This window comes from Aeromicrobium panaciterrae (assembly GCF_039537165.1).
Taxonomy (GTDB): Bacteria; Actinomycetota; Actinomycetes; order Propionibacteriales; family Nocardioidaceae; genus Aeromicrobium; species Aeromicrobium panaciterrae.
In genome coordinates, this window is record NZ_BAAAZZ010000002.1 from 1,187,221 (window position 1) to 1,242,818 (window position 55,598).

The window sequence follows — 55,598 nt, forward strand, 5'->3', positions numbered from 1 at the left end:
CGATGCTCGAGGACGCCGGCTTCACCAACTTCCGCGAGCTCGAGTACCAAAAGGGCGACCTTCCTCAGGTCACCGAGGTCGAGGTGCGCCCCGAGAGCATGTTCTTCGAGGCCGTCCGCCCTATCGACTGATCGCCAGGAGCGCGGCTCTGGTCTGCTCGACCGTCCTCGTCCAGGTGAACTCCGCGGCGTGAGCCCGGGCGGCTTCGCGCTGCTCCGGAGTCTGGCGTCCGGCTGCCACGACCGCATCGGCCAGCGACTCCGGCTTCCAGTCGGCCATCACGTACGCGTGGCCGCCGGCGATCTCGTTGGTGGCTCGCTCGGGACCGATGACCACCGGCCGCCCGAGCAGCATCCCCTCGACGACCGGGAGGCCGAAGCCCTCGAAGTCTGACGGGAACACGATCATCCGCGCCGCCACGAGGACACGCTGGAACTCGTCCTCGGGAAGGAACGGTGCAAGACGCACGCTGCCGCCGAGGCCGCGCTGCTCGATCGCGGCGGTGAGCTCCTCGCGGCCGCTGCCCACTCCGAGGACCAGCAGGTCGGGCGCCGAGCCCAGGCGGTCGGCCAGCACCTTCCAGCCGTCGAGCACGAGGTCGGGGTTCTTGTTGGTGTGGTGCGCGAACGTGATCGCCGGCCCGTCACCGTCGGCGGCAGGCCAGTCAGCGACATGGTCGGCGCCGAGGTGCGTCACGGTCGCCGGTACGCCGCGCAGCTGCGGATGCAGCTCGTGGAGGTCGTCGAGGCTGCGCTGGGAGATCGACAGGAACTGGTCGGCGAGGCGGTAGGTGCGCCCGTACGAGATCCGACGGAGGAGCTTGGTCTTGCGGCTGAACTGCTCGGGCCTCAGCTCGTGGCGCAGGTCGAGGATGACGACCGCCATCGGCGCCCCAGGACGCCGCACGGTCGTCGTCGGCGCCGTCGCGATGACCGCGTCGGCACCGACTTCGCCGGCGAGGCGCTTGAGGTGGACCGTCTGGGCGAGGGGGCGCCCGATCATGCGTGGGCGTCGCACGCGCAGCTCGTGGCGTACGTGGCCCACCGTCGGCAGGTCCAGGCCGCGCGGGACGATCACGTGCAGCTCGTCCTCCGGGTGGACGTCGTGCCAGCGGGCCAGGAGGTGCTCGACGTACGTGCGGATGCCGCCGTACTCGGCGCACATCGCATCGACCACGATCTTCACCGGCACCACCTCATGGTCGGACAGAATCGCACAACAGATGCCAATCGAGCGAAACCTCGGGCTTCCGCCCTCGTTAGGTCATCGTGCAGGTAGCGTTGCACGCACACACTCCCCCTCAGCCTGCCCCACTCGGAGGACAACGGAACATGACGGTACTGGTCACCGGAGCCGGAGGATTCATCGGCGGACACCTCGTTGCCGACCTCCTCGCGGCCGGCAAGGACGTACGCGCGGTCGACATCAAGCCGCAGCAGGAGTGGTACCAAGTTCACTCCGGCGCGGAGAACGTCGTCGCCGACTGCGCCGACATGGGCGATGCCCGCAAGATGACGAGCGGCGCGCAGGAGGTCTACAACCTCGCGGCCGACATGGGCGGCATGGGCTTCATCGAGAACAACAAGGCCGAGTGCATGCTCTCGGTCCTCACCAGCACCAACGTGCTGGTCGCAGCCCGCGACGCAGGCACCGAGCGCTACTTCTACAGCAGCTCGGCGTGTGTGTACGCCGGTGACAAGCAGACCGACCCCAACGTGACGGCGCTCAAGGAGTCCGACGCCTACCCGGCCGATCCCGAGGACGGCTACGGCTGGGAGAAGCTCTTCAGCGAGCGCATGGCCCGCCACTTCCGTGAGGACTTCGGCATCCAGACCCGGGTCGCCCGCTACCACAACGTCTACGGTCCCGAGGGCACGTTCGAGGGCGGCCGCGAGAAGGCTCCTGCCGCACTGTCGCGCAAGATCGCCCAGGCCAAGCTCAGCGGCGACCACACGATCGAGGTGTGGGGAGACGGCGAGCAGAGCCGCAGCTTCATGTACATCGACGACTGCGTCCGCGGCACCCAGGAGATCCTCGCCGGTGACAACGTCGAGCCGGTCAACCTCGGCTCGGCCGAGCTGGTCACGATCAACCAGATGATCGGCATCCTCGAGGACATCGCCGGCATCACGGTCACCAAGAACCACGACCTGTCGGCGCCGCAGGGCGTACGCGGCCGCAACTCCGACAACACGATGTTCCACGAGATCTACGGCTGGGAGCCGTCGATCTCGCTGCGGGACGGCCTGGAGAAGACCTACAGCTGGATCTATGACCAGCTGAGCGCGCGCGCCTGAACCATGCGCGTCATCCTGCACGACTTCTCAGGTCACCCCTTCCAGGCGGAGCTGTCCCGCAAGCTGGCCACCTTCGGCAACGAGGTCGAGCACGTGTCGTGCGTCCAGTACGTCAGCGGCAAGGGCCACCTCGAGCGCCAGCTCGACGACCCCGAGACGCTGACGTTCGACGGGATCTCGCTGCCCGTCGAGTTCAAGAAGTACGCGCCGCTCGCCCGGTTGCGCTACGAGCGCCGCTACGCGCGTACGTGGATCAAGCGGCTCAAGGCCGAGCCCGCCGACATCGTGATCGCCTGCAACCTGCCGCTCGTCTCGATGTACCGGTTCGCCCGCCACGCCAGGCGAGCCAGGCTGCCGTACGTCATGTGGCACCAAGACATCTACAGCTCAGGGCTGTCCGACGAGCTGCGCCGCAAGCTGCCCAGGCCGCTGGCCAACCTCGGCGCCAAGGTGTTCGTCCGCATGGAGGCCTACTGCGCCCGCAACGCCAGCCACGTCGTGGCGATCGGCGAGGCGTTCAAGCAGGTCTATCCGGCGTGGAAGGTCGACCCTGCGAAGGTCTCGGTGATCCCCAACTGGGCACCCCTCGACAAGGTGTTCCCCGTCGATCGCGTCAACCGACGGTCGGCGCACCTGTTCGACGAGGAGACCTCGCTCCGGCTCGTCTACGCCGGCACGATCGGCCGCAAGCACAACCCGCACCTGCTGATCGAGCTGCTCCGCGGTGCGCTCGACCAGGGCATCCCGGCGTCTCTCGTGGTGGTGTCGGAGGGTGAGGCGGCGGACGAGCTGGCCGCTGTCGCGGTCGCCGAGCCCGGGCTCCCGCTGCGCGTCCTGCCGTTCCAGCCCGCCGACGTGCTGCCCGACGTCCTTGGCTCCGCGGACGTCCTGGTGGCACTGCTCGAGCCCGAGGCGACGATGTTCTCGATCCCCAGCAAGGTCCTCTCCTACATGGCAGCGGGTCGGCCGATCCTCGGCCTGATGCCGCAGGACAACCCGGCCGCCGCCGACATCCTCGAGACCGGCGGGCACGTGGCCGCACCGGACGGCGACGGCGCCAAGGGGTCAGTGACGTGGCTCGGCGAGCTCCATGCCGATCGCGACCTGGTCACGACGATCGGTCGGCGGTCGCGCGAGATCGCCGAGAAGAAGTTCGACATCAACACGGTCGGCCAGCAGTTCGAGACCATCCTCGAGAGCGCGACATGAGCGCCGGCCGGCGTTGCTACCCTGAGCCTCGCCACGTCCCCGGAAACCTGGTCGAGGACCTCCCATGCTGCTGAAGACGATCATCGCCGACGTGCGCTCCAACGTGGACCACACCCGTCGCTCCGGGCTGGGCTACTGGGCGCGCGTGTTCGGCAAGCTGCTGTTCACGCCGACCGTGCAGGTCGTCGTGATGTTCCGCATCAGCACGGCGCTCTACAAGTTCCCGCCGACGCGGCCGTTCGCCTTCATCCTGCGCAGCATGGCGGTCGTATGGGGTGGCACCGAGCTGCACCCGGCCGCCAAGATCGGGCCAGGACTCTGCCTGATCCACAGCCAGAAGGTGCTGATCGCCGACGGCGTCACGATCGGCAAGGACGCCCGCATCAGCCACGGCGTGAGCATCGGCGGCGACACCGGCCGCGGTGCCGCCGGCATCGTCGGCTTCCCCGTGCTGGGTGACGGCGTCACGATCGCGCTCGACTCGATCGTCCTGGGACCGGTGACGATCGGCGACGGTGCCGTGATCTCGGCGCAGTCGCTCGTCGTACGAGACGTCCCTGCCGGGGCCGTGGTCGCGGGATCCCCCGCACGCGTCGTACGGATGGCCGAGCCCGCCGAGGCGCTCGAGCCCTCGAAGGAGACAGAGTGACGCAAGAGAACTACGACCCCGCCGCGCACTACGACCGGGTCACCGAGGCATGGGGCCTGCTGCTCGGCGAGGAGCTCCATTGGGGTGTCTTCTCCTCACCCGACGAGCCGCTGGCCCAGGCCACCAACGAGCTCACGACCCGGATGATCAGCGCCTCCCGGCTCTCGCCCGGTCTTCGCGTCCTTGACGTCGGCTGCGGCTCGGGCACACCGGCCCGGCGCATCGCCACCGAGCACGGCGTCGAGGTCCTCGGCATCACGACGAGCCAAGTGGGCATCGACGCCGCCACCGCCAAGACCGCGGCCGCAGGCATCTCCGGCGTCACGTTCGAGCAGCGCGACGGCACCGACAACCAGCTTCCCGACGAGAGCTTCGACCGTGCCTGGGTCCTCGAGTCGTCCCACCTGATGCCCGATCGCCAGGCACTCGTGTCCGAGTGCGCCCGTGTGCTCCGGCCCGGCGGCCGCATGGCGCTGTGCGACATCATCCGTCGCCGCGACATCCCGTTCGCCGAGCTCCGCGAGCGCCGCGAGGACTTCGCCGTGCTGCGGGCGGGCTATGGCGCGGCGCGCATGGACACCCTCGAGCAGTACGCCGGCTACGCCGAGAGCGTGGGGCTCGTCGTCGACGAGGTCACCGACCTCACCACCGAGACGCTGCCGACCCTCGACAAGTGGCGCGAGACCTCGGCGCAGCACCGCGACGAGGTGATCAGCCTGATCGGCAAGGAGGGCTACGACACCTTCGTCATCTCGCTCGACATCCTCGAGGGATTCTGGCGGGACGGCACCCTCGGGTACGGCCTCATCTCTGCCGCCAAACCCGCCTGATCGCGGCTTCGACTCCGGTAACCTTCACGTTGCATCGACCCTGACCACACACACAGATCTCGGGAGCTCCCACCGATGGAAAACACCACCAGCAAGGCCGGCGAAGTGCTGGACCGCTTCCTCGCCAGGGCCGACAAGGTCGCGCCGTACGACCGCGACACCTCGCTGTACGCCGAGGGCCTCGGGCTCGACTCGCTCGAGACCGCCGAGCTCTCATCGATGCTCGAGGACGACCTCGGCACCGACCCGTTCAGCGTTGGCATCATGGCCCAGACCGTCGGCGAGCTGCTCGACTTCTACGAGGCGTGACCTCCACGAGCATGACTGATCCTTCAGGACGCGTCGTCGTCGTCACCGGCGGCAGTCGCGGTCTGGGTGCCGGCATCGTCCAGTCCTACCTCGACTCCGGCGACCGGGTTGCGACGTGTGCACGCACGCGTACGGACCAGGTCGACAAGTGGGCCAACGACCCCGCGCTCGAGGGCCGGTTCCTCTTCCGGGAGGTCGACCTCGCCAACCGAGAGCAGTCGACCGACTTCGTCAAGGACGTCATCGGGGCCTGGGACGTCATCGACATCCTGGTCAACAACGCCGGGGTCGCCCGCGACGGCATCCTGAGCCTGGCCAGCGACGACGACATCGACATCGTGATCGACCTCAACCTCAAGGGCACGCTGCACATGTGCCGCGTGGTCGGTCGCCGGATGCTGTCGCGCGGCTCGGGCAGCATCGTCAACATCTCGTCGATCGTCGGCCTGTCGGGCTACCGCGGCCTCGCGGTCTACAGCTCCACCAAGGCGGCGATGGACGGCATGACGCGTGCACTCGCCCGCGAGCTCGGCTCGCGCGGCATCACGGTCAACTCCGTCGCGCCGGGCTACCTCCGCACCGAGATGTCCCACGGCCTCGATGAGGGACAGCTGCAGCAGATCATCCGTCGTACGCCCGCCGGTCGCCTTGGCGAGCCGAGCGACATCGCTCGGATCGTGCAGTTCCTCACCGCGCCCGAGAACGACTACATCACCGGCCAGGTCATCGTCGCTGACGGTGGCCTCACGGCCTGACACCCAGGAGCTCCACGTGTCGTTCTCCCGCCGGACTCGCGACTTCGGCAAGCGCATGCTGTTTCGGCTCTTCCGGGTCGGCCAGCGACTCGGCGTCGACGTGCTGCCCCGGCACTTCTACTCGTCGGTGCCCGACATCCGCGAGCTCACCCGCTCGCAGGAGTGGCGCGCACCGAGCGACATGCCGGGTGTCTCCGGCACGGACGTCGACGCACAGCTCGCCGAGGCGCGTGCGTGGTTCACCGCCGACGTGACCGCCGCCCTCAACGAGACCAACGTCCACGCCGATGCGTGCAAGGAGAACGGCGCCGACGGCTACGGCCCGATGGAGGCGCAGTTCCTCCATGCGTTCATCGCGACGCGTCGCCCGCGTCGCGTCGTCCAGGTCGGCGCGGGGGTCACCACCGCGGTGATCCTCGCCGCCGCCAAGCGCCACGGCGTCGATGTCGCGGTCACAGCCGTCGATCCCTACCCGACGCCGCTGCTCGAGAAGCTTGCCGCCGAAGGCTCGATCACGCTGCTCCGCAGCCCGGCGCAGACCGTGGCGATGGAGACGTTCACCGACCTCGAGGCCGGCGACCTGTTGCTGGTCGACAGCACCCACACGGTCAAGGTCGGCAGCGAGGTCAACCGGATGATCCTCGACGTGTTCCCGCGCCTCCAGCCCGGCGTCGTGGTGCACGTGCACGACATCATGTTCCCGTACGACTATCAGCCCGACACCCTTGACGGACGGCTGTTCTTCTGGGACGAGAGCACACTGCTGCACGCGTTCCTGATCGGCAACGCGCACGCCGGCATCCTGCTGTCGCAGTCGATGCTGGTGCACGCCAAGCAGGCCGAGCTCGAGGAGCTGCTGGTCGGCTACCGTCCCGCCACGATGCGCGACGGCCTGTTCGACGGCGATCGTGGCGGCGCCGACTTCCCGTCGGCGACCTACCTGCTCACGAGCTGAGCGGCGACGCCTCCGCGGCACGGCTGAACGCCATCGACGCATACATCAGCCACTGGTGCACGCCGGTCGGCTTCTTGCTGGCGTACGCCGCGAGTGCCGACCGGTAGCCATCGGGCACGGCGGCATGCCCGAGCTCCGGCACCGTGACGGAGGCCGGGTCGACGCCCTTGGCCACCATGACGAGCCGCTCGGCGGCACGGCCCACCACGCCGTTGTGGGTGCCGAATGCTCCGGCGGCGATGATCTCGGCGTGCACGAGGGCGGCCACGACGAGGCCCGGGGCCTCGGTCGGCTGCCCGATCATCCAGGCGAGCTCGGTGAGCCGGGAGACGCCGTCGGGGTTGACCGGTCGCCCCAGGTCGGCGTCGTCGACGGATCCGCCGGCGGCAAGGGCGTGCATGCGGGCCATGGCCTGCACGGGTGAACGCTTCCAGACCGGGAGCAGCCCCAGCAGCTCGGTCGAGAGGCGTACGGCGCCACGTGCGGTCGCGTCACCACCACCGGCGGCCAGCACCTCGGGCTCGTACGCGCTGCCCTCGAGCGATGCCGTCGCCGCTGCGCCCAGCAGGAGCGACTGCGCGGTGTGGTCGGGGGTGCTGCGCCGCAGACCACGGTCACGCAGCAGCGAGTCGATGCCGTCGCGGGCGGCCGCGTACGCGGAGGGGACGCCCTCGAGCTGGGCGGCCGTGATGAACGGGTCGGACACGCCCCGAAGCGTACCGGCCGCTCGCGTGCCCGCCCGGTAGCCTCATAAGGTGACCGACTCCCCGCAAGATCGCACCGCCAAGTGGCTGGTCGGGGATCGTCTTGCCTGCGTCCTCCACCTCGGTGACGGATCGCTCGCCTACGAGCTGGCCGAGCAGGGACACGAGGTCGTGGTCGCCGGCGACGACGTCCAGGCCAGCCGGCACGACGACATCATGTATATCCGCAGCCGCGGCGAGCGCCTGCCGTTCCTGTCCAACGCGTTCGATGTCGTCATCACCCCCGAGCTGCGCGAGGCACCGACGGCGCTGTCGGAGTACGCCCGCGTGCTGCGACCTGACGGACTCCTCTCAGCCGTGTCACAGACCTTCGACGACTCGATCCCGTGGATGCGCAAGCTCCGCGAGATCACCGGCGACCGCGATGTCGCGCGCACACCGGTCGACACGTTCACCGCCTCGGGGCTGTTCCACGAGCCCGAGACACACGAGCTCGGCACCTGGGAGAAGCTCGACCTGCCGGGCCTCATGCGGTTCGCCGAGAGCACCAAGCATCCCTCGGTCGGCGAGGCAGAGCTGTCCCGCGTGCGCGACCTGTTCATGGAGTACGGCCAGCAGACCGGGTTCCTCCGGCTGCGTCACACGACGTTGTGCGTTCGTGCTCGCGTCGACAAGTCGAGCCTGGTCGACGAGGTCGAGCCACCCGACACCCTGCTGCTCGAGCTCCGCTAATAATCTGTGACCCAGCACGTCGTCTCACTCCCCCACGCTTGGAGCCGATGAACATGGACCGCACCTCGTGATCGAGCTGCTGCGCCTCGCAGCCCAACAACGTCCCACGCAGGATGCCGTCGTCACGACAGCGCGAACCACGACGTTCCCCGAGCTGCTCGAGCAGGCTGAGTCCGTCGCGGCCAACCTCGTCGCCCGTGGCATCACCCGGCTGGCGATCCTCGACGAGGACCCGATCAACGTCTTCGTGCTGCTCGCGGGAGGTTCGCTCGCCGGCACCGAGACGTGTGTCTATCCGCTCGCCGCCACGGATGAGGCGATCGCGGAGTATCGCGAGCGCTTCGACCACGAGCACCTCGCCACCTCACGTACCAGCCTGCTCGACGCCGGCGCCCTCAGCTCGGTCGAGCTCATCGAGTCGACCGGCGCGCCCGTGCCCGAGTCGGCACCCGAGGATGCCGGGCTGATGGTCATGACGACCGGCACCAGCGGCAAGCCCAAGGCGGCGAGGCACCTGTGGAGCCGGGTCCTTCGTACGACGGCCCGCATCAAGCCGTCGCACGACCAGACGTGGCTGTTGGCCTACGCGCTCAACCAGTTCGGTGGACTCCAGATCCTCATCCACGTGTGCGCCGCGCAGACCACGCTGGTCGCGGCCGACTCGTTCCAGCCCAAGGAAGGTCTCGAGGCGATGCGTCGCTGGGGTGTCACGCACGCCAGCGGCACGCCGACGTTCTGGCGGTTCGTGCTCGTGGAGCTGGAGGGCGACGGTGGCGAGCTGCCGCCGCTGCAGCAGATCACGATGGGCGGCGAGGCCGTACCGTCCGCACTCCTCGAGCGCATCACCGCGACGTTCCCCGACGCCAACATCTCGCAGATCTACGGCGCCACCGAGTTCGGCCAGAACGTCACGGTCCGCGACGGCTTGGCGGGGCTGCCGATCAGCATGCTGTCGAGTGACGGAGACGTGCAGTTCAAGGTCGAGGACGGCGAGCTGTACGTACGATCCAAGGCCTCGATGCTCGGCTACTACGGGCAGGAGCCGATCGAGGCCGAGAACTGGCGTGCGACCGGCGACCTGGTCGAGATCGTCGGCGACCGCATCGAGTTCCGCGGTCGCAAGTCCGAGGTCATCAACGTCGGCGGTGTCAAGATCCACCCGCTGCCGATCGAGGACCGCATCGGCAAGGTCCCGGGAGTCGACCTCGTACGCGTCTTCGGCCGTGCCAACGCGATGGTTGGCTCCATTGTCGCCGTCGAGGTCGTCGCTGCTGCCGGCCATGACACCGAGGAGATCGACCGGGCGATCCGGACCGCGACCGCCGACCTCCCGCCGGCTGCGCGTCCGCGCAGCATCCGCTTCGTCGAGTCGATGGGTACGACCGGCAACAAGCTGACCCGTACGGCTCCCACGGCCTAGGACCTAAACTCGTTGGGTGAAGTTCCTCAATGATCAGCAGCCCTCGTACGACCTGACATACAACGACGTCTTCATGGTGCCGGCGCGATCCGACGTCACCAGCCGCTTCGACGTCGACCTCACGACGGCCGACGGCACGGGTACGACGCTGCCGCTCGTCGTCTCCAACATGACGGCAGTCTCCGGGCGCCGCATGGCCGAGACGATCGCCCGCCGCGGCGGCATCGCGATCATCCCCCAGGACATTCCGCTCAACGTCGTCGCGTGGACCGTCAACCGGGTCAAGGACGCGCACGTCGTCTACGACACGCCTGTGACGGTCTCGCCCAGCACGACGGTCGGCGAGGCGATGAGCCTGTTGCCCAAGCGCGCCCACGGCGCCGCAGTCGTCGTCGAGGACGGCAAGGTCGTCGGCATCGTCACCGAGAGCGACGGCGCAGACATCGACCGCTTCGCGCAGGTCAGCGAGGTCATGACGGGTGACGTGCTCACCTTCGACGCCGGCACCGATCCGCGTACGTGCTTCAACGAGATGTCGGCGCGCCACATGGCTGTGGCTCCCGTGCTCGATGGTGGCGAGCTCGTCGGCGTGCTCACCCGCAAGGGCGCGCTGCGCTCGACGATCTACGAACCCGCCGTCGACGCATCCGGCCGGCTCGTCATCGGCGCCGCCGTCGGCATCAACGGCGACGTCGCCGCCAAGGCTGCCTCCTTGCTCGAGCTCGGCATCGACGTGCTCGTCGTCGACACGGCGCACGGTCACCAGGCCAAGATGCTCGAGGCGCTGCCCGTCGTGGTCGCCGCCCGCGACGCGTACGAGAAGTCGTCGGGCCACCGCGTACCGCTCGCCGCCGGCAACGTCGTCTCGGCTGACGGCGTACGCGATCTCGTCGCCGCTGGCGCTGACATCGTCAAGGTCGGGGTGGGTCCCGGCGCGATGTGCACGACCCGCATGATGACCGGCGTCGGCCGTCCGCAGTTCTCCGCTGTTCTCGAGTGCGCTGCGGCGGCTCAGGAGGTCGGTGCGCACGTGTGGGCCGATGGCGGAGTCCGCTATCCCCGCGACGTTGCGCTCGCCCTGGCTGCCGGCGCAGCGAGCGTCATGATCGGCTCGTGGTTCGCCGGCACGCTCGAGAGCCCCGGCGACCTCAAGGTCGGCCTCGACGGTCGCCCCTACAAGGAGTCGTTCGGCATGGCCTCGGCCCGCGCGGTGTCCAACCGTACGCGTGACGCCGCCGGCTTCGAGCGCGCCCGCATGGCGCTGTTCGAGGAGGGCATCTCGTCCTCACGGATGTTCCTGCAGCCCGATCGTCCCGGTGTTGAGGACCTCGTCGACGAGATCGTCGCCGGCGTCCGTTCGTCCGCCACCTATGCCGGTGCTCGCTCGATCCCCGAGTTCCACGAGCGCGCTGTCGTCGGCATCCAGAGTGCAGCCGGCTACGACGAAGGCCAGCCCCTCCACGTCAGCTGGTAGACGCCGGGCGCGGCGAGCGGTGAGTTCTCAACCGTATGACGGCTCATTCGGTTGCACGGCCACCGATCGGACCCGCTGATCGTGCGTGCCCTATTCCAGATAGGCGGGGTCCTCTTCCACGCCTGACTTCAGGCGCTTCTGGTCGATGGCGACCATCTCTCGTACGAGGTCCTCGAACGTCGACGTCGGCGACCAGTCGAGCTCGCTGCGGGCCTTGCTCGCATCACCGCTGAGGCCCGGCGCATCGGCCTTGCGGAGCAACGCCGGATCCTGCTGGACGTGCGGCCACGGATCATCGATGCCGACGGCGGCGAATGCGACCTCGAGCAGCTGACCGAGCGTGTGGAGCTTGCCCGTCGCGATGATGTAGTCCGATGGCACGGGCTGCTGCAGGGCAGCGTGCATCGCGACGACGTAGTCATGTGCCGCACCCCAGTCGCGCGAGACCTCGAGGTTTCCGAGCGTGACCGTGTCGCTGATGCCAGCGGCGATCTCCGCAGCCGCCCGAGTGATCTTGCGGGTCACGAACTGCGGCGGTCGCAGTGCACTCTCGTGGTTGTAGAGCACGCCGACCGCGGCGAACAGTCCCTCGTCACGGGCGCGTACGACAGCCTGCTGCGCGCGGCTCTTGGACTCGGCGTACGGGTTCTGCGGGTCGTGCGGCGTCTGTTCGTCCTGCAGGTTCACCGCGTCCGGCCCGAACACCTCAGAGCTCGACGCCTGAAAGAACTTGATGCCACCACGCTTGAGCAACGTCTCGAGCATGCTCTCGACGGCGACGGCGTTGACGTCCATCACGAGCTCACGGTTGTCCCAGCTCGCGCCGACGGACGTGAACCCGGCGAGGTTGTAGACCTCGGTCGGCTCGTACATCCCCAGCAGCCGTACGAACCCGTCGGGGTCACGCAGGTCGTGCTCCTCGAGCTCGACACCGTCGAGGTAGGGGCGCAGCGTCGTGGGCACACCCGGCTGTGTCGTACCGACCACCCGGTAGCCCGTCGCCATCAGGTGCCGGGCGAGCAGCACACCGTCCTGACCCGCAACGCCCGTGATCAGGGCAGTCTGAGTCACTTCCGCGACGACTCGTACAGCTCGATGTCGGAGTCGACCATCAGCTTGGCCAGCTGCTCGGTGCCGGTCTCGGCCTTCCAGCCGAGCAGGTCGTTGGCCTTCGACGGGTCGCCCAGCAGCGCGTCGACCTCGGTGGGCCGCTCGTAGCGCTCGTCGTGCTTGACGTAGTCCTGCCAGTCGAGTCCGACGTGCGAGAACGCCATCTCGCAGAACTCGCGCACCGTGGTGCCGGTGCCGGTCGCCAGGACGAAGTCGGTCGGCTCGTCGTGCTGCAGCATCCGCCACATGCCCTCGACGTACTCCTTGGCGTAGCCCCAGTCGCGGATCGAGTCGATGTTGCCCAGCACCAGGTCGTCCTGCGTGCCGGCCTTGATGCGGGCGACGGCGCGGGTGATCTTGCGGGTCACGAACGTCTCGCCGCGGCGGGGCGACTCGTGGTTGAACAGGATGCCCGAGACCGCGAACATGTCGTAGGCCTCGCGGTAGTTGACCGTCACCCAGTGCGCGTAGAGCTTGGCGGCACCGTACGGCGAGCGGGGGTAGAACATCGTCGACTCGTTCTGCGGCGGCGGGGTCGCGCCGAACATCTCCGACGTCGACGCCTGGTAGAACCGGGTCTCGAGCTTGGCGGCCTTGATCGCCTCGAGCAGGCGGATCGTGCCGATGCCGTCGGCGGAGGCGGTGTATTCCGGCATCTCGAACGACACTTTCACATGGCTCTGCGCCGCGAGGTTGTAGACCTCGTCGGGGCGGATCTCACGGATCAGGTTGACCAGGCTGACGCCGTCGGTCATGTCGCCGTAGTGCAGGTGGAGGCGCTTGGCGCCCTCGGGATCGTTGTCGTGGATCGGGTCGATACGGCCCCGGTTGAACGACGACGACCGGCGTACGAGTCCGTGGACCTCATAACCCTTCGACAGCAACAGCTCCGCAAGATAGGAGCCGTCTTGACCGGTGATACCCGTGATGAACGCGCGCTTCATGCCCTGCCTCTGTCTGGGGAGTTGGCTGCAACGATATCGGCTAACGATCGACGCACCGCCGCTGTTACCCGAATCTGTCCGTGGCCGTTCTTACAGTGGAATCAATCGGGAAGGAGCCGACCATGAACCTCATCGACAGCGATCTCGGATGTCACCTGCTGTGCGACGTGTGCGAGGGCGAGATCATGATCCTCGACGACCTCACCGACACCGGCTGCTGCGCCGCCTGCGGACTCGCGTACGTGTTCGACAACGCCGACCAGATCGCCTCCGTCAGCGCCTAGTCTGCTTCCCCACGAAGTCGATCAGGCTCTTGAGCGCTTCCTGCGCCTCGTCGAGGCCCAGCAGGAACTGGTACTCGTGGATCAGCAACGGCTTGTGGCCCTTGGCGAAAAACACCTCGTCGACGTCCACGCGCTTGTCGCGCAGCACCCGCGCGAACGCCTTGACCTGAGGTGACAACAGGTCCGCATTGCCCGACGTCACCCAGGTCGGCGGGAAGTTGCTCGTCACGTGCGGAGTGACGGATGCAAGCCGGAGGAGCGCATCGTCGGTGGTGGACCCGATGTAGTCGATGACATTCGTACGGGCCGAGCCCGTGAACCGGTCAGCCGACGACAGGTCGACGACCCCGCTCGCGAGCACGACACCCACGACCTGCTCCGGCTTCACGACTGGAACGACTCCGAGCTGGCTCGCGAAGGTGGGGTTCGTCGTGAGTGATGCGACCTGCGCCACGATCTGGGCGCCGCCGGAGTCGCCGGCCAGGACGAACCGGCTGCTGTCCACGTGCAGCTCGGAGGCGTGGACGTTGAGGAAGCCGAGCGCGGCGTTGACCTCACGTACCTGGGTCGGATAGCGCGCACCCGGTGAGAGCGAATAGTTGACGCCGACCACTGTGAACCCGCGGTCGGCAAGGATCTGCAGGTACGGCGCGACGAGACTCTTGTCGCCGCCGCTCCAGCCACCGCCATGTGCCCAGACGATCGTCGGCAGGACCTTGCCCGCGGCGAGCGACTTCGGGAACCAGACGTCGAGCTTCTGGCGTGGACCGGCACCGTACGGGATGTCGGTCGTTCCCGTGACCGTCTTGGGCGCATAGCTCTCCAGCGGCTTCCCGGGATCGGGCAGGTCCGACGTGATCTCGTGGCGCACCACCGCAAGGATGATCGTGACGGCGATGGACGCCAGCGCCAGACCCGCGGCAATGATCAAGCCGGTCAGCCACGGGCGGTCGCGAAGCATGCGTCAAACGTAGGAGGCCGGCACAATCACCGGGACGTGGTGGCGGGATCGCGCAGCCGGATGCCGTCGAGGATCAGCGACAGCCCGAGCTCGAACGACTCGGCGCTGCCGGCCTCGACCGGGGCGTCGATCGCACCGACGCTGTTGGCCTGCAGGTGGGTCTGCTCGTCCGAGACGTGGCCGAACACGAAGTAGAGGATCGTCGTGGCGGCCGATCCAGCGAGCTCCTTGTCGAAGCCACCGTCGGCGATCGCGGCGGTCAGCCTCTTGACCGGTGACGTCGCACCCAACCCGAACGCGTGCACCGTGGCGATCAGCTCTGCGCCGTCGCGGTAGGCGAGCATCGCGTCGCGTAGCTCCCGGCTCAGCGCGATCACCCGGGTGTCCCACGGGTCTGTCGGCGCATCCGGACGGGCACCGCGTACGAGCAGCTCATCGGCGACGGCAGCCAGCAGCGCCTGCTTGCTGGCGAAGTGGTGATAGAGCGCACTGGGCTGGATGCCGAGCTCTCCCGCGAGGCGTCGCATCGAGAGGTCGGGCAGGCCGTAGAGGTCGAGAACTCCGATGGCGCGCTCGACGATGTCGGTCCGGTGATAGGTCACGCAGACAGCCTAGTACGCTGACCTGAACACCGTTCACCTGATCACCGTTCAGGTGCCTCCAGACAAGGCAACAGACACATGACCCAGACCGCCCCCACAACCGCCAAACGCTCTTTGAGCACGACCGACCTCGCGCTCGTCGCGACGTTCGCGGCCCTCATCGCTGTGTGCGCGCTCATCGGCTCCCTCGGTACCAACGCATCAGGCGTCGACTTCACTCTGCAGATGTTCGGCATCTTCCTCGCGGGCGCCGTGCTCGGAGCGAAGCGTGGCGCCCTCGCGGTGCTCCTCTACCTTGCCGTCGGCACGGCCGGAGTCCCGATCTTCGCCGACCACCAGGGCGGCCCGTCGGTATGGACCGGCGCCTCGGCTGGCTATCTCATCGCGTTCCCGATCGCCGCCTTCTTGGTGGGGCTTGCCGCCAGCGTCGTCGCACGTCGCAACCCGGCTGCTGCGGCGGTCGTGATCTCGATCGTGGCCGCCATCGTGACCGTGGGCGTTGTCGGCGTCATCGGCACGATCGGCATGTCGATCAAGCTCAAGGTCGACTTCAACGTGGCCTGGGGCTATGCGACTCCATTCTTCGTCTTCGACATCATCAAGGGCATCGCGGCTGGCGTCGTGGCCGCCGCGGTGCACCGAGCTTTCCCGCAGCTGGTCAAGCGCTGAGCATCCAGCTCGACGAGGTCGCCGTCTCCGTTTCCACGCCGGACGGCGACCTCGCACTGCTTCACCCGACCACCGTCGCGCTCACCGAGCACCGCATCGCACTGGTCGGCAGCAACGGCTCCGGGAAGTCGACGTTCGCGCGGCTGCTCAACGGACTCATCGAGCCAACCGCAGGGCGCGTCACGGTCAACGGCCTCGACACCCACAAGGACGGCGCGGCCGTACGTCGTCAGGTCGGCTTCGTCTTCACCAACCCCGAAGCGCAACTCGTCATGCCGACAAGCCTCGAGGACGTCGCGCTGTCCCTACGCCGCACGATCAAGGACAAGAAGGACCGGCTCGCCCGAGCCCGCGAGGTGCTCGACGGCATCGGGCTAGGTGACAAGGCCGACACCACGGTCCACGCCTTGTCCGGTGGTCAGAAACAGCTTCTGGCGCTCGCCGGCGTCATCGCGACCGAGCCGAAGGTGCTGGTCGCCGACGAGCCGACAACTCTCCTGGACCTGCGCAACACCCAGCTCGTCGCGGACACACTCTTCTCTCTCGAGCAGCAGCTCATCCTCGTCACCCACGACCTCGACCTGGCCCTGCGATGCGACCGCGCCCTCGTTATCGACAATGCCCGCGTAGCGTTCGATGGCGACCCCGCGGAGGCTGTCACGTTCTACCGCGGCCTGGTCGGGGCATGAGCCAGTTCATCGTCGGCAACTACCGGCCGGGGCACACGCTTGTCCACCGCATTCCAGCCGGACCGAAACTGGGGCTGTTGGCCGTCTTCAGCATCGCCACCGTGGCCGCCCCAGGACCGTGGGCCGCAGTCGGCCTCTTCCTCGCGTCGTTGGCAATCGCCGCGTGGGTGCGCATGCCGCTGCGGCACACGCTCCGCGTGCTGCGGCCCTTGCTCCTGGTGATCGTGCTCGTCACTGCGTTTCAGGTATGGCAGCAGGGCTGGTCGCTCGCGATCCATGTTGTCGCAGGGCTGCTCGCCTCCGTGGTCATGGCACTCGTCTTCACCGCAACAACCTCGATCGACGCCGTCCTCGACGCGATCGTGCGCGGGCTGGGCCCGTTCCGACGCTTCGGCGCCAACCCGGAGCGGTTCGCTCTTGCGTTCTCACTCGTGATCCGCGCGATCCCCGGCATCCTCGACATCGCGGTCGAGACCCGAGCCGCCGCCAAGGCGCGGGGACTCGAGCGCAGCCCCCGAGCACTCCTCGTGCCCATGGCGCTGCGTACCGTGGCGCGCGCGTACGAGACCGGAGATGCTCTGCATGCCCGCGGAATCGGCGACGACGACTGAACCTGTCAGGCGACGAAGGTCCAGATCGCCGAGCAGGTGGCCGGGATCAGGCCGATGCCCAGCAGGAACGACACGGGCGATCGCTTGTGCATCAGCAGGATCGCGACCATGGCGACGATCCCGATCACCCCGGTCATCGCGCACAGCACGACCGCGCTGGCATGGTCGTCGTCTGCGATCAGGTGGGTGACGACGATGAGCGCTCCCGTCGGGAACGCCGCCACCGCAGAGATCAGCGCGGTGATGACCCACCGCTGGGTTCGCTCGAGCGACGTAGGACGGGGATCGGTCACGATCCCGCGACCTGGTGCGGCAGCGTCGTCACACGGCTCCAGCCGATCCGCGCAGCTCGGCCAGCAAGTCCTCCTGCTCAGACCACATCGACGCGAGGATCCGGCGTCCATACAACAGCAGCTGCGCCACATCCGGGGTCGCCAGCGTGTAGACGACGGCCGATCCTTCGCGGGACGAGCTGACGATGCCTGCACGGCGGAGCACCGCGAGCTGCTGGGAGAGGCTGGAGGACTCCACCTCGATGTCGCCGAGGAGCTCCCTGACGGCTCGTGGACCGTCCTGCAACAGCTCGAGCACGCGGATCCTGACAGGATGGCCCAACGTCCGGAACAGCTCCGCCTTGGCTTGGTAGAGCGGGACGTTCGGCGTCATGCGTCCTCCTCTGCGCTGGGCTGAACTGTAGAATACATCACATGAAGAAGTCTTCATATCGTGTTACGGTCGAGGGCGCGCTCCGATGACAGAGTGCGCTCGGATCCGGCGAAAGGCACAATCGAGCGATGGTTGACGTTGACGCAGCACTCGACGCGGCAGGACTCAAGAACCCCCACGTGAGCGAGTACGTGCGCTACTGGGCGGATCTGACAGGAGCAGAGCGGGTCGAGGTGGTCAGTGCCGCCGACGACGCACGACTCATCGCCGAGGCGCTCGAGGCAGGAGAGCTCGAGCCGGCAGGTGAAGGTCTCTACTACTCGCGCAGCTATGTCAAGGACACGGCCCGCTCGGAGGAGCGGACGATCGTTGCCACCAACGACCCCAAGGACAAGGGCGTCTACAACAACTGGCGTCCCGCGTCCGAGATGCGCCCGATGCTCGAGGACCGCATGCGCGGCGCCTCGGCCGGCAAGACGATGTACGTCATCCCCTACCTGATGGCGCCTCCCGGCAACGCCCTCGCACCGTGGGCCGCCGGCGTACAGCTCACCGACACCCGCACCGTGGTGCTGCACATGATCCGCATGTCGCGAGTCGGTGCCGAGTTCCTCGAGAACCTCGACGACCCGGACCAGTTCGTCCGCGCCGTGCACGTGACCGGCGACCTGGAGAACCTCGGACAGGGCACCCCCGATGACCAGCGCTACTTCGTGACGGTCGCCGACGAGCGTACGATCCTGCACTTCGGCTCGTCCTACGGCGGCAACGCACTGCTCGGCAAGATCGCACACGGACTGCGCCAGGGTGCGTACGACGGCTGGGCGTCGCGCAAGTTCCTCGCCGAGCAATACATGCTGATCGGCATCCACGACAAGCAGACCGGCAAGGACTACCACATCTGTGGCGGCTTCCCGAGCGCCTCGGGCAAGACCAACCTCGCCATGATGCTCGCACCGGACGTGCTGGGCGATCGCTATCACGTCTCGTTCTACGGCGACGACATCGCCTGGCTCTGGGTCGACGAGGCCAGCGGCAAGCTCTACGGGATGAACCCGGAGTACGGAGTCTTCGGCGTCGCCAAGGACACCAACGAGGGCACCAACCCCACCGCGCTGGCTTCGATCGCCGAGGGCACCCAGGCGATCTTCACCAACATCGCCTACAACCCCACGACCAAGGAGGTCTGGTGGGAGGGCCGTACGCCCGAGCCGCCCGCCGACCCCCACGGCTGGCTGGACTGGACCGGCGCGCCGATCGCCGATCGCGAGCCCGGCGACGACAGCCCATGGGCGCACCCCAACAGCCGATTCACCACGACGCTCGACAACGTCCCCAACATCGCGGCCGACTACAACTCGCCAGCGGGCGTACCGATCGACGCGATCATCTTCGGCGGCCGGACCCGCGACCGCGAGCCGCTGATCCGTGCCATCACCGACCTCGCCGAAGGCGTCTATGACGGTCTGACGCTCGGTGCGGAGGCCACCTCGGCGGCCGAGGGCAAGGAAGGCGTCCTGCGCTACGACCCGATGTCCAACCGCCCGTTCATGGCGTACGGCGAGGGCGACTACGCAGCGCACTACCTCAAGATCGTGGGCGACGCCAAGGAGCAGCCGATCTTTGCGCACGTCAACTGGTTCCAGCGCGGCGAGGACGGTCACTTCCTGTGGCCCGGCTACCGCGACAACCTGCGTCCTCTTCTGTGGCTGCTGCAGCTCAAGAACGGCGAGGTCACCGGACGGCAGACCCCGGTCGGCATCATCCCGACCGCCGACGAGCTCAACCTCGACGGCGTCGACATCACGCCGGAGGACCTCGAGACGATCCTCTCGATCGACGTGCCGCGCTGGCAGCAGGAGATGGGCCACCGCGAGGAGCACCTCAAGCAGTTCGCCAACCTCCCCGAGGAGATCTGGGAGGCGCACCGCCGCGTCGCAGCGGCACTCGATGAGGAGCAACCACCCAGCTGAGAGCAGCCAACGTCCGATCCCATGAGGCCTCGCGTTGCTGTCACTCACCAAGCGCTGTGACGCGAGGTACGTGACAACGTCCCGGGGCCTCATGCGAGACCGCACTCTGTCGGAGCGCGGTAGCGTCCACGGATGGACAACTTCGCCACGGCGGCTGCCGCGACGGTCGCGCTGATCGCCGCCGCAGCCTTCGTACGATGGCGACTCCTCACGCGCCGGCGCAGTCTCGGCACCGCAGCGGACCGTGCGACGTACGCGACACTGCACACCGCGTCGCTCGCCGCACCGTCGCTGCGTCGCGGCCTCGACGCCGAGAGCGCCAACCAGGCGCTCCCCCACGTACGGGCGCTGCTCGGCAGCCCGACAGCGGCGATCACCGACATCCACGGGCCCCTTGCCTGGGACGGCCCCGGCGACGCCGTCGACGTTGCCGAGCTGATGACCCAGGCACTCAAGACCGGCACCACCCAGGCCTCGGACCGGGCGATCGTCGCGCCGTTGTCGGTCGAGGACCGCGTCGTGGGCAGCATCGTCGTGATGAGCGAGGAGGCGTCTGCCGGGCTGGCGAGGGCCACCACCGAGGTCGCCCGGTGGATGTCGAGCCAGCTCGAGCTCGCCGAGCTGTCGGAGTCACGGACAGCGCTCATGGAAGCCGAGCTCCGCGCTCTGCGCGCGCAGATCTCGCCGCACTTCATCTACAACTCCCTCGGTGCCATCGCCTCGTTCGTGCGCACCGATCCCGAGCGCGCCCGCGACCTGCTGCTCGAGTTCGCCGACTTCACCCGCTACTCCTTCCGCGAGCATGGCGAGTTCACGACCCTCGCCGAGGAGCTCCGTTCGATCGAGCGCTACCTCGTGCTGGAGAAGGCGCGCTTCGGTGACCGGCTCCGGGTCGTCACCCGCGTGGCGCCGGAGGTGCTCAGCGTGACCCTGCCGTTCCTGTCGGTCCAGCCGTTGGTGGAGAACGCGATCCGGCACGGCCTCGAGGGCAAGGACGGCAACGGCACCATCACGGTGGTGGCCCTCGACTCGGGGACCGAGTGCCACATCACGATCGAGGACGACGGTGTCGGGGTCGACCCCGACACGGTGCGCGATGCCCTGGCCGGGCGCACGACCAGCGCGTCGGTCGGCCTCGCCAACGTCGACGAACGGCTGCGTACCGTCTACGGCAACGAGTACGGCATCGTCGTTGAGACCGCGCCGGGACACGGCACCAAGGTCATCCTCCGCATCCCCAAGTTCGCACCCGGAGCCGAGGTGGTGGCGGGATGAGCCAAGATCTGCCCATGGGACTGCGCGCACTGGTCGTCGACGACGAGAAGCCCGTCCTCGACGAGCTCGTGTGGCTGCTCGGGCGCGACGAGCGGATCGCGTCGGTACGTGCCGCGCAGTCCGGCACCGAGGCGCTACGGGTGCTCGAGGGTGGCGACGTCGACCTGGTGTTCCTCGACGTCGCGATGCCCGGGCTCAACGGCCTCGAGATCGCCAAGCTGCTGGCCCGCTTCACCCACTCCCCACGCATCGTCTTCGTGACGGCGCACGACGCCCATGCGGTCGACGCGTTCGAGCTGAACGCGGTCGACTACCTCCTCAAGCCGATCCGCGAGGAGCGCCTGCGTGAAAGCGTGCGCCGGGCGACCGCCGACGGCACCACCAGCCAGCCCGGCAACGACACGATCGCGGTCGAGCTCGGCGGCGTGACGCGATTCGTGTCGCGCTCGACCGTCACGTACGCCGAGGCGCAGGGTGACTACGTACGGCTGCACACCCTCGACGGCACCAGCCACCTGATCCGCACACCGCTCGGCGCGCTCGCCGACGAGTGGGACGGCGCCGGCTTCGTACGCATCCACCGCAGCACCGTCATCAACCTCGCGCACGTGCGCGAGGTGCGGATGGTGTCGGGACGATGCAGCATCGTGGTGCCGTTCGGCGCGAGCCCCGTCGAGCTGCAGGTGGCTCGACGCCACGTACGCGCCGTGCGCGAACGCATCCAGGACCGGGCGACGTGACCGAGCCACGTACCTACTCCGGGCGGGTGCGGGTCACCAACCCGCTCACGTCCGCCCCGGCGCACGTACGGCGCAGCGTGCGCCAGGAGATCGACGAGTCGACCGGAGTCGGCGAGGTCTACATGAGATCGCTCATCCGCTCGCAGCTGATGGCGGCGCTGACCGTGATGACGACCCTGCTGCTGTCGATCGGCGCCCTGCCCATCGTGTTCCTCACGTTCGACTCGATCACCGACTTCACGGTGGCCGGGGTGCCGTTGCCGTGGATCGTGCTCGGCGTCGTGGTCTATCCCGCGCTCTTCTTCTTGGGCTGGCTCTACCTCCGCCAGGTCGAACGCGCCGAGCAGGACTTCACCGAGCTCGTCGAGCCGCACCGGCGGGACGCCTCGGCGTGAACTCCACGTACGGGGTCGTCGCGATCACACTGGTCGCCCTCGCCACGCTGATCATCGGCGCCTTCGGCCTGCGGGTCAGCCGTACGACCAGCGACTTCTACGTCGCGTCGCGGTCGGTCAGCCCCGTGCTCAACAGCTCTGCGATCGGCGGCGAATACCTCTCGGCGGCGTCGTTCCTCGGCGTCGCCGGTCTCGTGCTGGCCCACGGCGCCGACATGCTCTGGTACCCGATCGGATGGACCACGGGCTACCTCATGCTGCTCGTGTTCGTCGCGGCTCCGCTGCGTCGCTCGGGCGCCTACACGATCCCGGACTTCGCCCAGGTGCGCCTCCAGTCGGTCGGCGTACGGCGGATCGCCACCCTGCTCGTCGTCGGCGTGGGCTGGCTCTACCTGATGCCGCAGTTCCAGGGAGCCGGGCTGACGATGCGTACCGTCACCGGCGCCCCCGGCTGGGTCGGCACGGTCCTGGTCGCCGCGATCGTCGTCATCAATGTCGTCTCGGGAGGCATGCGGAGCATCACGTTCGTTCAGGCGTTCCAGTACTGGCTCAAGCTCACGGCCCTGCTCGTCCCGGTGTTCTTCCTCCTGCACGCCTGGACCAGTGACGGCCGGCCGTCCCCGGTGGCACCCGACGCCTGGTTCTCCCCGTTCGGCGTCTCGGATGCGACGGGCCTGTACGCGACCTACTCCGTGCTGATCGCAACATTCCTCGGCACGATGGGCCTGCCCCACGTGGTCGTGCGGTTCTACACCAACCCCGACGGCCATGCCGCCCGTCGGACCACGCTGATCGTGCTCGCGCTCCTCGGCGGGTTCTACCTCCTGCCCACGATCTACGGCGTGCTCGGCCGCATCTACGCCAGTGACCTCGTCGCTGCTGACCGCGCCGACGCCGTCGTGCTGGAGCTGCCGTCGCGGATGATCGGCGGAACCGCCGGTGAGCTGCTCGGCGCCCTGCTCACGGCCGGCGCGTTCGGTGCCTTCCTGTCCACCTCGTCGGGCCTGACGATGTCGATCGCCGGCGTCGTGGGCCAGGGACTCGCGCGTACCGGCCGGATATCGACGATCGCCGGGCTGCGTCTCGCGGCCGTCGGCTGCGTCGTCGTGCCGCTGGTCCTGGCGCTCTCAGCAGACCGGCTGCCGGTGGCCAACTCGGTGACGTTCGCATTCGCGCTCGCAGCGTCGACCTTCTGCCCGCTGCTGGTGCTCGGCATCTGGTGGCGCGGGCTCACCGCGGCCGGCGCCATCGCCGGGCTCATCGGCGGCGGCCTGTGCGCCGGCGTCGCGCCGGTGCTCACGATCGCGCGGCAGCCGGAGGGCTGGTTCGGCCTGCTGATGAGCCAGCCGGCGGCGTGGTCCGTACCCGTCGGCTTCGCCCTGATGATCGGTGTCTCGCTGCTGACGCGCGCCGACATACCGACCAACGTGGCGCGCACCATGGTTCGGCTCCACACCCCCGAGCGCATCGACGTCGACCGCCGATTCTGATGAGACTGAGCGAGCTCTGCGAGCGAGCGTCGAATCACGCCAGCGAAGCGTGAGCGTGGCACGCCGAAGGCGTCAGACAGCGAGGCGACTTGAGGGAACCACCCAGCGCTGGGACCGCTAGTCACCACGCCTCGGCCTTCGGCCTCACGGTCGCTGCGCTCCCTGGCGAACGAGCAGTGACCGTTTGTCGCTGCAATTGCACCGTTCGGCGCAACCGGGTGACCGCAGGACGCAGGTCTGACTGACCCGGTCGCACAGGGGTACTCGTGATCTGGCTCACACCTCTTGGGCTCCCTACGTTCATGGGTGGTGGCGCGCTCCGTGTCACTGAGCCTTCACGAAAGAGGTGACCCACGGTGGCCGAAAAAGTGTCAGCCGAGGCCCATGCGGCCTATCAACGGATACACGCCACACCCGAGTTTGCCGAGCTCAAACGTTCCTACTTCGGCTTCGTCGTCCCAGTCACCATCGCCTTCATGGTGTGGTACCTGGCGTACGTGCTGCTCTCCAACTACGCGCACGGCTTCATGGCGCACAAGCTCTTCGGCAACATCAACGTCGCCCTGGTCTTCGGACTGCTGCAGTTCCTGACGACGTTCATCATCGCGGTCTGGTACGCCCGGTTCGCCGCGGCGCGCATGGATCCCACGGCCGACAGGCTCCGTGACGAGTTCGAGGCGGAGATCGAGCGATGAGCACACTTCACACAGCACTGGTCGCTGCCACGAGTGACGACGACCACCAGGCCCTCGTCGGATCGCTGTTCGCCGTCGTCGTCCTGATCACGGTCGCCATCACGTTCTGGGCCAGCCGCACCAAGAAGGGCACGGCCGAGTACTACGCCGGTGGCCGCAGCTTCAGCGGCGCGCAGAACGGCTTCGCGGTCGCGGGTGACTACATGTCGGCGGCATCGTTCCTCGGCATCTCCGGCGCCATCGCGCTGTCCGGCTACGACGGATTCCTCTACTCGATCGGCTTCCTCGTCGCCTGGCTCGTCGCCCTGCTGCTGGTTGCCGAGCTGCTGAGGAACTCGGGCCGTTTCACGATGGCGGACCAGCTGGCGTACCGGATGCAGCAACGCCCCGTACGTACGGCGGCCGCCACGTCGACCGTCGTCGTGTCGATCTTCTACCTTCTGGCGCAGATGGTGGGTGCGGGCGCGCTGGTCTCGCTGCTCCTCGGAGTCAGCACCGACACCGCCAAGAACCTCACGATCGCCGGTGTCGGTGCGCTGATGATCTTCTACGTGGTCGTCGGCGGCATGCGCGGCACCACGTGGGTCCAGATCGTCAAGGCGGTCCTGCTGATGGGTGGCACGATCCTCGTCACGGTCCTCGTGCTCGCGAAGTTCAACTTCAACGTCTCCGACCTGCTCGGCAGCGCCGCCGACAACAGCGGCAAGGGCTCGGCGTTCCTCGAGCCGGGCCTGAAGTACGGCGTCACGACCACCAGCAAGATCGACTTCATCTCGCTGGGTCTGGCGCTGGTGCTCGGCACGGCCGGACTGCCGCACATCCTGATCCGCTTCTACACGGTCCCCACGGCCCGCCAGGCGCGCAAGTCCGTGCTCTGGGCGATCGGCCTCATCGGCGCGTTCTACCTGATGACGCTCGTCCTCGGCTTCGGCGCTGCCGCGCTGGTCAAGGGCGACGAGAAGGAGCAGATAGCGAGCTCCGGCGGCAACCTGGCATCACCGTTGCTCGCCGAGGCGGTCGGAGGTGGTTCCGGCTCAACCGGGGGCGCGGTGCTGCTGGCGTTGATCTCCGCGGTGGCATTCGCGACGATCCTCGCCGTGGTCGCCGGCCTCACCCTGACGTCGGCATCGTCGGTGGCACACGACCTCTACGCCAACGTCTGGAAGAAGGGCGGGGTCAGCGAGAAGGAAGAGGTCAAGGTCGCCCGCATCGCGGCGTTCGCGATCGGAGCCGTGGCGATCGCCCTGGCCATCCCGGGGCAGAAGCTCAACGTCGCCTTCCTGGTGGCACTGGCCTTCGCCGTCGCGGCATCGGCCAACCTGCCGGCGCTGCTCTACAACCTGTTCTGGAAGCGGTTCAACACCCGCGGGGCGGTGTGGAGCATCTATGGCGGCCTGATCTCGAGCGTCGCACTGGTGATCTTCTCGCCAGTCGTCTCGGGCAAGGGCGTCGACCCGACGGGCAAGAACCTCTCGCTGCTGCCGACCAGTGTCGACATCAGCTGGTTCCCGCTGGAGAACCCGGGCATCGTCTCGATCCCGCTCGGGTTCCTGTTCGGCTACCTCGGCACGATCACCGCCAAGGACCGTACGTCGGAGGAGCGGTATGTCGAGCTCGACGTACGCGCCATGACCGGCGCCGGCGCGGAAAAGTAATCCGGGGGGTGCGGCCCAGGGATCATGCGTCCCTGGGCCGCAACCTCGATGCAACCCCGTCGCAGCCATCTTGTGGTCTGCGACACAATGCAGTTAAGACGTCGAAAGAGGAGCATGCGGTGAGCGAGCAAGGCCTGTCGAACCTGTCACACGAAGATCGTCATTTCGATCCCCCAGCGGATCTGGCGGCTGACGCCAACCTCAAGGCGGAGGCGTATGACCGCGCGGCTTCCGACCGGTTGGGGTTCTGGGCTGAGCAGGCCGAGCGCATCAGTTGGGACAAGTCGTTCGACGAGGTGCTGGATTGGTCCAACCCGCCGTTCGCGAAATGGTTCGTCGGTGGCACGCTCAACGCCTCCTACAACTGCGTCGACCGGCACGTCGAGGCCGGCAACGGCGACAAGGTCGCACTCCATTGGGTCGGTGAGCCCGAGGGCGACCAGCGCGACATCACGTACGCGGAGCTCAAGGACGAGGTGTGCCGGGCGGCGAACGCGCTGACCGAGCTGGGCCTTCAGAAGGGTGACCGGGTCGCGATCTATCTGCCGATGATCCCCGAGGCCGTGGTGGCGATGCTGGCCTGCGCCCGCCTCGGCGCACCCCACACCGTCGTGTTCGGTGGGTTCTCCGCCGATGCCCTGTCGTCGCGCATCATCGACTGTGACGCCAAGATCGTGATCACCGCTGACGGCGGCTACCGCCGCGGCGCTCCGGCAGCCCTCAAGCCGGCCGTCGACGAGGCGCTGACCAAGTGCCCCGGCGTGACCAACGTGCTGGTGGTCAAGCGCACCGAGCAGGACACCTCGTGGACCGAGGGCCGCGACGTGTGGTGGCACGAGGCTGTCGGCGACGCCTCGACCGACCACACGCCCGAGATGTTCGATTCGGAGCATCCTCTCTACGTGATGTACACGTCCGGCACGACCGGCAAGCCCAAGGGCATCCTGCACACGACCGGCGGCTACATGGTCGGCTGCGCCTACACCTACTGGGCGGTCTTCGACACCAAGCCCGAGACCGACATCTACTGGTGCACCGCCGACGTCGGCTGGGTCACGGGCCACTCCTACATCGTCTACGGGCCGCTCGCCAACGGTGTCACCCAGGTGATGTACGAAGGCACTCCCGACACCCCGCACAAGGGTCGCTGGTGGGAGATCATCGCCGACCTCAAGGTCACCCAGTTCTACACCGCACCGACCGCGATCCGCACCTTCATGAAGTGGGGCGAGCAGATCCCGGCCGACTACGACCTCAGCTCGCTGCGGCTGCTCGGCTCGGTCGGTGAGTCGATCAACCCCGAGGCCTACATGTGGTACCGCGAGCACATCGGCGGCAACAACGCGCCGATCGTCGACACCTGGTGGCAGACCGAGACCGGCGCCATCATGATCAGCCCACTCCCCGGTGTCACCTCCGGCAAGCCCGGGTCGGCCATGACCCCGCTGCCCGGCATCAGCGCCGACGTCGTCGACGACGCCGGCAAGCCCGTCGGCAACGGCGAGGGCGGCTACCTCGTCGTCACCGAGCCCTGGCCGTCGATGCTCCGCACCATCTGGGGCGACGACGAACGGTTCAAGGAGACCTACTGGTCCCGCTTTGAGAACATGTACTTCGCCGGCGACGGCGCCAAGAAGGACGACGACGGCGACATCTGGCTGATGGGCCGCGTCGACGACGTCATGAACGTGTCTGGCCATCGCCTCTCGACCACCGAGATCGAGTCCGCCCTCGTGTCACACCCCAAGGTCGCCGAAGCCGCCGTGGTCGGTGCCACCGACGACATGACCGGCCAGGCGCCCGTCGCGTTCGTGATCCTTCGCGAGTCCGCCGGCGACGGCGGCGACGACGTCGTCACCGAGCTCCGCAACCATGTCGCCAAGGAGATCGGCGCGATCGCCAAGCCCAAGAAGATCCTGGTCGTCGCCGAGCTGCCCAAGACCCGCTCCGGCAAGATCATGCGCCGACTCCTGCGCGACGTCGCCGAGAACCGTACCGTCGGCGACGCCACGACCCTCGCCGACTCCTCCGTCATGGACCTCATCTCGTCGGGCATGAAGGACGCCAAGGACGAGGACTGACGCGCGTTGCCGCGGGCACACTTGTAGGGTCTCGGTATGGCCAGTGTGAATGACGACCCCACGATCGGTCGGCTCGTCGCCGATGCGAGTCGCGACATCTCGTCGCTCGTCCAATCGGAGATCTCGCTGGCCAAGTCCGAGCTCAAGAGCAGCGCGATCTCCGGTGGACTCGCCGCGGCGCTGTTCGCCGCCGCCGGATTCATCGTGCTGCTGGTCCTCATCCTGCTGTCGATCACGGCGGCCTACTTCCTGACGATGACCGGCATGCACCCCGCCTGGGCGTTCCTGATCGTCACCGGCGCCTACGTCCTGCTGGCCGTCGGCATGGTGGCGTTCGGCGTCTTCTCGATCAAGCGGATCAAGGCGCCGACCAGGACGATCGAGTCGGCCAAGGCGATCCCCGCCGCACTCCGCGGCCGTCGGAGCTAGCTGCTCGTACGTTTGCCGGTCGAGACACGCAGCAGCACACCGACCACGATCGCGGCGGCGCCAGCGATGGCCGCCCACAGCAACCACTGGGCCAGCGAGTCGGCCGCCCGGTCGGCAAGCAGCTTCTGCAACGTCCGGGCAAAACCCGAGGGAGCCGGCGTCCTGTCCAGGATGTTGGGTATGCCGTAGCTCGTCAACGCCTTGAGCACGCCAGCGACGACAACCGCCCCGACACCGAGCCACACCAGCGCGGTCGAGCGCCGCTTGGCGAACAGCAGCGAGAGCGCAGCCGCGGCGGCGACCACGATCCAGCCGACCCGGCTGCGGTCCTTGGTCGCCTCGATCTGGTCGATCGCCTCGCGCTGCTCGGTGTTGTTGACCTGCAGGACGATCTTGCCGGGCTTGGGGAGCGCGACGGGCAGGTTGCCGGCGGCGTGGTCGACAGCGAACGTCGCGAGCGGACCGAGGTCGACCGCCAGCCGGTCCTGGTTGGCGCCAGGCCCGAACATCAGCCGGTGCGAGCTGCGCTGCGACTCCTCCCACGCCCGGGTGAACCCTGGCGCGTTGGCGGTGTTGGCGGCAGCCGTCTCCAGGACCGTCGTCAGAGTCGGCTGCAGGGCGCTGGGAAGGGACTGCTCGCGTACGAAGTAGTCACCGAGGTAGGCCGAGAACGCCTTCTGCAGCTCGGGGTCCGAACCCATCGGCGAGGTGAACGACACGTAGCCGTCCTCGTCGGCGATGTTGGACGCCACCCAGGCCAGCGGGATCGTCACGGCAGCCGCCAGCATCGCGATCGCGACGCACACCGTGGCCATGAGACTTCTCATGCGCACTTGCCCGTCGAGACCTCGCGCGTGGCCGAACGACCCTTGTTGGCGTCGGCCGCAACCTGCTTGGCGGTGAGCGCATAACCCGTCGACGAGTCGGTCACGGAGGCCGCGAAGATGACGCCGTAGACCTCGCCACCCTCGGACACGAGCGGGCCGCCGGAGTTGCCGGAGCGGACGAGGCCGCGTACGGAGAACGTCTTTCGCACGAGCTCTCCCTTGTCATAGATGTCGGGGCTTCGCAGGTCCATCAGACTACGGATGCGCGCCGCCCGCGCATCGAACGGACCGTTCTCCGGGAATCCCAGGATCGCCGCGGCGTCTCCCGCCTCACCGGTCGAGTCGAAGTCGAGCGGGTTGAGCCCGAGCCGGGGTACGTGGAGCACCGCGATGTCGAGCTCGGGGTCGAACACCACGACCTCGGCCCGCAGGCGTCGCCCCGCGACCACGACGAGCGGGTCGCTGACGCCGGCGACGACGTGGGCGTTCGTCATGATGCGGTCGGGGGCGTACGCGAACCCGGACCCTTCGATGCCGCGATCGCAACGCGCCTCCCCGAGGATCTTGACAACGCTTTCGGCGGCCCTGCGGACACCTTCGCTCGACAGGGTCGCCGTGTCGGGCGGTGCGACGGCCTTGATCTCCTCGTTCTCGAACGGGTCGATGTAGCGCGGGAACAGGTTGGCGTCGAGCACCTTGTTGAACGCCCGCAGGACCGACGTCGCCTGGCTCGGCATGACCCCGTCGACGCGCTCGAGGATCGTCGAGTCGCGTGACGCCGTCGACAGATAGGGGATCGACGTACCGCTCACCGAGTAGCCGAGCGCCCAGGCGGCGCACAGCACGGCGACCATGCTGAGCACGCTGCCGGCGACCGCGTCGACCCAGCGCAGGGGCCGCCAGGTCATCCCGTCGCGCAGGTCGCTGCCGACGTACGTGCCGATCGCCTGGCCGATCGCGGCGGCACCGATCACGGCGCCCAGGGCGATGAGCGAGGTGGTGAGCGTCGGCGTACGGCCACCCAGCACCTTCGGCACCAATGCGACCGCGAGCAGGCCGCCGACCAGCAGGCCGATCGTCGCGGTGAGGTTGACGATGAAGCCCTGGAAGTAGCCCGAGACCGCGTAGGCCAGGAGCACCACGATGATGAGGACGTCGAGGCTGTTCATCAGGGTGTGATCTCCGGGAGCGGTCGGGTCACGGTGTCATCCCACGGCTGCTCCCAGCCGAGACGCTCGAACAGGCGGGAGATGATGCCGCCGGTGAAGCCCCACAGTGGGACCTCGCTGCCGACGTCGAAGCCCGGACCCTTCCAGCCCGACGGATGGATGACGCTGAACCGGTTGGCCGGGTCCATCAGCCGCTGGATCGGAAGATGGATGATCGCCCCGACCTCGGCGGTGTCGACGGGGTGCAGCTGCTGGGGCTCTCGCCAATAGGCGAGCACGGGTGTCACGGCGAAGTTGCTCGGCGGCACCCACAGCGGAGGCAGCTGGCCGAACACCTCGACGGTCGCGGGATCGAGGCCGACCTCTTCGTTCGCCTCACGGAGTGCGGTCGCGACTGCATCGGCGTCCCCGGGGTCGGAGGCCCCGCCGGGGAACGAGATCTGGCCGGCGTGGTTGCGAAGTGTTGCGGCCCGCTCGGTCAGCAGCAGCTCGGGTCCGCTGTCGCCATCGGCGAACAGCATCAGCACGGCGGCGGGGCGTGCGCTGTCCGGAGGATGCGGGAACGTCGGGGCGAGCTGCTCGGCCTCGACGGAGCCGGCGAGCTCCGCCAGCGGCTGCAGCCACTCCGGAAGGCTGTCCCCCGTCATGAGCCCACTCCGAGATGTCGTCGGATCGCAGCCGTGAGATCGGCGTACGAACGAAACGGCGTGCGCTCCGTGGCGACCATCCTGCCCTGTGCGTCGACGAAGATCGTCCATGGCAGACCGGCGACCGCGAAGGCTGCCTTGGTCTCGGTGTCGCGGTCGACGAGCAAGGGGTAGGTCACGCCCGACACCCTCGCGAGCTCGATCGCGTCGTCGGGATCGGCGTCCTGGAAGTCGATTCCGATGACCCGGAGGGTGTCGCCGTACTCCTTGTCGGCCTTCGCCAGCAGCGGGAGCTCCTTGCGACAGGGATCGCACCACGACGCCCAGAGGTTGATCACGGTCGGCGTACCGGTCAGTCCCGAGAGGCGCACCGGCGTGCCGCCGCCGAGGCAGTCGAGGGTGATGTCGGGCAGCGCGCGTACGCCCGGTGCCGTGCCCTGCGTCGCGGGGCAGTCCTCGATTCCGGCGGCCTTCTTGGCGGCGGCGAGCTCGGACTGGTCGACAGACGGCTCGGTGCCACCGCCGAACGTCGGCTTCTCGCTGGGCGGTGCGCTGGTGCAACCCGCGAGCAGGAGCAGGGCGACCACGATCAGCCGCTTCACGCGGGGCCCTGCGTCGTCACGAGCTTGGCGGCCTCGACCGGATCGGTCGGACCCGTACCGAACGCGGGGCACCACTGCGCGACCGGGCATGCACCGCACGCCGGCTTCTTGGCGTGGCAGCGCCGGCGGCCGTGCCAGATGAGGTGGTGGCTGAGCATCGTCCAGTCCCGGCGCGGGAAGAGCGCGCCGACGGCGTGCTCGGCCTTGACCGGGTCGGCGGCGATCTCAGGAGGCACCCACCCCAGTCGACGGATCAGCCGGGCGAAGTGCGTGTCGACCGTGAGGCCGGGTATGCCGAACGCGTTGCCCAGCACGACGAACGCCGTCTTGCGGCCCACTCCCGGCAGCTTGACGAGCTCCTCGAGGTTGCCGGGCACGACGCCCTCGTGGCGCTCGACCAGCGCGGCCGACAGGCCCAGCACGCTCTTGGTCTTGGCCCGGAAGAACCCCGTGGGCTTGAGGATCGTCTCGACCGCGTCGACATCGGCCGCGGCCAGCGCGAACGCGTCAGGATAGGCCGCGAACAGGATCGGCGTGATCGCGTTGACCCGGCGATCGGTCGTCTGGGCCGACAGAACCGTGGCGATCAGCAGCTCGAACGGGTTGGTGAAGTCGAGCTCGCAGCGGGCATCGGGATAGGTCTCGGCGAGCACGCGATTGACCCGGCGGGCTCGGCGTACGAGTGCCGTGTCCGGTCTGTTCGAGTCGGTCGGCACGCGCTCCAGCGTACGTGGACAGCGTGTGTCTCCGCACGACCAGCCCCGATGTGGGAAACTTCCTCCGGGTGCACACACTGTGACCCAAGCAACAGGAACAGAAGGAATCATGACCGACGACGTTCTGCGCCAGGCACCGCTGTTTTCCGGACTCGACGACGAGGCGGCCGCTGCACTCGAGGCATCCATGTCTCCGACGTCGCTGCGCCGCGGCGAGATCTTGTTCAACGAGGGCGACGACGGCGATCAGCTGTACGTCGTCACCGACGGCAAGGTCAAGCTCGGACGCACCTCACCCGACGGCCGTGAGAACCTGCTGGCCATCCTCGGCCCCGGCCAGATGTTCGGTGAGCTGTCGTTCTTCGACCCCGGCCCGCGCTCGGCCACAGCCACGGCCGTGACCGACGTCGAGCTCAAGAGCCTTGGCCACGCGGCGCTGAGCCCGGTGCTCAACGCGCACCCCGACGTCGCCCACGCGCTCCTCAACCAGCTCGCGGGGCGCCTGCGCCGTACCAACGAGGTGGTCGGCGACCTGGTGTTCTCCGACGTGCCCGGTCGCGTCGCCAAGGCGCTGCTCGACCTGGCGTCGCGCTTCGGCCGGCGCGCCGACGACGGCGTGCACGTCAACCACGACCTCACGCAGGAGGAGCTCGCTCAGCTCGTCGGTGCATCGCGCGAGACCGTCAACAAGGCCCTCGCCGACTTCGCCTCACGCGGCTGGCTGCGCCTCGAGCCCCGCAGCGTCGTGATCCTCGACCTCGAACGCCTGCAACGCCGAGCCCGCTGATTCCCCCGCGATTTGTGACGTTATAGGCGCTTCGCGCCCCGTTTGACGCCCACAAGGTCACAAATCGCGGCGGTTAGGGCTGTTGTTGGAGGTACGTGAGCTGCGCTGCGACCGAGAGATCGGCGGCGGGCCACAGGATCTCGTCGACGTCTGAGTAGACCCGCTCGACGACCTCGCGCGGTGTCGTCGCGCCGGCCTCGACCGCGGCGCGTACCTGGTCGAGGCGTTCGGCGCGGTGCTCGAGATAGAAGTCGACGACGCCGGCGGGGTCGTCGACGACGGGTCCGTGACCGGGCAGGATGCGAGTCACCAGTCCCTCCTCGATCAGCTCACGGATGTGCGCCAACGAGTCGAGGTAGGGACCCAGCACGCCGTCAGGGTGCGCGACGATCGTGGTGCCACGTCCGAGGATCGTGTCGCCGGTGAACAACGACCCCTCCGCGCCGAGGATGAAGCACGTCGAGTCGCTGGTATGACCCGGCGTCGCCAAGACCTCGATCTGCAGACCGTCGACATCGATGACCTCGCCGTCGGTCAGCGGCTCGGCACCCCGGCAGAACTCCGGATCGGTGGCCCGGGTCGGGGCGCCGGTGAGCTCGACGATGCGGGCGAGTGCGTCGGTGTGGTCGAAGTGCCGATGCGTGAACAGGATCAGCGCGACCTCGCCGGCGGCCGCCACGACGGCGGCGATGTGCGCCTCGTCGTCGGGCCCCGGATCGATGATGACGGCGCGCCCCGATCCCTCGCGCAGGATCCAGGTGTTGGTGCCCTCGAGCGTCATCATCCCGGGGTTGTCACAACGCAGGACGGACGCCCGCTCGGTCACCGTGGTCACGCTCATGACAGGCCTTCCGTGTCGCTCTCCAGGAACAGCTCGCCATCCACCTCGACGAGCTTGGGCTCAATGGCCCGTACGGTGCGCCGCTCGGCGGCATCAAGCACCTCGGACGCCGCGAGCCCGGCGATCTCCTGGCAGGTGAAGAACGTCGGCGGCAACATTCCCTCGCCGCCGGCTCTCACGGCTTCCAGAACCTTGCTCAGGGGCGCCCAGAGCGCCCTCTCCGCCTCGCGGGCGAGCTCACCCACGGCCTGGCCCTCCGGCAGCACCGCGACGAAGAACCGGGTGTCGAAGCGTCGCGGCTCGAACGCGGGCGTGATCCAGTGCGACCAGGCACCGAGCAGGTCAGCACGGAGCACCAGCCCGCTGTCGGCGAGGTAGGCGCCGAACGTCATCTCGCGCGCCTCGAGCGCCAGTCGTGCCTGCTGGAACTGCGGTGCACTGGTGTCGGCGACGACCGAGTCGCCGTCCGGGCCCGCGAGCAGCACTCCCGACTCCTCGAACGTCTCGCGCACCGCGGCGCAGACGAGTCCCTTGGCGACGTCCTCGGAGCACCCGAATCGCTGGGCCCACACCGACGGCGGCGGTCCGGCCCACGGCACCTCCGTGGTGCGGTCGGCATCGTCGACGCCGCCACCCGGGAACACGTACATGCCGGGGGCGAACTCCATCGTCGGCTGGCGACGCAGGAGATAGGCCTCGATCCCGTCGGCACCATCACGTACGACGACGACCGTCGCGGCGTCACGCGGCGGTACCGGGCTGTCGGCGACGAGGGCCGCGCGCTCCTTGAGCATCTCCGGGACCGGGATGCGCATGCTCAGCCGATCTCGACGATGAGCTCGACCTCGACCGGAGCGTCGAGCGGGAGCACGGGTACGCCGACAGCGCTGCGGGCGTGCTGCCCTGCCTCGCCGAACGCGGCCGCGAACAGCTCGCTGGCCCCGTTGGCCACGGCAGGCTGGCCGGTGAAGTCGGGAGTGCTCGCGACGAAGACCGTGGCCTTGACGACGCGGGCGACCTGGTCGAGGTCGTCGACCTGCGACTTGACCGCGGCGATCGCATTGAGGGCGCACTGGCGGGCGCAGTCGTAGGCCTCCTCGGCCGACACCTCGCCACCGACCTTGCCCGTCAGCAGCAGCTGGCCGTCGCGCAGGGGAAGCTGGCCGGAGGTAAACACGTACGAGCCCGTCCGGATGGCGGGTACGTACGCCGCGACGGGCGCCGGGACCGCCGGTACGACGAGGTCCAGAGCAGCAAGACGGTCGTCGACGGCGCTCATGCCAGCGGCCGCTTGAAGTAGGCGACGAGGTTTTCGGGGTTCATCCCCGGCACGACCTGCACCAGCTCCCAGCCGTCAGACCCGAAGTTGTCGAGGATCTGCTTCGTCGCGTGCACCAGCACCGGCGCGGTCATGTATTCCCATTTCGTCATGACGCGACTCTACTGGGAGCTGAGCCTCCCCGGGACCGGCTCAGAGCTTGGACGCGACGAGCTTCATGCCCGCTTCGGCCTGGGCCCGCACCGCATCCTCGGTCACGGCCGCTCCGCCGAGCTGGGTGATCCCGACGACCACGAGCTGGTCGCCCGACAGGATCGCGCCCTGGGCCTGGATCGATTCGCCACCGCCGCCCTTCAGCGGGCCGAGGACGAGGTAGGCGCCGTCACCCAGGCCGGGGAGGTCCTGCGCCTCACCGTCGAGCACGCTCGTCGTTCCGGTCTTGGAGCCCTCGATCCCACCGGTTCCGTCCGCCGGCGTGCCCTCTCCGACCGACAGCGAGGCCAGCCGGGGATCGTCCTCGTTGCCCCACGTGCATCCGCCGCCCGGGGTCTCCTCCACCGTGACGGGGTGGCCGAGCACCGCCTCGGCCTCGGCGGGGGTGATCACGGTGCACGGGTCGAAGGCCGCCGAGCTCTCGCTGCTGGTGTCCGGCTTGTCCGCAGCCGGCTCGTCGGAGCCGCCGCTGCCGGAGGAGCAGGCGCCGAGCGCGCACATCAACAGGACCGAGGTGGCAGCGAGGGTTCGACGCATGGGGGCTCCTAGAGGGCGGGGATTCCCACGCTGTCGTACGCCGCGCGCCCAAGGTAGTAGGGAAACCACTGAACGAGTCGCGACATCCCCGCCGATCGGTAGGCTCGACGGGTGGCCCTCTCGACTCAGCTCCACGTCGTCACCGGCAAGGGCGGCACCGGCAAGACGACCGTTGCCGCGGCCTTGGCGATGGCGCTTGCGGGCGAGGGCAAGAAGGTCCTGCTGTGCGAGGTGGAGGGCCGCCAGGGCATCGCCCAGCTCTTCGACGTGCCGCCGCTGCCCTACGAGGAACGCAAGATCGCGGTCGGGCTGGGCGGCGGCGCGGTCTACGCGCTCGCGATCGATCCCGAGTCGGCGCTGCTGGAATACCTCGCGATGTACTACCGGCTGGGCCGGGCCGGCAAGGCCCTCGACCGGTTCGGCATCATCGACTTCGCCACGACGATCGCCCCGGGCGTACGCGACGTGCTGCTGACCGGCAAGGTCTACGAGGCGGCACGGCGTCGCGAGGGGCGCGACTTCACGTACGACGCGATCGTCATGGACGCACCACCGACGGGGCGCATCACCCGGTTCCTCAACGTCAACACCGAGGTCGCCGGACTCGCGAAGGTCGGACCGATACGCCGCCAGGCCGACTCGATCATGGAGATGATGCGCTCTCCCGACACCCGGGTGCACCTCGTCACGGTGCTCGAGGAGATGCCCGTACAGGAGACGATCGACGGCATCGCCGAGCTGACGTCGCAAAAGCTGCCGATCGGCCACGTGATCCTCAACCTCGTCCGCCCGCCGCTGGTCAGCGCCGACACCCGCACCGCCCTCCTGTCGCGCACCGTGACGGTCGAGGCCGTCGGCGCCTCGCTGGAGTCCGCCGGACTGGACCCCAAGGCCGCCTACGACCTGATGTCCGGCGGGGTGGCCGACATCAAGCGACAGGACCTCCAGGAGAGCCAGCGCGAGATCCTGGTCGACTGCGGGCGCCCGCTTGTCGAGCTGCCGGCCCTGACCGAGGGCATCGACCTGGGAGCGCTGTTCGAGCTCGCCGACAAGCTCAAGAACGACGGTGTCGTATGACCCCGAAGCCTGCACCGCCGCCACGCAAGGTCAAGGCGACACCTCGGGGCATGTCCGGCGCTGCCGCGGGCACGCTCGACGTCGACGCGCTGCTCGCCGACCGTACGACCGAGATCATCGTCTGCTGCGGTTCCGGCGGTGTCGGCAAGACCACGACCGCCGCCGCGCTCGGGCTCCGCGCGGCCGAGCAGGGCCGCAAGGTGTGCGTACTGACGATCGACCCGGCTCGTCGCCTGGCCCAGTCGATGGGACTCACCGAGCTCGACAACACGCCACGACCCGTCGCGGGCGTCGGCGCGGGACCGGGATCGCTCGACGCCATGATGCTCGACATGAAGCGCACGTTCGACGAGGTCGTCGAGCAGCAGGCGTCGCCGGAAAAGGCCGCGCAGATCCTGAGCAACCCGTTCTACGTCGCACTGTCGAGCTCGTTCGCCGGCACGCAGGAGTACATGGCGATGGAGAAATTGGGCCAGCTGCATGGTCAAGCGGTCGACCAGGATCGGCGCTGGGACCTGATCATCGTCGACACCCCGCCGTCGCGGTCGGCGCTCGACTTCCTCGACGCACCCGAGCGCCTCTCCTCGATGCTCGACGGGCGCTTCATCAAGCTGCTGCTGGCGCCGGCCAAGGGCCCGGCGAAGCTTCTCACCGCCGGGTTCGGCATCGTCACGAGCGCGCTCAACAAGGTGCTGGGCGCTCAGGTGCTCACCGACATGCAGACCTTCGTGGCGGCGTTCGACACGCTGTTCGGCGGGTTCAGGCAGCGCGCCGAGGGGACGTACGCGCTGCTCCAGGCCGAGGAGACCGCGTTCGTCGTCGTCGCTTCGCCCGAGCCGGCGGCGATGCGCGAGGCGTCGTACTTCGTGGAACGCCTGGCCGGCGAGAACATGCCGCTCGCCGGACTCGTCATCAACCGCGTGCACGACGAAGGAGCCGAGGGCATCACCGAAGCCGATGCCGAGTCTGCCGGCAAGCGGCTCGAGGTCGGCAGCGCCACCGACAAGCTCACGGCAGACCTGCTCGCGATCCACGCCGCACGCCTCAAGGTGTCAGCCCGCGAGTCCAGGCTGAAGTCACGATTCGCCGCGGCGCACACAGGTGTGCCGACGGTGTCGGTCGCAGCGCTCGCCGGAGACGTTCACGACCTCGACGGCCTGCGCGAGATCGGCGATCTGCTCGCCAAGAAGGACTAGCTGGCGACCTGGAGGATGTTGCGCCATGCGGTGACGTTGGGACGACGACGCAGCAGCGCACGACGCTCACGCTCGGTCATACCTCCCCAGACACCCCACTCGATGCGGTTGTCCAGCGCTTCGGCCAGGCACTCCGCACGTACGTGACAGGTGCCGCACAGCTGCTTTGCGCGATTCTGCTCGGCGCCCTTGACGTACAGCGCGTCCGACTTTCCGCGGCAAGCGGCCTGAGCCGCCCAATTTTCGTTCCACTGCATGTGAACCTCCCCGAGAGACCGGCCTTGACGACCGAAGTGAGTCCGTGGGTTCACACTAGGAACGTGCCATCGGCGATGTCAGACCGTTCTGGACCATCTTCACTAGTCATCAAGGACTACATGGAAGGCCACCCTTTCCACGATCACGTACCCTGACTCACATGGGTTGGGACGACTTCACCGCGTCACTGCGCAGGTTCGTGCAAACCGAGAAGCGACCTCAGACCACGGTAGGTGCACTGGGGTCGATGGCTCGGCTGTCCGCCCTGGGTGGTGTGGCTGTCGCTGCGATCCTCATCCCGGCCACCACCTTCGTCGCCGTGACCGGCAGCAATGTCACCACGGACGTGGTCAACCTCCCGCTGAAGCTCGAGGACCGGCCCAACCCGCAGACGACCCGCCTACTCGCCTCCAACGGCGAGCTCATGGCCTACTTCTACGACGAGAACCGCCAGGACGTACCCCTCGACCAGATCGCCACCGTGATGCAGGACGCGATCCTGTCGATCGAAGACGAACGCTTCTACGAGCACGGCGCCCTCGACCTCAAGGGCACGATCCGCGCTGCGGTCAACAACGCCTCCGACGGCCAGACACAGGGCGGCTCGTCGATCACCCAGCAGCTGGTCAAGCTGACCCTGTTGTCGCAGGCGACCACCAAGAAGGAGCGCATCGCGGCGACCGAGAGCTCTCTCGCGCGCAAGGCCCGTGAGCTCAAGCTGGCGATCCAGTACGAGCGCGAGCACTCCAAGAAGGAGATCCTCGAGCGCTACCTCAACATCGCCTACTTCGGTGACGGCGCCTACGGCATCCAGGCTGCGGCCTATCACTACTTCTCACAGAGCCCCAGCAAGCTCACGCCGGCCCAGGCGGCGACGCTCGCGGGGCTGGTCAAGAATCCCGACGAGTTCAATGCCCGCGTGTTCCCCGAACGTGCGCTCCAGCGTCGCAACACGGTGCTCGCCGTCATGCAGCGGCAGGGCGTGCTGTCCGCGAAGCAGGTCAAGGCCGACTCGGCCAGCCCGCTCAACCTCAAGATCACGAAATACCCCAACGGCTGCGTCAGCTCGATGGCTGCCTTCTCGTGTGACTACATCCAGCGATTCCTCATGGACGAGCCGGCACTGGGGGCGACCCCCTCCGAGCGCGAGCAGCGCCTGCGCCGCGGCGGGCTCACGATCAAGACCAACATCGACCTGCGCATGCAGAAGGCCGCCAACGACGCCGTGAAGTCGACCGTCGACTCGACCGACCAGGCGATCGCCAGCATGGCGATGGTCGAGCCGGGCACCGGCAAGGTACGCGCCGTCGCCCAGTCTCGCCCCATGGGCAATGACAAGAAGAAGGGCCAGTCGTTCATCAACTACTCGGTGCCGCGCAAGTACACCGGGTCCAACGGCTTCCCGGCGGGATCGACGTTCAAGCTCTTCACCGTCGCGGCGGCCCTCAAGCAGGGCATCGACGTCGGCAAGGTCTACAAGTCACCGGGTCAGATGACGATGCCCGCGGGCACCTACTTCGACTGCGAGGGTGGCGGGACCGCGGCCTGGAAGGTCAAGAACTCGACCGGCAACGGCAACATGAACATGTACACCGGCACCCGAAAGTCGGTCAACACCTACTTCGCCCAGCTCGAGCGGGACGCCGGGCTCTGCAACACGGTCAAGGCCGCCGAGTCGATGGGCATCGTCGTGCCGTTCGACCCCGACCACAAGGACTCGAAGGGCAAGCCCGCCCCGATCACCAACCAGGTCGGTCCGTTCACCCTCGGCGTGACCGATGTCAGCCCGCTCGACATGGCCGCCGCGTACGCCACCCCGGCCTCGGGCGGCAAGTACTGCAAGCCGACCCCGGTCGCCTCGATCGTCGACCTCAACGACAAGGTCATCAAGGAATACAAGCCGCAGTGCGAGCGGGTGCTCACCAAGGACGAGGCCGCGCAGATCAACGACATCCTCCGGGGAGTCCAGCAGCCCGGCGGGTTCGGCTACGCCAACGGCACGGCGCTCCGCATACCGTCGGCCGCCAAGACCGGAACGACGCAGGACAACAAGGCCGTGTGGTACTCCGGCTACACGCCCGAGCTCGCGACCGCCGCGATGATCGCCGGCATCAACAAGGACGGCAGGCCGAAGTCACTGTCGGGTGTCACGATCAACGGCCGTCTGCTCAACTTCCACAGCGTCGGCGGATCCTCGCTGGCCGGACCGATGTGGAAGAAGGCGATGGGCATCATCCAGGACTACCTGTCACCGTCGAACTTCGACCGGCCGCCCAAGGGCCAGCCCGCCGCGCCCAAGGCCGACAAGAAGAAAAAGGAGGTCGAAGAGCCGATCCCGCCCACGCCCACGCACCCCTAGGCCATGGCCTAGGAAGCTCCGAGCTGCGCCTTCACCTCGGCGGCGACAGCGCCGCCATCGGCCTTGCCCTTGACCTGCGGCGACACGATGCCCATGACCTTGCCCATGGCCTTCATGCCTTCGCCAGCAGCACCTGCAGTCTCGACAGCCGCCGTCACGATGGCCTTGATCTCGTCGGCCGTGAGCTGCTCCGGCAGGTAGGTCGCCAGGATCTCGGCTTCGGCCTGCTCCTTGTCAGCGAGCTCCTGCCGGTCGCCGGCGGCGAACGCCTCGGCAGCCTCGCGGCGCTTCTTGGCCTCGGACCCGAGGACCGTGATGACGTCCTCGTCGGTGAGCTCCTTGGCCTCCTTGCCGGCGACCTCGGCGTTGGTGATGGCGGCGAGGGCCATGCGCAGGGTCGACGTACGCAGGGCGTCGCGGGCCTTCATCGCGGTGACGAGGTCGGTGTGGAGCTGGTCCTTGAGCGCTGACATGGGACAAGTCTCCCACCCCGTTGTGCGAGGCTGGTCATCATGCTCTCCGTTGTCGTACCGCTCGCGACCGCTGCCGCCGGCCTGACGTACGCCACCGCGTACGAGGTGCGGGCGTTCACGCTCCGTGAGGTGACGGTACCGGTGCTCCCGAAGGGTTCGGCCCCGCTGCGCGTGCTGCACCTCTCGGACACGCACATGACTCCCGGCCAGCACAAGAAGCAGCAGTGGCTGCGCAGCCTGGCGAGTCTCGAGCCGGACCTCGTGATCAACACCGGCGACAACCTCGCGCACCTCGATGCCGTGCCGTCGGTGCTCGCCGCGTACGGCGACCTGCTCGACCTGCCGGGCGCGTTCGTGTTCGGGTCCAACGACTACTTCTCGCCCAAGCTCAAGAACCCTGCGCGCTACCTCCTCCCGACGACGGGCGCGTCGGAGAAGCACCTGCGACGCACGAAGGACCTCCCCTTCGAGGAGCTGCGCGCGGCGTTCACCCAGCGAGGTTGGACCGATCTCACCAACCGGCACGCCTCGCTCGAGGTCGCCGGTCACCGTCTGTCCTTCGTCGGGGTCGACGACCCTCACCTCGGTTACGACCAGCTCGACGACGAACCCGCCGATACGTCCGCCGACCTGGCGATCGGCGTCGCCCACGCCCCGTACCTGCGGGTGCTCGACCGCTGGAACTCGCTCGGATACCCGCTGATCATGGCGGGCCACACCCACGGCGGGCAGCTCTGCCTGCCGTTCTTCGGCGCGCTCGTCACCAACTGCGATCTCGATCGCAAGCGCGCGAAGGGCCTCCACACGCACCAGGTCGTGGGGCATGATCCGTCGTGGCTGCACGTGTCGGCCGGGCTCGGCACCTCGCCGTTCACGCCCGTACGTTTTGCCTGCCGCCCCGAGGCGACTCTGCTCACCCTGACTGAGATAGACTCTCCCGGGTCCCGTTGAGGGATGGCCGGGGTGTGGCGCAGCTTGGTAGCGCGCGTCGTTCGGGACGACGAGGCCGCAGGTTCAAATCCTGTCACCCCGACGCACGAGTAGAGGGCGGCTCATTTCGATGAGCCGCCCTCTCACACGTTCTCGGCTGCCCTCTTTCGCGTCCTGAGCGATCCGATTGCAATCGGATCGCAACTCTCCGCACCTGGCCAACGACCACCGCTGTGAAAGAATTCGGACATGGCCGACGACAAGCAGACCCCGCCTGCAAAGAAGGTCGTCAAGCGCGTCGTCAAGAAGGCCGCCACCGCCCCCACGTCCGGTGCCGAGCCACAGCTCCGCTACGGACGACCCGTCACCACGACGTCCCGGCCCAAGGCCAAGGCAGCGGCACCCGTCAAGCCGGCCAAGTCCGCCCGGCCCAGGATCAACGTCGCCGGCAAGGTCAAGGGTGCCCAGAAGGCTGTCACCTCGCGTGGTTCGAAAGCCGCATCCGGCGCTGTCGGTGCCGTACGTTCCACCGCACAACGATTCGGCGAAGCCGTCAGTGACGGGTTCTACCGGGTGCGCACCTGGCGAATCCCCCACTGGGAGCCGCTGCCCGCCGCGATCTTCACCGGCATGTTCGTCGGCCTCGTGTCGGTCGGTCTCGGCCTCGCCTCCAAGGCGCTGTTCAACGAGCTGCGCGGCGTGTCGGCCGGCGGCGGCCGCTGGGGCTCGCTGACCTTCGTCGTCGTGGCGTTCATTGCCTTCGTCCTGGGCGAGCTGCTGCTGTCGGGATTCGGTCTCGCACAGGCGCGCCTGATGAGCTTCCTCGGCGTCGTGCTCACGATCGTCGCGATGCTCGGGCTGTTCCTGGGCCTCGCCGACACCGTGTGGGCCCTGCTCATCGTGCCCGGCGTCGCAGCGCTCGCATACGTCATCGCGCACTGGCTGCTGCAGATCGCCGAAAACACTCCCGACGCGACCGACTAGGTCACCAGACGGTCAGCACCAGAGCGCGACGGTATCGTCACCTCAACATCGATCAGGGGACGAGATGCCACGAGTCAGGCTCACCGCAGCGGCCGCGCTGCTGGCGTTCCTTGCCGCGTGCGGTGGCAGTGACAGTGGCGGTCCCCACGACACCAAGGGTGACGAACCCGCGAAGCTGGTTGAACCGCGATCCGGACAGTGCATCGGCACGGAGGTCCCCGACGGCGACGACCTTGCACCGGACATGACGTCGGTCGTGCAGTGCAGCGAACTCCACTCGTACGAGATCGTCGCGGTCGTCGACATCCCCGCCGACATGCTCAGCGGCACCACCGACACCGAGAAGCTGGCCCGCCGCACCGAGCTGGCCACGATCAGTGGCGAGGACACCGAGCTCCGCAAGCGACTGCGCACCGAGGTCTACTCGCTGTGTGACGGCCCGTTCAGGGAGGCGACCGGTCTCGGCCAGGCGACCGTCGTGAAGAAGTCCGCGACCGAGGTCGGGCTCAAGCTGCCGCCCGGTCCGGTGTCCCAGTGGTACAACCTCAGCCCGCCGAAGCTCTGGCTCAAGGGGACAGCGCAGGCGATCTGCTCCTTCCGGTTCGCGCCGGAGACCGAGGACGATGTTGTCTCCAAGGTCACCCCGATCCGGTCCAACACCACCAACCCGGCGATGTCGTCGTACCTCTCCCGCAAGCTTCCGGCCGGCCTTCGCTCCTGCTGGGACAACACCGCCGACAAGGCCGTGCCGTGCGACGGCCCGCACGACCAAGAGCTCATGTGGATCATCGACATGAAGGCGGTCTACGGCAAGGACTACCTCAAGGGCGCCAACCTCGAGGACGTCAAGGACGCCGACTTCACCAAGCTCGCCGATGCGTGCGTCGAGCCCTACAACCAGACCGGCGGCCACCTCGCGGGCAGGATCGGTATGGGGTTCAGGTTCTTCTCCGGCATCCCCACGACCGGAACGACGCTGCCGATCATCTGCGTGATCTCCTCGACGGAGCACAAGAAGCTGGAAGTCCCCACGGCCTACACGACCAGGTTCTAGCCGACGCCGGGCGGTGACGTCACCCCGCCTCGCTTCGCTCACGCTCGCTCCGCTCCCTGGCGGACGACTGGGTCAGACCGAATTGGTTGATCGGGGACGGCTCCGTCCTCAGGGAATCAACAATTCGGCAATTTGCACCGTGTTGAGGGCTGCTCCCTTGCGGAGGTTGTCGCCGCTGACGAACAGCACGAGACCGCGGTTGCCGTCGATGCTCTGGTCCTGGCGGATACGACCCACGAGGCTCGGATCCGCACCTGCTGCCTGCAACGGAGTGGGTACGTCAACCAGCTGAACGCCCGGTGCCGACGCGAGGAGCTCGGTGGCACGCGCCACCGTCAGGTCGGAGGCGAACTCGGCGTTGATCGACAACGAGTGACCCGTGAACACCGGAACGCGTACGCACGTGCCGGCGACCCGGAGGTCGGGGATGCCGAGGATCTTGCGGCTCTCGTTGCGGAGCTTCTGTTCCTCGTCGGTCTCGAACGATCCGTCGTCGACGATCGTCCCGGCCATCGGCAGCACGTTGAACGCGATCGGCGCGACGTACTTGTGGGGCGCGGGGAACGTGACGGCCGATCCGTCGTACGCGAGCTCGTTGGCCTTGTCGACCACCGCGAGCGCCTGGCCGTGCAGCTCCTGGACGCCGGCGATTCCAGAGCCGGAGACAGCCTGGTAGCTGCTGACGATCAGGCGTACGAGGGTCGCCTCGTCGTGCAGCGGCTTGAGGACCGGCATCGCGGCCATGGTCGTGCAGTTGGGGTTGGCGATGATGCCGCGGCCACCGGGACCGGTCGCGAGCTCGATGTCCTGCGGGTTGACCTCGCTGACGACCAGCGGGATCTCGGGGTCCTTGCGGAACGCCGACGAGTTGTCGATGACCGTGACGCCGGCGGCGGCGAAGCGAGGAGCCTGAGTGCGCGACAACGTCGCACCCGCCGAGAACAGGGCGATGTCGAGTCCGGACGGATCAGCGAGCTCGGCATCCTCGATGACGATCTCGCCACTCTTCCAGGGCAGCGTCTTGCCGGCCGAGCGCGAGGACGCGAAGAAGCGCACCTCGTCGGCGGGGAAGTCGCGCTCCTCGAGGATGCTGCGCATGGCGACGCCGACCTGCCCTGTGGCGCCGACGATTCCGATGCTGGTCATCGTCCGGTACCTCCGTAGACCACGGCCTCGACCTCGTCGGTGCCGAGGTTGAATGCCTCGTGCGCGGCGTTGACGGCCGCGTCGACCTGGCTGTCGGAGACCACGACCGAGATGCGGATCTCGGAGGTCGAGATCATCTCGATGTTGACGCCGGCGTCGGCGAGGGCCTGGAAGAACGTCGCGGTGATGCCCGGCGAGGAGCGCATGCCGGCACCGACGATCGAGACCTTGCCGACGCTGTCGTCGTACTGCAGACGCTCGAAGCCGACGTCGTCCTTGAGCCGGGCGAGCGCGGTCATCGCTGTCTGACCGTCAGCGCGCGGGAGCGTGAACGAGATGTCGGTGAGCGACGTGGTCGCGGCGGAGACGTTCTGCACGATCATGTCGATGTTGATCTGCGCATCGGCCAACGCGCGCAGGATCGCGGCGGCCTCGCCGACCTTGTCGGGAACGCCGACGACCGTGATCTTGGACTCGCTGCGATCGTGCGCAACTCCGGAGATGATGGCTTGTTCCATGGTGGACCCCTCTTGGATGACGTCCTCGGCCTTGACGACCCAGGTGCCGGTCTTGTCGGAGAACGACGACCGTACGTGGATCGGCATGTCGTTGCGGCGGGCGTACTCGACGCACCGCAGGTGGAGGATCTTGGCGCCGCTGGCCGCCATCTCGAGCATCTCCTCGTACGAGATGCGCGGGATCTGATGTGCATTGGGCACGATGCGCGGGTCAGCGGTGAAGATGCCGTCGACGTCGGTGTAGATCTCGCAGACGTCGGCCTTGAGCGCCGCGGCGAGTGCGACGGCGGTGGTGTCGGAGCCGCCACGACCCAGCGTGGTGATGTCCTTGGTGGTCTGCGAGACGCCCTGGAAACCGGCGACGATCGCGATGGCGCCCTCGGCGAGTGCCGCCTCGATGCGGCCGGGGGTGACGTCGATGATCTTGGCGCGGCCGTGCTCGGCATCCGTGATGACGCCGGCCTGTGAGCCGGTGAACGAACGGGCCTCCTGGCCCAGGCTGCCGATCGCCATTGCGAGGACCGCCATGCTGATGCGCTCACCCGCAGTGAGGAGCATGTCGAGCTCACGGCCCGGCGGGAGCGGGGTGACCTGGTTGGCGAGGTCGATCAGCTCGTCGGTGGTGTCGCCCATCGCGGACACGACGACCACCACGTCGTGACCGGCCTTCTTGGTCGCGACGATGCGCTGGGCGACTCTCTTGATGCTGGTTGCGTCGGCAACCGAGGAGCCGCCGTACTTCTGGACGACAATGCCCACGAGCCCGTTCCTGCCTGGGTGGTGATGTACGGATTGCGCGACGCTGCGCCCGCCCAGTCTACCGGTTCACCCCTGCGGGGAGGACGGGGATTCCAGCCATGAGACGGTGACCTCCTGCCATCGGCGAGGCACGATGCGGACATGACCTCGAACGATCGCAACTGGGGCGTCGCCGCCTATCGACTGGGACGCGAGACCACGGCAGCCGAACCGACGCGCTGGCTCGAGCGGCTGTGGTCCTCAGCCGAGCAGGACGAGATCGACGCCCCGTGGGATCGCACCGAGCCGTTCCCCGTCATCGCCGAGGTGTTGGCCGAGCTCGGGCCGGGCGATGGCCGTCGGGCCGTCGTGGTCGGTGCGGCGCTGGGTGCTGATGCCGAGGCAGCCGCCCGGGCCGGCTGGCGTACGTCTGCGTTCGACGTCGCACCGGCGGCCGTGCGACTGGTGCGCGCCCGCTATCCGCAGTCACCCGTCGACTACCGCGAGGGCAATCTCCTCGACCTCGCAGGCGACCTGATCGGCGCCTTCGACCTGGTGATCGAGGTGTTCACGGTGCAGGCCATGCCACCGGCGGTGCGCGCCGAGGCGACGGCGGGCATACGACGTCTGCTGGCGCCCGGAGGGACTGCCCTGGTCATCCAGGTCGAACGCGGCGACCAGGACCCTGCCATCGGACCGCCCTGGCTGCTCAACCGTGAGGAGATGGAGACGTTCGCCGACGACGACGTACGGCTCGAGTCGCTCGACCTGCTCAAGAGACCGCGCGTCGACCGGGACACCCCGATCTGGTTCGCCAGGCTGCGCCGCGACTAGCGGTACTCGGGATTGGGCGACCCGGAGTCCTTCACGTACGAGTGGACGCCGGCGTCCCACACGGTGCGCTGGTTGCCGTACGCCGGTATGCCGCCCGCGTCCTTGAGCTGCTTTGCCGCGTGCAGCAGGTTGTAGCTCATGAATGTCGTGTTGCGGTTGGTGAAGTCGTTCTCGGGACCGCCCGAGCCCTGATCGAGGTAGGACGGGCCGGGTCCCGCCTCACCGATCCAGCCGGCGTCGGCCTGCGGCGGGATCGTGAACCCGACGTGCTGCAGGCTGTAGAGCACGTTCATGGCGCAGTGCTTGATGCCGTCCTCGTTGCCGGTGATGATGCAGCCTCCGACCCGGCCGTAGAACGCATACTGGCCGTCGTCGTTGAGGATGCTCGATGCGGAGTAGAGCCGCTCGATGACCTGCTTCATGATGCTGGAGTTGTCGCCGAGCCAGATCGGGCCGGCCAGCACGAGGATCTCGGCGGCCATGACCTGCTCGAGGATGCCCGGCCACTCGTCGACGTCCCAGCCGTGCTCGGTCATGTCGGGATAGACGCCGGTGGCGATCTGGTGGTCGATCGCGCGGATCTTGGTCACGCCGACGCCGTGGCCGGTCATGATGTCGGCGCTCTTGTCGACCAGCGCCTCGGTGTTGCTGATCTCAGGCGACTTCTTGAGCGTCGCGTTGATGAAGACGGCCTTGAGCGCACTGAAGTCGGGGGCAGGTTTCATCTGCCGAGTGTGGTCCCGCACCAAGCGCGCAGGCAACAGGCTGGACCCGGACGTCAGACGTTCGTCACAGGTACGCCGATGGTCGTCCGGCCCTCGAACGCGCGGCCCAGCGTGAGCTCGTCGGCGTACTCGAGGTCGCCGCCGACCGGCAGCCCGCTGGCGAGCTTGCTGACGCGGAGACCGTACGTCGACAGCATGCGGATGAGATAGGTCGCCGTCGCCTCGCCCTCGAGGTTGGGGTCGGTGGCGATGATGACCTCGGTGACGACGCCGTCCTGCAGGCGCTGAAGCAGCTCCTTGATGCGCAGCTGGTCGGGCCCGATCCCGGCGATCGGCGAGATCGCACCGCCCAGCACGTGGTAGCGGCCGCGGAACTCGCGGGTGCGTTCGATCGCGACGACGTCCTTGGACTCCTCGACGACGCACAGCACGCTCAGGTCGCGGCGCGGGTCGGCGCAGATGCGGCACTCGGTGTCGACCGTGACGTTGCCGCAGATCGAGCAGAAATGGACCTTGGTCTTGACCTCGGTCAGCGTCGAGGCGAAGCGGCGCACGTCCTCGGGGTCGCTGTCGAGCAGGAAGAACGCGATGCGTTGCGCGCTCTTGGGACCGATGCCGGGAAGTCGTCCGAGCTCATCGATCAGGTCCTGGATCACGCCGTCATACATAGGTGTCCATCCTAGTTGGCGAGGAAGGACTGGAGCATGTCGTGGCCGCGCGCCGTCAGGATGGATTCGGGATGCATCTGCACACCCTCGACGGGATGCGAGCGGTGCCGGACGCCCATGAGGATGCCTGACGCGGTGTGCGCCGTGGCCTCGAGCTCGTCCGGCAGTGTCTCGGGGTCGATGACGAGAGAGTGATAGCGCGCGCAGACCAGCGGGGTCGGCAGACCGGCATAGACGCCCTTCCCGTCGTGGTGCACCAGTGACGGCTTGCCGTGCACGATCTCGGCAGCGCGTACGACGGTGGCTCCGTAGACCTCGCCGATCGCCTGGTGGCCGAGGCACACCCCGAGAGTCGGCGTCGTCGGGCCGAGCCGGCGAATCGCCTCGATGCTGATGCCGGCCTCAGCGGGAGTGCCGGGACCGGGAGAGACGATCAGGTGGGTGAAGTCGCCGCGCTCGCGGGCAGCGACGAGCTGATCGACCGTGACGGCGTCGTTGCGGACCACCTCGGCGGTGGCACCGAGCTCACCGACGTACTGCACGAGGTTGTAGACGAACGAGTCGTAGTTGTCGATGAAGAGCACCTTCGATCGGTTGGGCGGTGAGTCCGGCACCCTTCGAGGCGCCCGATAGGTGCCTGGCTCACCGCCCAACCAGAAGGACCAGAGCTGGTCACGGAGCCACGCTGTCGTACGACCGACTCCCCATTCACCGACGCCGTCGACCGCGGTCACGGGTACGACACCGCGCAACGAGTTGGCGACGAACACCTCGGTGGCGCGTGAGACGTCGTCGAGGGTGAGTCGTCGCTGGAAGACGGGTACGCCGGCGTCGCGGAGGATCTCGATGACGCGGGCACGAGCCGTGCCGGGGAGGATGCGGTCGTCGACCGGCGGCGTGTGCACGCCGTCGTCGTGCACCACGAACACGCTGGCCCTCGCGGTCTCGAGCACGGCACCGTCGTCTGACACCAGCAGCAGGTCACGGTCGGGCGCCGCGTCGTGCTGGAGGGCACGGCGATCGGCCCACTTGTGCTGGCCGAATCCGCCGGCGATCGTGCGCGGCACCAGGCTCCAGGACTCGGCGTCGTCGTCGATCACCCGCGTCGTCATCGAGACCTTGACCTCGTCGTCGCGCGGCACGGCGTCGATGCGCAGCCGCTGACGTCCGGTCAGCCCTGCGGCCCGGCGCAGCACTGCCTCGTCGAGTCCGGCCCGGATCGTCGAGCCATAGACCGAGCGCACGCTGGCGTCGAGCCGGGCCAGGTGCGCGTCGATGTCGATCACGACGCCGTTCTCCACGAGCAGCGTGTCGTAGATGCCCCGGGCGATGTCGACGCCGGCGTCGGCGGTGTCTGCGATCTCGACCCCCGTGCGCGTCTCGGCCGGCATCGCCGCGGCCAGCTCCAGCCGTCCGCCGATCGCATCGATCAGCGGGCGCGCCTTGACGAGGCACTCGGCGTATTCACCCTCCGGCGTCGAGTCGGCCACGATGCCGCCGCCGACACCGAGCCAGATGCGTCCGCCGGCGATCTCGAACGTCCGGATCGCGACGTTCATCTCGAGCCCCGCCGAGGCGCTGACGTGGCCGATCGAACCGGTGTAGGCCTCCCGTCCGGTGGCCTCGAGCTGGTTGATGATCTCCATCGCCCGCACCTTGGGTGCTCCCGTCACCGATCCGGGAGGGAACGTCGCACGCAGCAGGTCGGAGTCGCGTACGCCGCGACCGACGTGGCCGACGACGTCGGAGACGAGGTGCCACACGGCATGTCGCTCGGCACGGGTGATCGCCGGGACACGTACGGACCCCGGGACGCTGACGCGTCCCAGGTCGTTGCGCATCAGGTCGACGATCATGATGTTCTCGGCGCGGTTCTTGGCGGAGCTGACCAGCTCGGCCGGATCGGTCTCGAGCGGGGCGGTGCCCTTGATCGGCGAGGTCAGCACCTCGTCGCCCGTGCGGCGCAGGAACAGCTCAGGTGACAGGCTCGCGATGGCACCTTCGGGGCTCGAGACGTATGCGGCGTACGCCGGCCGCAGCTCGCCGACACCGGCGCAGAACACGTCGAGCGGGTCACCGCCGAGCTCCGCCTCCAGCCGGGTGCAGAGATTGGCCTGGAAGATGTCGCCTGCCGCGATGTGCTCGAGGACGGTCCGCAGCGCGTCCTGGTGCTGCTCAGGCGTCGGTGTCATCTCGAACGTGCCCACGGCGTAGGGCTTCGCCTCCCCGGGCGGGCCGCTGAGGATCTCCTCGATCGCGGCGTCACGCCGGGCGTCGGGGCGCAGCGACTCCAGCCACCACACCCCGTCGGTGAGGCGGAGGACGTGGTCGTAGAACGCGATGCGGTGGTCGGGCTGCAGGATCCGTCGTGGCGGTATGCTCGGCAGCTCCTCGACGAGCCGGCCCAGCTGGTAGCCCCATGCCCCGATCCAGCCGCCGAAGAATCCGTCGGACTCGCTGGGTGCCAGGTCGATGCCGTCGAACGGATCTCCCGTGAGCACGTCGACGGGGTCGAACGCGATCAGCGCCTCTCCGTGGTGCCAGGCGCCCAGCAGCGCCACGAGTCGCTCTCGGTCGCGGAACCGACGCAGGACGTCGAGCGGCTCCAGGGCGATGTCGAGGCGTCGACGCGTGGCGTCAGTCGCCGTCGGACTCGCCAATGACTTTCGCCCCCAGCTCACGGCTCAACAACAGCTCGGGGTCGATGTCCTCGGCCTCGACGACCGGGTCGTCGCGGTCAGCCGATGCGTCGGGGTCGTTGTCCTCGGGCGACAGCTGCTCGCTCATCGCCTCACGGGCAGCCGCCGACGACACCACCGGCGCTGCAGGCGCCTCCGCCTCAACGGGCTCGGGCGCGGGGTCGGGAGCCGGTGCTGACGCCGACGGTCGCGCGCTCGGGTCGACGATGGCGTCGATCTGCCACGTCACGCCAAGCACCGCGTGAAGCGCCTGCTGGACGTATTCGTCGGAGCGGCTGCTGATGAACGAGTCACGCGCTCCCGGATTGACCAGGGCGATCGTCAGCGTGTTGCCGTTGAGCGCCATGACCTGCGCGTTCTGGCTCAGCATGACCCAGGCGAAGCGTCGGAGCTCACGGATCTTGTCGAGCACCTGGGGCCAGATGTTGCGCACGTCGGCGATCGTCATGGATCCGGCCGCGGAGGCCACCGGCTCAGGGGGTGGCGCGGGCGCGGCGGCCACCGGCTCGGCCGCGACCACGTCCTCGACGTCCGGCGGAACGGGCGAAGGCTCGGGCTCGGGTGCGAGCTCAGGTGCGGGCGCCGGCGCCTCGACCCGGGGGGCCGGTGCAGCCGGCGCAGGTGGTGCGACGGGTGCAGCCGGAGCACCTCCGTCGATCGACAGCCGACGCTCGAGACGGTCGAGGCGCGCCTGAAAGCCTTGCGTCGAGTTGTCGGAACCCGGCACGAGGATGCGTGCGCACATCAGCTCGAGCAGCAGCCGCGGGGCCGTGGCGCCACGGAACTCCATCAGTGCCGCGTTGACGATGTCGGCTGCGCGGGTGAGCTCTGACGGGCCGAAGCCGCTGGCCTGCGCGAGCAACCGCTCGGCACGATCACCGGGTACGTCGAGTAGCCCCGTCGAGAGCGCGTCAGGCACCGCCGAGACGATCACCAGGTCGCGCAGGCGCTGGAGGAAGTCCTCGGCGAACCGGCGGGGGTCCTGGCCCGACTCGATGATCTTGTCGACGACGCCGAACACGGTGCCGCCGTCACTGGCGGCGAACGCGTCGACCGCCTCGTCGAGCAACGAGTCGGGGGTGTAGCCGAGCAGCTGGACGGCGATGTCGTAGGTGACTCCCTCAGGCCCGGCACCGCCGAGCAGCTGGTCGAGGACGCTCAGGGTGTCTCGTACGGAGCCCTGGCCGGCACGCACCACCAGCGGCAGCGCCGCCGGCTCGAGCGTGACGCCCTCGGCGGTGCACAGCTCCATGAGGTAGTCGCCGAGGATCTTGGGCGGGACCAGCCGGAACGGATAGTGGTGGGTGCGCGACTTGATCGTGCCGATGACCTTGTCGGGCTCGGTCGTCGCGAAGATGAACTTGAGGTGCGGCGGCGGCTCCTCGACCAGCTTGAGCAGCGCGTTGAAGCCCTGCGGCGAGACCATGTGGGCCTCGTCGATGATGTAGACCTTGTAGCGGCTGCTGACCGGAGCGAAGAACGCCCGCTCGCGCAGGTCACGGGCGTCGTCGACACCGCCGTGGCTCGCCGCGTCGATCTCGATGACGTCGATGCTGCCGGGCCCGCCACGGGCGAGGTCCTTGCAGCTCTGGCACTCACCGCACGGCTCGGCGACCGGCGCCTTCTCGCAGTTCATCGCACGGGCGAGGATGCGCGCGCTGGTGGTCTTGCCGCAGCCGCGCGGTCCCGAGAAGAGGTAGGCGTGATTGACCTTGTTGGCGGCCAGCGCGTGCCGCAGGGGCTCGGTGACATGGTCCTGCCCGATCACCTCGGCGAACGTCTCCGGCCGGTAGCGGCGATAGAGAGCAAGGGGGGCATCCACGTCGTGAACTCTATAGACCCCGTACGACCGTGACGACCCCGATCAGGAGATCAGCGAGGTGTGGTGGAGCCACGCGTCGACCGCCGCGTACGCCGCCTTGCGCGGACCCTCCCTGGAGATGAACACGTCGTGCTTCGCGCCCTCGATCGGCAGCGAGGTCAGCGAGCCGCCGAGGCAGCCGGCCCAGCGCGCGATCTGCTTGACGTCGAGGACCGCGTCGGCCTCGTCGACGGCTTCGTTCCACGTACGGGCGAACACCGTCCTGGAAGAGCGCAGCACCAGTGACGGGATGCCGACGTCGAGGCCCTTGTGCAGCTCGGCGTGGCCGCGGCGGATCGCGGTGAGCCAGCCGAACGTGACGGGAAACCCGTCGAGCGGCTTGTAGGTGGTGTTGAACTCCCACTCGCCGTACGCACTGACATGGAGGCTGCTGCCGTACGCGTTGCTCGGCGGCAGGTTGATCGGTGTCGTCGGCTTGACCTTGGCCACCCAGGCGATCGCCTTGGTGCCGACCGATCGCATCCACGCCTTGCCCTGCAGGTCGAACCACGGGCTGTTGAGCACCATGCCGACGATGCCGGCAGCGGCGACGCCGCCCGGCTTCTGGTTGAGCCGGTTGAGCCAGAGCGGGAGGATCAGTCCGCCGGTCGAGTGGGCCGCGAGCACGACCGGCTTGCCACCGGTCTCGTCCTTGACGACCTCGAGGGCGCGACCGAGCTCCGCGTCGTACATCGCGAGGTCGGAGACGTAGTGCCCGGTCTGGCCCTCGTGCCGCGAACGGCCGCACTTGCGCAGGTCGAGGGCGTAGAACGCGAAGCCGCGATCGGTGAAGAAGTCGGCGAGCTCGGTCTGGAAGAAGTAGTCGCTGAATCCGTGGACGTAGATCACGGCGCCGGTGGTGTCGGCCGGTGGCGTGCGGCGTACGAGGGTCGCGTCGATGCTTCCCTCGCCGTCAGGGTCGGCTCCGAGCGGGATCGTCAGCTGCTCGTATCCTTCTCCCAGGTCGTCAGGGATCCAGTCAGTCATGCATTCCTCCTGCTGTGCGCGCGGATCGACCCGCCCACCAAAACGTACTCTGGGTATCGGGCGACGCGTACGCTGTCCCTACAATAAAGTTGCACTTGCAGTGAAGAAAGTTACAGGAGCCGAGCATGAGACTTCAGCTGTCCGACGAGGACGTCGCATTCCGCCAGGAGATGCGCGAGTTCTTCACGACCAAGATCCCGCAGTCGATCCGTGACAAGGTCGCCGCCCGTCGCGAGCTGAGCAGGGACGACATCGTCGCGTCGCAGCAGGCCATGAACGCCGCCGGCATCGCCGTGCCCAACTGGCCGGTCGAGTGGGGCGGCAAGGACTGGACTCCGCTGCAGCGCCACATCTGGCACGAGGAGATGCAGCTCGCCAACGTGATGCCGCCGCTGGCGTTCAACGCCTCGATGGTCGGCCCCGTGATCGCCGCGTTCGGCTCGCAGGAGATCAAGGAACGCTTCCTCGCCAAGACGGCCAACCTCGACATCTGGTGGTCGCAGGGCTTCTCCGAGCCCGACGCCGGCTCCGACCTGGCATCGCTGCGTACGACCGCCGTCAGGGAGGGCGATGAATACGTCGTCAACGGCCAGAAGACGTGGACGACCCTGGGTCAGTACGGCGACTGGATCTTCATGCTGGTCCGCACCGACCCGGAGGCCAAGAAGCAGGCCGGCATCTCGTTCCTGCTGATCGACATGACGTCCCCCGGCGTCACGGTCCGCCCGATCGAGCTGATCGACGGCAGCTTCGAGGTCAACGAGGTCTTCTTCGACAACGTACGCGTACCCGTCGACAACCTCGTCGGCGAGGAGAACAAGGGGTGGGACTACGCGAAGTTCCTGCTCGGCAACGAGCGCGTCGGCGTCG

At 68.1% G+C, this 55,598-nt stretch carries 60 protein-coding genes and 1 tRNA gene (2 of these 61 only partly in view); 34 read left to right on the top strand and 27 right to left on the bottom strand.

The window, feature by feature from the left end; translation table 11 throughout:
- A protein-coding gene (locus tag ABD683_RS06555) for a class I SAM-dependent methyltransferase (protein ID WP_344768382.1) crosses the window boundary here: on the top strand, positions 1-131 show its end. Its footprint begins 565 nt before the window's first position; 131 of the gene's 696 nt are visible here — the last part of the coding sequence; the start codon falls outside the window, past its left edge; the stop codon is at positions 129-131.
- Here the strand turns inward: ABD683_RS06555 and ABD683_RS06560 are convergent.
- Complete coding sequence (locus ABD683_RS06560; RefSeq protein ID WP_344768384.1) at positions 121-1,185, bottom strand: glycosyltransferase; 1,065 nt, start codon at positions 1,183-1,185, stop codon at positions 121-123. The genes ABD683_RS06555 and ABD683_RS06560 overlap by 11 nt on opposite strands.
- A gap of 146 nt (positions 1,186-1,331) precedes the next feature.
- Between ABD683_RS06560 and ABD683_RS06565 the strand changes: the two genes are divergently transcribed.
- The 7 genes from ABD683_RS06565 to ABD683_RS06595 all read left to right on the top strand — a co-directional run bounded on the left by ABD683_RS06565 (position 1,332) and on the right by ABD683_RS06595 (position 7,004).
- The gene (locus ABD683_RS06565; protein ID WP_344768385.1) at positions 1,332-2,297 is read left to right on the top strand and encodes an NAD-dependent epimerase/dehydratase family protein; all 966 of its coding nucleotides are present in this window, start codon (positions 1,332-1,334) and stop codon (positions 2,295-2,297) included.
- 3 nt (positions 2,298-2,300) lie between these two features.
- The gene (locus tag ABD683_RS06570; protein WP_344768387.1) at positions 2,301-3,506 is read left to right on the top strand and encodes a glycosyltransferase family 4 protein; all 1,206 of its coding nucleotides are present in this window, start codon (positions 2,301-2,303) and stop codon (positions 3,504-3,506) included.
- Between the two features lie 64 nt (positions 3,507-3,570).
- Positions 3,571-4,155, top strand: a complete 585-nt coding sequence (locus tag ABD683_RS06575) for a serine O-acetyltransferase (RefSeq protein WP_344768389.1) — start codon at positions 3,571-3,573, stop codon at positions 4,153-4,155.
- Positions 4,152-4,985: an SAM-dependent methyltransferase gene (locus ABD683_RS06580; protein WP_344768390.1), complete on the top strand. Its 834-nt coding sequence runs from the start codon at positions 4,152-4,154 to the stop codon at positions 4,983-4,985. Before ABD683_RS06575 ends, ABD683_RS06580 begins: the two co-directional genes overlap by 4 nt.
- 75 nt (positions 4,986-5,060) lie before the next feature.
- Positions 5,061-5,294, top strand: coding sequence for a phosphopantetheine-binding protein (locus tag ABD683_RS06585; protein WP_344768392.1), 234 nt, complete (start codon positions 5,061-5,063; stop codon positions 5,292-5,294).
- Positions 5,295-5,305: 11 nt separating this feature from the next.
- Positions 5,306-6,049: an SDR family NAD(P)-dependent oxidoreductase gene (locus ABD683_RS06590; protein ID WP_344768393.1), complete on the top strand. Its 744-nt coding sequence runs from the start codon at positions 5,306-5,308 to the stop codon at positions 6,047-6,049.
- Positions 6,050-6,065: 16 nt separating this feature from the next.
- The gene (locus ABD683_RS06595; RefSeq protein WP_344768395.1) at positions 6,066-7,004 is read left to right on the top strand and encodes a class I SAM-dependent methyltransferase; all 939 of its coding nucleotides are present in this window, start codon (positions 6,066-6,068) and stop codon (positions 7,002-7,004) included.
- On the opposite strand, the gene ABD683_RS06600 is transcribed toward ABD683_RS06595, so the two are convergent.
- Positions 6,994-7,710, bottom strand: coding sequence for a Fic family protein (locus ABD683_RS06600; protein ID WP_344768396.1), 717 nt, complete (start codon positions 7,708-7,710; stop codon positions 6,994-6,996). The two genes, ABD683_RS06595 and ABD683_RS06600, sit on opposite strands and share 11 nt — an antisense overlap.
- A gap of 49 nt (positions 7,711-7,759) precedes the next feature.
- Here ABD683_RS06600 and ABD683_RS06605 point away from each other — a divergent pair, with 49 nt between their 5' ends.
- The 3 genes from ABD683_RS06605 to ABD683_RS06615 all read left to right on the top strand — a co-directional run bounded on the left by ABD683_RS06605 (position 7,760) and on the right by ABD683_RS06615 (position 11,334).
- A complete protein-coding gene (locus ABD683_RS06605; RefSeq protein ID WP_344768398.1) occupies positions 7,760-8,440 on the top strand; it encodes a class I SAM-dependent methyltransferase in 681 nt (226 codons plus the stop codon).
- Between the two features lie 67 nt (positions 8,441-8,507).
- Positions 8,508-9,860 (top strand): class I adenylate-forming enzyme family protein, encoded by a 1,353-nt coding sequence (locus ABD683_RS06610; protein WP_344768400.1) that lies wholly within the window; start codon positions 8,508-8,510, stop codon positions 9,858-9,860.
- Between the two features lie 16 nt (positions 9,861-9,876).
- On the top strand, positions 9,877-11,334 hold the full coding sequence (locus ABD683_RS06615) for a GuaB1 family IMP dehydrogenase-related protein (protein WP_344768402.1): 1,458 nt from the start codon (positions 9,877-9,879) through the stop codon (positions 11,332-11,334).
- A 90-nt stretch (positions 11,335-11,424) separates the two neighbouring features.
- Here ABD683_RS06615 and ABD683_RS06620 read toward each other — a convergent pair whose 3' ends face one another.
- The gene (locus ABD683_RS06620; protein WP_344768404.1) at positions 11,425-12,405 is read right to left on the bottom strand and encodes a GDP-mannose 4,6-dehydratase; all 981 of its coding nucleotides are present in this window, start codon (positions 12,403-12,405) and stop codon (positions 11,425-11,427) included.
- Positions 12,402-13,388: a GDP-mannose 4,6-dehydratase gene (gene gmd / locus ABD683_RS06625; RefSeq protein ID WP_344768406.1), complete on the bottom strand. Its 987-nt coding sequence runs from the start codon at positions 13,386-13,388 to the stop codon at positions 12,402-12,404. Before gmd ends, ABD683_RS06620 begins: the two co-directional genes overlap by 4 nt.
- Before the next feature lie 122 nt (positions 13,389-13,510).
- On the opposite strand from gmd, the gene ABD683_RS06630 reads away from it, so the two are divergent.
- Positions 13,511-13,672, top strand: a complete 162-nt coding sequence (locus ABD683_RS06630; protein WP_344768408.1) for a hypothetical protein — start codon at positions 13,511-13,513, stop codon at positions 13,670-13,672.
- Here the strand turns inward: ABD683_RS06630 and ABD683_RS06635 are convergent.
- Both ABD683_RS06635 and ABD683_RS06640 read right to left on the bottom strand, forming a co-directional pair.
- The gene (locus tag ABD683_RS06635; RefSeq protein ID WP_344768410.1) at positions 13,662-14,633 is read right to left on the bottom strand and encodes an alpha/beta hydrolase; all 972 of its coding nucleotides are present in this window, start codon (positions 14,631-14,633) and stop codon (positions 13,662-13,664) included. The two genes, ABD683_RS06630 and ABD683_RS06635, sit on opposite strands and share 11 nt — an antisense overlap.
- A 26-nt stretch (positions 14,634-14,659) precedes the next feature.
- Complete coding sequence (locus tag ABD683_RS06640; protein ID WP_344768412.1) at positions 14,660-15,235, bottom strand: TetR/AcrR family transcriptional regulator; 576 nt, start codon at positions 15,233-15,235, stop codon at positions 14,660-14,662.
- Positions 15,236-15,313: 78 nt separating this feature from the next.
- On the opposite strand from ABD683_RS06640, the gene ABD683_RS06645 reads away from it, so the two are divergent.
- From ABD683_RS06645 to ABD683_RS06655, 3 genes are all read left to right on the top strand, one after another.
- Positions 15,314-15,904 carry a biotin transporter BioY gene (locus tag ABD683_RS06645; RefSeq protein WP_344768414.1) on the top strand — a complete coding sequence of 197 codons (591 nt, stop codon included), beginning with the start codon at positions 15,314-15,316 and terminating at the stop codon, positions 15,902-15,904.
- A gap of 101 nt (positions 15,905-16,005) precedes the next feature.
- A complete protein-coding gene (locus ABD683_RS06650; RefSeq protein WP_344771572.1) occupies positions 16,006-16,593 on the top strand; it encodes an energy-coupling factor ABC transporter ATP-binding protein in 588 nt (195 codons plus the stop codon).
- On the top strand, positions 16,590-17,204 hold the full coding sequence (locus ABD683_RS06655; protein WP_344768416.1) for an energy-coupling factor transporter transmembrane component T family protein: 615 nt from the start codon (positions 16,590-16,592) through the stop codon (positions 17,202-17,204). Before ABD683_RS06650 ends, ABD683_RS06655 begins: the two co-directional genes overlap by 4 nt.
- A gap of 5 nt (positions 17,205-17,209) precedes the next feature.
- Here the strand turns inward: ABD683_RS06655 and ABD683_RS06660 are convergent, their stop codons facing one another.
- Together ABD683_RS06660 and ABD683_RS06665 are read right to left on the bottom strand one after the other, a co-directional pair.
- Complete coding sequence (locus tag ABD683_RS06660) at positions 17,210-17,497, bottom strand: hypothetical protein (protein WP_344768418.1); 288 nt, start codon at positions 17,495-17,497, stop codon at positions 17,210-17,212.
- A 28-nt stretch (positions 17,498-17,525) separates the two neighbouring features.
- The gene (locus ABD683_RS06665) at positions 17,526-17,870 is read right to left on the bottom strand and encodes an ArsR/SmtB family transcription factor (protein WP_344768420.1); all 345 of its coding nucleotides are present in this window, start codon (positions 17,868-17,870) and stop codon (positions 17,526-17,528) included.
- Between the two features lie 128 nt (positions 17,871-17,998).
- Here ABD683_RS06665 and ABD683_RS06670 point away from each other — a divergent pair, with 128 nt between their 5' ends.
- The 9 genes from ABD683_RS06670 (at position 17,999) to ABD683_RS06710 (ending at position 28,603) form a co-directional block, all read left to right on the top strand.
- Positions 17,999-19,843 (top strand): phosphoenolpyruvate carboxykinase (GTP), encoded by a 1,845-nt coding sequence (locus ABD683_RS06670; RefSeq protein ID WP_344768422.1) that lies wholly within the window; start codon positions 17,999-18,001, stop codon positions 19,841-19,843.
- A 132-nt stretch (positions 19,844-19,975) separates the two neighbouring features.
- Complete coding sequence (locus ABD683_RS06675; protein ID WP_344768424.1) at positions 19,976-21,118, top strand: sensor histidine kinase; 1,143 nt, start codon at positions 19,976-19,978, stop codon at positions 21,116-21,118.
- On the top strand, positions 21,115-21,858 hold the full coding sequence (locus ABD683_RS06680) for a LytR/AlgR family response regulator transcription factor (protein ID WP_344768426.1): 744 nt from the start codon (positions 21,115-21,117) through the stop codon (positions 21,856-21,858). Before ABD683_RS06675 ends, ABD683_RS06680 begins: the two co-directional genes overlap by 4 nt.
- Positions 21,855-22,253 (top strand): hypothetical protein, encoded by a 399-nt coding sequence (locus ABD683_RS06685; RefSeq protein ID WP_344768428.1) that lies wholly within the window; start codon positions 21,855-21,857, stop codon positions 22,251-22,253. Before ABD683_RS06680 ends, ABD683_RS06685 begins: the two co-directional genes overlap by 4 nt.
- On the top strand, positions 22,250-23,743 hold the full coding sequence (locus ABD683_RS06690; RefSeq protein ID WP_344768430.1) for a sodium/solute symporter: 1,494 nt from the start codon (positions 22,250-22,252) through the stop codon (positions 23,741-23,743). Before ABD683_RS06685 ends, ABD683_RS06690 begins: the two co-directional genes overlap by 4 nt.
- Before the next feature lie 356 nt (positions 23,744-24,099).
- Complete coding sequence (locus ABD683_RS06695; RefSeq protein WP_344768432.1) at positions 24,100-24,438, top strand: DUF485 domain-containing protein; 339 nt, start codon at positions 24,100-24,102, stop codon at positions 24,436-24,438.
- Positions 24,435-26,093, top strand: a complete 1,659-nt coding sequence (locus ABD683_RS06700) for a solute symporter family protein (RefSeq protein ID WP_344768434.1) — start codon at positions 24,435-24,437, stop codon at positions 26,091-26,093. The genes ABD683_RS06695 and ABD683_RS06700 overlap by 4 nt, the downstream gene beginning before the upstream one ends.
- A 119-nt stretch (positions 26,094-26,212) precedes the next feature.
- Positions 26,213-28,174, top strand: a complete 1,962-nt coding sequence (gene acs / locus ABD683_RS06705; protein WP_344768437.1) for an acetate--CoA ligase — start codon at positions 26,213-26,215, stop codon at positions 28,172-28,174.
- Between the two features lie 36 nt (positions 28,175-28,210).
- On the top strand, positions 28,211-28,603 hold the full coding sequence (locus ABD683_RS06710) for a phage holin family protein (protein ID WP_344768438.1): 393 nt from the start codon (positions 28,211-28,213) through the stop codon (positions 28,601-28,603).
- On the opposite strand, the gene ABD683_RS06715 is transcribed toward ABD683_RS06710, so the two are convergent.
- From ABD683_RS06715 to nth, 5 genes are read right to left on the bottom strand one after another with little or no spacing between them, the layout of a single operon-like run.
- Positions 28,600-29,418 carry a hypothetical protein gene (locus tag ABD683_RS06715; protein WP_344768439.1) on the bottom strand — a complete coding sequence of 273 codons (819 nt, stop codon included), beginning with the start codon at positions 29,416-29,418 and terminating at the stop codon, positions 28,600-28,602. The genes ABD683_RS06710 and ABD683_RS06715 overlap by 4 nt on opposite strands.
- An 8-nt stretch (positions 29,419-29,426) precedes the next feature.
- Positions 29,427-30,599 (bottom strand): MarP family serine protease, encoded by a 1,173-nt coding sequence (locus ABD683_RS06720; RefSeq protein WP_344768441.1) that lies wholly within the window; start codon positions 30,597-30,599, stop codon positions 29,427-29,429.
- Positions 30,599-31,246: an NUDIX hydrolase gene (locus ABD683_RS06725; RefSeq protein ID WP_344768443.1), complete on the bottom strand. Its 648-nt coding sequence runs from the start codon at positions 31,244-31,246 to the stop codon at positions 30,599-30,601. The genes ABD683_RS06720 and ABD683_RS06725 overlap by 1 nt, the downstream gene beginning before the upstream one ends.
- Complete coding sequence (locus tag ABD683_RS06730) at positions 31,243-31,848, bottom strand: TlpA family protein disulfide reductase (protein ID WP_344768445.1); 606 nt, start codon at positions 31,846-31,848, stop codon at positions 31,243-31,245. The genes ABD683_RS06725 and ABD683_RS06730 overlap by 4 nt, the downstream gene beginning before the upstream one ends.
- Complete coding sequence (gene nth, locus ABD683_RS06735; RefSeq protein ID WP_344768447.1) at positions 31,845-32,564, bottom strand: endonuclease III; 720 nt, start codon at positions 32,562-32,564, stop codon at positions 31,845-31,847. Before nth ends, ABD683_RS06730 begins: the two co-directional genes overlap by 4 nt.
- A 109-nt stretch (positions 32,565-32,673) precedes the next feature.
- Here nth and ABD683_RS06740 point away from each other — a divergent pair, with 109 nt between their 5' ends.
- Positions 32,674-33,351 (top strand): Crp/Fnr family transcriptional regulator, encoded by a 678-nt coding sequence (locus ABD683_RS06740; RefSeq protein WP_344768448.1) that lies wholly within the window; start codon positions 32,674-32,676, stop codon positions 33,349-33,351.
- Positions 33,352-33,424: 73 nt separating this feature from the next.
- Here ABD683_RS06740 and ABD683_RS06745 read toward each other — a convergent pair whose 3' ends face one another.
- From ABD683_RS06745 to ABD683_RS06765, 5 genes are read right to left on the bottom strand one after another with little or no spacing between them, the layout of a single operon-like run.
- Positions 33,425-34,192, bottom strand: a complete 768-nt coding sequence (locus tag ABD683_RS06745) for an MBL fold metallo-hydrolase (RefSeq protein WP_344768451.1) — start codon at positions 34,190-34,192, stop codon at positions 33,425-33,427.
- Positions 34,189-35,007: an NUDIX hydrolase gene (locus ABD683_RS06750; RefSeq protein WP_344768453.1), complete on the bottom strand. Its 819-nt coding sequence runs from the start codon at positions 35,005-35,007 to the stop codon at positions 34,189-34,191. Before ABD683_RS06750 ends, ABD683_RS06745 begins: the two co-directional genes overlap by 4 nt.
- Before the next feature lie 2 nt (positions 35,008-35,009).
- Positions 35,010-35,471, bottom strand: coding sequence for a RidA family protein (locus ABD683_RS06755; RefSeq protein WP_344768454.1), 462 nt, complete (start codon positions 35,469-35,471; stop codon positions 35,010-35,012).
- Complete coding sequence (sp36, locus tag ABD683_RS06760; protein ID WP_344768455.1) at positions 35,468-35,623, bottom strand: Sp36 family protein; 156 nt, start codon at positions 35,621-35,623, stop codon at positions 35,468-35,470. The genes ABD683_RS06755 and sp36 overlap by 4 nt, the downstream gene beginning before the upstream one ends.
- 40 nt (positions 35,624-35,663) lie before the next feature.
- On the bottom strand, positions 35,664-36,221 hold the full coding sequence (locus ABD683_RS06765; RefSeq protein ID WP_344768457.1) for a DUF3558 family protein: 558 nt from the start codon (positions 36,219-36,221) through the stop codon (positions 35,664-35,666).
- 111 nt (positions 36,222-36,332) lie between these two features.
- Between ABD683_RS06765 and bagA the strand changes: the two genes are divergently transcribed.
- Both bagA and bagB read left to right on the top strand, forming a co-directional pair.
- Positions 36,333-37,298 carry an ATPase BagA gene (gene bagA, locus ABD683_RS06770; RefSeq protein WP_344768460.1) on the top strand — a complete coding sequence of 322 codons (966 nt, stop codon included), beginning with the start codon at positions 36,333-36,335 and terminating at the stop codon, positions 37,296-37,298.
- Between the two features lie 50 nt (positions 37,299-37,348).
- Entirely contained in the window at positions 37,349-38,494 is a 1,146-nt protein-coding gene (bagB, locus tag ABD683_RS06775) for an ArsA family ATPase (RefSeq protein ID WP_344771573.1), read from the top strand.
- On the opposite strand, the gene ABD683_RS06780 is transcribed toward bagB, so the two are convergent.
- Positions 38,491-38,751 carry a WhiB family transcriptional regulator gene (locus tag ABD683_RS06780; RefSeq protein ID WP_344768463.1) on the bottom strand — a complete coding sequence of 87 codons (261 nt, stop codon included), beginning with the start codon at positions 38,749-38,751 and terminating at the stop codon, positions 38,491-38,493. The two genes, bagB and ABD683_RS06780, sit on opposite strands and share 4 nt — an antisense overlap.
- A gap of 161 nt (positions 38,752-38,912) precedes the next feature.
- Between ABD683_RS06780 and ABD683_RS06785 the strand changes: the two genes are divergently transcribed.
- Positions 38,913-41,111, top strand: coding sequence for a transglycosylase domain-containing protein (locus ABD683_RS06785; protein ID WP_344768466.1), 2,199 nt, complete (start codon positions 38,913-38,915; stop codon positions 41,109-41,111).
- A gap of 8 nt (positions 41,112-41,119) precedes the next feature.
- Here ABD683_RS06785 and ABD683_RS06790 read toward each other — a convergent pair whose 3' ends face one another.
- Complete coding sequence (locus ABD683_RS06790; protein ID WP_344768468.1) at positions 41,120-41,584, bottom strand: GatB/YqeY domain-containing protein; 465 nt, start codon at positions 41,582-41,584, stop codon at positions 41,120-41,122.
- 39 nt (positions 41,585-41,623) lie between these two features.
- Here ABD683_RS06790 and ABD683_RS06795 point away from each other — a divergent pair, with 39 nt between their 5' ends.
- From ABD683_RS06795 to ABD683_RS06810, 4 genes are all read left to right on the top strand, one after another.
- The gene (locus ABD683_RS06795) at positions 41,624-42,535 is read left to right on the top strand and encodes a metallophosphoesterase (protein WP_344768470.1); all 912 of its coding nucleotides are present in this window, start codon (positions 41,624-41,626) and stop codon (positions 42,533-42,535) included.
- An 8-nt stretch (positions 42,536-42,543) separates the two neighbouring features.
- A tRNA-Pro gene (locus ABD683_RS06800) sits at positions 42,544-42,617 on the top strand.
- Between the two features lie 146 nt (positions 42,618-42,763).
- On the top strand, positions 42,764-43,498 hold the full coding sequence (locus ABD683_RS06805; RefSeq protein ID WP_344768471.1) for a hypothetical protein: 735 nt from the start codon (positions 42,764-42,766) through the stop codon (positions 43,496-43,498).
- A 64-nt stretch (positions 43,499-43,562) separates the two neighbouring features.
- The gene (locus ABD683_RS06810; RefSeq protein ID WP_344768473.1) at positions 43,563-44,552 is read left to right on the top strand and encodes a hypothetical protein; all 990 of its coding nucleotides are present in this window, start codon (positions 43,563-43,565) and stop codon (positions 44,550-44,552) included.
- Between the two features lie 108 nt (positions 44,553-44,660).
- Here ABD683_RS06810 and ABD683_RS06815 read toward each other — a convergent pair whose 3' ends face one another.
- Both ABD683_RS06815 and ABD683_RS06820 read right to left on the bottom strand, forming a co-directional pair.
- The gene (locus ABD683_RS06815; RefSeq protein WP_344768475.1) at positions 44,661-45,698 is read right to left on the bottom strand and encodes an aspartate-semialdehyde dehydrogenase; all 1,038 of its coding nucleotides are present in this window, start codon (positions 45,696-45,698) and stop codon (positions 44,661-44,663) included.
- Complete coding sequence (locus ABD683_RS06820; protein WP_344768477.1) at positions 45,695-46,975, bottom strand: aspartate kinase; 1,281 nt, start codon at positions 46,973-46,975, stop codon at positions 45,695-45,697. Before ABD683_RS06820 ends, ABD683_RS06815 begins: the two co-directional genes overlap by 4 nt.
- Positions 46,976-47,116: 141 nt before the next feature.
- Between ABD683_RS06820 and ABD683_RS06825 the strand changes: the two genes are divergently transcribed.
- Positions 47,117-47,788, top strand: a complete 672-nt coding sequence (locus ABD683_RS06825; RefSeq protein ID WP_344768479.1) for a class I SAM-dependent methyltransferase — start codon at positions 47,117-47,119, stop codon at positions 47,786-47,788.
- Here the strand turns inward: ABD683_RS06825 and ABD683_RS06830 are convergent.
- Genes ABD683_RS06830 through ABD683_RS06855 form a run of 5 tightly spaced genes read right to left on the bottom strand, consistent with a single transcriptional unit; the run spans position 47,785 to position 54,728 of the window.
- Positions 47,785-48,513: a flavodoxin family protein gene (locus tag ABD683_RS06830; RefSeq protein WP_344768481.1), complete on the bottom strand. Its 729-nt coding sequence runs from the start codon at positions 48,511-48,513 to the stop codon at positions 47,785-47,787. The two genes, ABD683_RS06825 and ABD683_RS06830, sit on opposite strands and share 4 nt — an antisense overlap.
- Before the next feature lie 53 nt (positions 48,514-48,566).
- Positions 48,567-49,181, bottom strand: coding sequence for a recombination mediator RecR (gene recR / locus ABD683_RS06835; RefSeq protein ID WP_344768483.1), 615 nt, complete (start codon positions 49,179-49,181; stop codon positions 48,567-48,569).
- A gap of 11 nt (positions 49,182-49,192) precedes the next feature.
- Positions 49,193-51,862 carry a chorismate-binding protein gene (locus ABD683_RS18550; RefSeq protein ID WP_425548488.1) on the bottom strand — a complete coding sequence of 890 codons (2,670 nt, stop codon included), beginning with the start codon at positions 51,860-51,862 and terminating at the stop codon, positions 49,193-49,195.
- Positions 51,819-53,702, bottom strand: coding sequence for a DNA polymerase III subunit gamma and tau (locus ABD683_RS06850; protein WP_344768485.1), 1,884 nt, complete (start codon positions 53,700-53,702; stop codon positions 51,819-51,821). The genes ABD683_RS18550 and ABD683_RS06850 overlap by 44 nt, the downstream gene beginning before the upstream one ends.
- 42 nt (positions 53,703-53,744) lie before the next feature.
- A complete protein-coding gene (locus ABD683_RS06855) occupies positions 53,745-54,728 on the bottom strand; it encodes an alpha/beta hydrolase (RefSeq protein WP_344768487.1) in 984 nt (327 codons plus the stop codon).
- 125 nt (positions 54,729-54,853) lie between these two features.
- Between ABD683_RS06855 and ABD683_RS06860 the strand changes: the two genes are divergently transcribed.
- On the top strand, positions 54,854-55,598 hold the 5' portion of the coding sequence (locus ABD683_RS06860; RefSeq protein WP_344768489.1) for an acyl-CoA dehydrogenase family protein. The gene runs 434 nt beyond the window's last position; only the first 745 of its 1,179 coding nucleotides appear in the window; its start codon is at positions 54,854-54,856; the stop codon falls past the right edge of the window.

Excerpts from the sequence above, each read along its gene's own strand:
- ABD683_RS06755 (WP_344768454.1), bottom strand. The coding sequence starts at position 35,471 with ATGAGCGCCGTCGACGACCGTCTTGCTGCTCTGGACCTCGTCGTACCG.
- ABD683_RS06810 (WP_344768473.1), top strand. The coding sequence starts at position 43,563 with ATGCCACGAGTCAGGCTCACCGCAGCGGCCGCGCTGCTGGCGTTCCTT.
- ABD683_RS06565 (WP_344768385.1), top strand. The coding sequence starts at position 1,332 with ATGACGGTACTGGTCACCGGAGCCGGAGGATTCATCGGCGGACACCTC.
- sp36 (WP_344768455.1), bottom strand. The coding sequence starts at position 35,623 with ATGACGAAATGGGAATACATGACCGCGCCGGTGCTGGTGCACGCGACG.
- ABD683_RS06825 (WP_344768479.1), top strand. The coding sequence starts at position 47,117 with ATGACCTCGAACGATCGCAACTGGGGCGTCGCCGCCTATCGACTGGGA.
- ABD683_RS06680 (WP_344768426.1), top strand. The coding sequence starts at position 21,115 with ATGAGCCAAGATCTGCCCATGGGACTGCGCGCACTGGTCGTCGACGAC.
- ABD683_RS06590 (WP_344768393.1), top strand. The coding sequence starts at position 5,306 with ATGACTGATCCTTCAGGACGCGTCGTCGTCGTCACCGGCGGCAGTCGC.
- ABD683_RS06790 (WP_344768468.1), bottom strand. The coding sequence starts at position 41,584 with ATGTCAGCGCTCAAGGACCAGCTCCACACCGACCTCGTCACCGCGATG.
- ABD683_RS06635 (WP_344768410.1), bottom strand. The coding sequence starts at position 14,633 with ATGCTTCGCGACCGCCCGTGGCTGACCGGCTTGATCATTGCCGCGGGT.
- ABD683_RS06585 (WP_344768392.1), top strand. The coding sequence starts at position 5,061 with ATGGAAAACACCACCAGCAAGGCCGGCGAAGTGCTGGACCGCTTCCTC.
- ABD683_RS06785 (WP_344768466.1), top strand. The coding sequence starts at position 38,913 with ATGGGTTGGGACGACTTCACCGCGTCACTGCGCAGGTTCGTGCAAACC.
- ABD683_RS06675 (WP_344768424.1), top strand. The coding sequence starts at position 19,976 with ATGGACAACTTCGCCACGGCGGCTGCCGCGACGGTCGCGCTGATCGCC.
- ABD683_RS06715 (WP_344768439.1), bottom strand. The coding sequence starts at position 29,418 with ATGGCCACGGTGTGCGTCGCGATCGCGATGCTGGCGGCTGCCGTGACG.
- ABD683_RS06700 (WP_344768434.1), top strand. The coding sequence starts at position 24,435 with ATGAGCACACTTCACACAGCACTGGTCGCTGCCACGAGTGACGACGAC.
- ABD683_RS06665 (WP_344768420.1), bottom strand. The coding sequence starts at position 17,870 with ATGACGCCGAACGTCCCGCTCTACCAAGCCAAGGCGGAGCTGTTCCGG.
- ABD683_RS06575 (WP_344768389.1), top strand. The coding sequence starts at position 3,571 with ATGCTGCTGAAGACGATCATCGCCGACGTGCGCTCCAACGTGGACCAC.
- gmd (WP_344768406.1), bottom strand. The coding sequence starts at position 13,388 with ATGAAGCGCGCGTTCATCACGGGTATCACCGGTCAAGACGGCTCCTAT.
- ABD683_RS06570 (WP_344768387.1), top strand. The coding sequence starts at position 2,301 with ATGCGCGTCATCCTGCACGACTTCTCAGGTCACCCCTTCCAGGCGGAG.
- ABD683_RS06830 (WP_344768481.1), bottom strand. The coding sequence starts at position 48,513 with ATGAAACCTGCCCCCGACTTCAGTGCGCTCAAGGCCGTCTTCATCAAC.
- ABD683_RS06780 (WP_344768463.1), bottom strand. The coding sequence starts at position 38,751 with ATGCAGTGGAACGAAAATTGGGCGGCTCAGGCCGCTTGCCGCGGAAAG.
- ABD683_RS06805 (WP_344768471.1), top strand. The coding sequence starts at position 42,764 with ATGGCCGACGACAAGCAGACCCCGCCTGCAAAGAAGGTCGTCAAGCGC.
- ABD683_RS06670 (WP_344768422.1), top strand. The coding sequence starts at position 17,999 with ATGGTTGACGTTGACGCAGCACTCGACGCGGCAGGACTCAAGAACCCC.
- ABD683_RS06745 (WP_344768451.1), bottom strand. The coding sequence starts at position 34,192 with ATGAGCGTGACCACGGTGACCGAGCGGGCGTCCGTCCTGCGTTGTGAC.
- ABD683_RS06855 (WP_344768487.1), bottom strand. The coding sequence starts at position 54,728 with ATGACTGACTGGATCCCTGACGACCTGGGAGAAGGATACGAGCAGCTG.
- ABD683_RS06740 (WP_344768448.1), top strand. The coding sequence starts at position 32,674 with ATGACCGACGACGTTCTGCGCCAGGCACCGCTGTTTTCCGGACTCGAC.
- ABD683_RS06795 (WP_344768470.1), top strand. The coding sequence starts at position 41,624 with ATGCTCTCCGTTGTCGTACCGCTCGCGACCGCTGCCGCCGGCCTGACG.
- ABD683_RS06710 (WP_344768438.1), top strand. The coding sequence starts at position 28,211 with ATGGCCAGTGTGAATGACGACCCCACGATCGGTCGGCTCGTCGCCGAT.
- ABD683_RS06720 (WP_344768441.1), bottom strand. The coding sequence starts at position 30,599 with ATGAACAGCCTCGACGTCCTCATCATCGTGGTGCTCCTGGCCTACGCG.
- bagB (WP_344771573.1), top strand. The coding sequence starts at position 37,349 with ATGTCCGGCGCTGCCGCGGGCACGCTCGACGTCGACGCGCTGCTCGCC.
- ABD683_RS06725 (WP_344768443.1), bottom strand. The coding sequence starts at position 31,246 with ATGACGGGGGACAGCCTTCCGGAGTGGCTGCAGCCGCTGGCGGAGCTC.
- ABD683_RS06655 (WP_344768416.1), top strand. The coding sequence starts at position 16,590 with ATGAGCCAGTTCATCGTCGGCAACTACCGGCCGGGGCACACGCTTGTC.
- ABD683_RS06815 (WP_344768475.1), bottom strand. The coding sequence starts at position 45,698 with ATGACCAGCATCGGAATCGTCGGCGCCACAGGGCAGGTCGGCGTCGCC.
- ABD683_RS06645 (WP_344768414.1), top strand. The coding sequence starts at position 15,314 with ATGACCCAGACCGCCCCCACAACCGCCAAACGCTCTTTGAGCACGACC.
- ABD683_RS06750 (WP_344768453.1), bottom strand. The coding sequence starts at position 35,007 with ATGCGCATCCCGGTCCCGGAGATGCTCAAGGAGCGCGCGGCCCTCGTC.
- recR (WP_344768483.1), bottom strand. The coding sequence starts at position 49,181 with ATGTATGACGGCGTGATCCAGGACCTGATCGATGAGCTCGGACGACTT.
- ABD683_RS06765 (WP_344768457.1), bottom strand. The coding sequence starts at position 36,221 with ATGCGTCGAACCCTCGCTGCCACCTCGGTCCTGTTGATGTGCGCGCTC.
- ABD683_RS06630 (WP_344768408.1), top strand. The coding sequence starts at position 13,511 with ATGAACCTCATCGACAGCGATCTCGGATGTCACCTGCTGTGCGACGTG.